Annotated in this window: 47 protein-coding genes and 2 tRNA genes; 27 read left to right on the forward strand and 22 right to left on the reverse strand. The window is 63.4% G+C overall.

The window, feature by feature from the left end:
- Positions 1–83: 83 nt before the first annotated feature.
- The 11 genes from BT173_RS19475 (at position 84) to BT173_RS18365 (ending at position 7,802) form a co-directional block, all read left to right on the forward strand.
- The gene (locus BT173_RS19475) at positions 84–572 is read left to right on the forward strand and encodes a hypothetical protein (protein ID WP_139256227.1); all 489 of its coding nucleotides are present in this window, start codon (positions 84–86) and stop codon (positions 570–572) included.
- An 84-nt stretch (positions 573–656) separates the two neighbouring features.
- On the forward strand, positions 657–1,145 hold the full coding sequence (locus BT173_RS19480) for a hypothetical protein (protein WP_139256228.1): 489 nt from the start codon (positions 657–659) through the stop codon (positions 1,143–1,145).
- 245 nt (positions 1,146–1,390) lie between these two features.
- Positions 1,391–2,491 (forward strand): T6SS immunity protein Tli4 family protein, encoded by a 1,101-nt coding sequence (locus BT173_RS19485; protein ID WP_139256229.1) that lies wholly within the window; start codon positions 1,391–1,393, stop codon positions 2,489–2,491.
- Between the two features lie 214 nt (positions 2,492–2,705).
- Positions 2,706–3,698: a T6SS immunity protein Tli4 family protein gene (locus tag BT173_RS18330; RefSeq protein ID WP_072430132.1), complete on the forward strand. Its 993-nt coding sequence runs from the start codon at positions 2,706–2,708 to the stop codon at positions 3,696–3,698.
- Positions 3,699–3,767: 69 nt separating this feature from the next.
- The gene (locus BT173_RS18335; RefSeq protein WP_139256230.1) at positions 3,768–4,190 is read left to right on the forward strand and encodes a hypothetical protein; all 423 of its coding nucleotides are present in this window, start codon (positions 3,768–3,770) and stop codon (positions 4,188–4,190) included.
- A 166-nt stretch (positions 4,191–4,356) separates the two neighbouring features.
- Positions 4,357–4,767, forward strand: coding sequence for a YciI family protein (locus BT173_RS18340; protein ID WP_072430134.1), 411 nt, complete (start codon positions 4,357–4,359; stop codon positions 4,765–4,767).
- Positions 4,768–4,867: 100 nt separating this feature from the next.
- Positions 4,868–5,335 (forward strand): VOC family protein, encoded by a 468-nt coding sequence (locus BT173_RS18345; RefSeq protein ID WP_072430135.1) that lies wholly within the window; start codon positions 4,868–4,870, stop codon positions 5,333–5,335.
- 8 nt (positions 5,336–5,343) lie between these two features.
- Complete coding sequence (locus tag BT173_RS18350; RefSeq protein ID WP_072430136.1) at positions 5,344–5,700, forward strand: YciI family protein; 357 nt, start codon at positions 5,344–5,346, stop codon at positions 5,698–5,700.
- A 22-nt stretch (positions 5,701–5,722) separates the two neighbouring features.
- Positions 5,723–6,097 (forward strand): DUF1428 domain-containing protein, encoded by a 375-nt coding sequence (locus BT173_RS18355; RefSeq protein WP_072430137.1) that lies wholly within the window; start codon positions 5,723–5,725, stop codon positions 6,095–6,097.
- A gap of 2 nt (positions 6,098–6,099) precedes the next feature.
- On the forward strand, positions 6,100–6,501 hold the full coding sequence (locus tag BT173_RS18360; RefSeq protein WP_072430138.1) for a VOC family protein: 402 nt from the start codon (positions 6,100–6,102) through the stop codon (positions 6,499–6,501).
- Positions 6,498–7,802 (forward strand): RNA polymerase sigma factor, encoded by a 1,305-nt coding sequence (locus BT173_RS18365; protein WP_072430139.1) that lies wholly within the window; start codon positions 6,498–6,500, stop codon positions 7,800–7,802. Before BT173_RS18360 ends, BT173_RS18365 begins: the two co-directional genes overlap by 4 nt.
- Before the next feature lie 37 nt (positions 7,803–7,839).
- Here the strand turns inward: BT173_RS18365 and BT173_RS18370 are convergent, their stop codons facing one another.
- From BT173_RS18370 to BT173_RS18400, 7 genes are all read right to left on the reverse strand, one after another.
- Positions 7,840–11,409: an EAL domain-containing protein gene (locus BT173_RS18370; RefSeq protein ID WP_072430140.1), complete on the reverse strand. Its 3,570-nt coding sequence runs from the start codon at positions 11,407–11,409 to the stop codon at positions 7,840–7,842.
- Between the two features lie 28 nt (positions 11,410–11,437).
- Complete coding sequence (locus BT173_RS18375) at positions 11,438–12,493, reverse strand: chemotaxis protein CheB (RefSeq protein ID WP_072430141.1); 1,056 nt, start codon at positions 12,491–12,493, stop codon at positions 11,438–11,440.
- Positions 12,494–12,659: 166 nt separating this feature from the next.
- Complete coding sequence (locus BT173_RS18380; RefSeq protein WP_072430142.1) at positions 12,660–14,870, reverse strand: hybrid sensor histidine kinase/response regulator; 2,211 nt, start codon at positions 14,868–14,870, stop codon at positions 12,660–12,662.
- Positions 14,871–14,879: 9 nt separating this feature from the next.
- Positions 14,880–16,646: a methyl-accepting chemotaxis protein gene (locus BT173_RS18385; RefSeq protein ID WP_072430143.1), complete on the reverse strand. Its 1,767-nt coding sequence runs from the start codon at positions 16,644–16,646 to the stop codon at positions 14,880–14,882.
- An 11-nt stretch (positions 16,647–16,657) separates the two neighbouring features.
- Positions 16,658–17,257 (reverse strand): chemotaxis protein CheW, encoded by a 600-nt coding sequence (locus tag BT173_RS18390; protein WP_072430144.1) that lies wholly within the window; start codon positions 17,255–17,257, stop codon positions 16,658–16,660.
- Positions 17,254–18,612: a CheR family methyltransferase gene (locus BT173_RS18395; RefSeq protein ID WP_072430145.1), complete on the reverse strand. Its 1,359-nt coding sequence runs from the start codon at positions 18,610–18,612 to the stop codon at positions 17,254–17,256. The genes BT173_RS18390 and BT173_RS18395 overlap by 4 nt, the downstream gene beginning before the upstream one ends.
- The gene (locus BT173_RS18400; protein ID WP_072430146.1) at positions 18,599–19,063 is read right to left on the reverse strand and encodes a chemotaxis protein CheW; all 465 of its coding nucleotides are present in this window, start codon (positions 19,061–19,063) and stop codon (positions 18,599–18,601) included. Before BT173_RS18400 ends, BT173_RS18395 begins: the two co-directional genes overlap by 14 nt.
- A 176-nt stretch (positions 19,064–19,239) precedes the next feature.
- On the opposite strand from BT173_RS18400, the gene BT173_RS18405 reads away from it, so the two are divergent.
- A complete protein-coding gene (locus tag BT173_RS18405) occupies positions 19,240–20,967 on the forward strand; it encodes a methyl-accepting chemotaxis protein (RefSeq protein ID WP_072430147.1) in 1,728 nt (575 codons plus the stop codon).
- 64 nt (positions 20,968–21,031) lie between these two features.
- On the opposite strand, the gene BT173_RS18410 is transcribed toward BT173_RS18405, so the two are convergent.
- Positions 21,032–21,121, reverse strand: a tRNA-Ser gene (locus tag BT173_RS18410).
- A 121-nt stretch (positions 21,122–21,242) separates the two neighbouring features.
- Here BT173_RS18410 and BT173_RS18415 point away from each other — a divergent pair.
- Positions 21,243–21,932, forward strand: a complete 690-nt coding sequence (locus tag BT173_RS18415) for a Bax inhibitor-1/YccA family protein (RefSeq protein WP_072430148.1) — start codon at positions 21,243–21,245, stop codon at positions 21,930–21,932.
- 72 nt (positions 21,933–22,004) lie between these two features.
- Here the strand turns inward: BT173_RS18415 and BT173_RS18420 are convergent, their stop codons facing one another.
- Together BT173_RS18420 and BT173_RS18425 are read right to left on the reverse strand one after the other, a co-directional pair.
- The gene (locus BT173_RS18420) at positions 22,005–22,475 is read right to left on the reverse strand and encodes a YehS family protein (protein WP_072430149.1); all 471 of its coding nucleotides are present in this window, start codon (positions 22,473–22,475) and stop codon (positions 22,005–22,007) included.
- A gap of 26 nt (positions 22,476–22,501) precedes the next feature.
- Complete coding sequence (locus BT173_RS18425) at positions 22,502–24,706, reverse strand: RelA/SpoT family protein (RefSeq protein ID WP_072430150.1); 2,205 nt, start codon at positions 24,704–24,706, stop codon at positions 22,502–22,504.
- Between the two features lie 413 nt (positions 24,707–25,119).
- On the opposite strand from BT173_RS18425, the gene BT173_RS18430 reads away from it, so the two are divergent.
- From BT173_RS18430 to BT173_RS18460, 7 genes are all read left to right on the forward strand, one after another.
- Complete coding sequence (locus BT173_RS18430) at positions 25,120–27,393, forward strand: catecholate siderophore receptor Fiu (RefSeq protein WP_072430151.1); 2,274 nt, start codon at positions 25,120–25,122, stop codon at positions 27,391–27,393.
- 96 nt (positions 27,394–27,489) lie between these two features.
- Entirely contained in the window at positions 27,490–28,170 is a 681-nt protein-coding gene (locus tag BT173_RS18435; RefSeq protein WP_072430152.1) for a Fe2+-dependent dioxygenase, read from the forward strand.
- Between the two features lie 117 nt (positions 28,171–28,287).
- A complete protein-coding gene (locus BT173_RS18440; protein ID WP_072430153.1) occupies positions 28,288–28,914 on the forward strand; it encodes a PepSY-associated TM helix domain-containing protein in 627 nt (208 codons plus the stop codon).
- 16 nt (positions 28,915–28,930) lie between these two features.
- A complete protein-coding gene (locus BT173_RS18445) occupies positions 28,931–29,461 on the forward strand; it encodes a DUF2271 domain-containing protein (protein WP_072430154.1) in 531 nt (176 codons plus the stop codon).
- 28 nt (positions 29,462–29,489) lie between these two features.
- Positions 29,490–30,287 (forward strand): DUF4198 domain-containing protein, encoded by a 798-nt coding sequence (locus tag BT173_RS18450; protein WP_072430155.1) that lies wholly within the window; start codon positions 29,490–29,492, stop codon positions 30,285–30,287.
- Positions 30,287–31,300 carry an FAD:protein FMN transferase gene (locus BT173_RS18455; protein WP_072430156.1) on the forward strand — a complete coding sequence of 338 codons (1,014 nt, stop codon included), beginning with the start codon at positions 30,287–30,289 and terminating at the stop codon, positions 31,298–31,300. Before BT173_RS18450 ends, BT173_RS18455 begins: the two co-directional genes overlap by 1 nt.
- Before the next feature lie 34 nt (positions 31,301–31,334).
- On the forward strand, positions 31,335–32,828 hold the full coding sequence (locus BT173_RS18460) for a flavodoxin domain-containing protein (protein WP_072430157.1): 1,494 nt from the start codon (positions 31,335–31,337) through the stop codon (positions 32,826–32,828).
- A 40-nt stretch (positions 32,829–32,868) separates the two neighbouring features.
- Here the strand turns inward: BT173_RS18460 and BT173_RS18465 are convergent, their stop codons facing one another.
- From BT173_RS18465 to BT173_RS18480, 4 genes are all read right to left on the reverse strand, one after another.
- Positions 32,869–33,624 carry a substrate-binding periplasmic protein gene (locus BT173_RS18465; protein ID WP_072430158.1) on the reverse strand — a complete coding sequence of 252 codons (756 nt, stop codon included), beginning with the start codon at positions 33,622–33,624 and terminating at the stop codon, positions 32,869–32,871.
- A gap of 103 nt (positions 33,625–33,727) precedes the next feature.
- The gene (locus BT173_RS18470; protein ID WP_072430159.1) at positions 33,728–34,927 is read right to left on the reverse strand and encodes a multidrug effflux MFS transporter; all 1,200 of its coding nucleotides are present in this window, start codon (positions 34,925–34,927) and stop codon (positions 33,728–33,730) included.
- A 105-nt stretch (positions 34,928–35,032) separates the two neighbouring features.
- Positions 35,033–35,677, reverse strand: a complete 645-nt coding sequence (locus BT173_RS18475; protein ID WP_072430160.1) for an NAD(P)-dependent oxidoreductase — start codon at positions 35,675–35,677, stop codon at positions 35,033–35,035.
- 26 nt (positions 35,678–35,703) lie between these two features.
- Positions 35,704–36,318: a DsbA family protein gene (locus BT173_RS18480; protein ID WP_072430161.1), complete on the reverse strand. Its 615-nt coding sequence runs from the start codon at positions 36,316–36,318 to the stop codon at positions 35,704–35,706.
- Between the two features lie 100 nt (positions 36,319–36,418).
- On the opposite strand from BT173_RS18480, the gene BT173_RS18485 reads away from it, so the two are divergent.
- Positions 36,419–37,333 carry a LysR family transcriptional regulator gene (locus BT173_RS18485; RefSeq protein WP_072430162.1) on the forward strand — a complete coding sequence of 305 codons (915 nt, stop codon included), beginning with the start codon at positions 36,419–36,421 and terminating at the stop codon, positions 37,331–37,333.
- A gap of 552 nt (positions 37,334–37,885) precedes the next feature.
- Here BT173_RS18485 and BT173_RS18490 read toward each other — a convergent pair.
- Genes BT173_RS18490 through purL form a run of 4 tightly spaced genes read right to left on the reverse strand, consistent with a single transcriptional unit; the run spans position 37,886 to position 44,778 of the window.
- Positions 37,886–38,467, reverse strand: coding sequence for a hypothetical protein (locus BT173_RS18490; protein ID WP_072430163.1), 582 nt, complete (start codon positions 38,465–38,467; stop codon positions 37,886–37,888).
- Positions 38,468–38,484: 17 nt separating this feature from the next.
- Positions 38,485–40,290 (reverse strand): DNA helicase RecQ, encoded by a 1,806-nt coding sequence (recQ, locus tag BT173_RS18495; RefSeq protein ID WP_072430164.1) that lies wholly within the window; start codon positions 40,288–40,290, stop codon positions 38,485–38,487.
- Positions 40,287–40,799, reverse strand: a complete 513-nt coding sequence (locus BT173_RS18500; protein ID WP_072430165.1) for a retropepsin-like aspartic protease family protein — start codon at positions 40,797–40,799, stop codon at positions 40,287–40,289. Before BT173_RS18500 ends, recQ begins: the two co-directional genes overlap by 4 nt.
- A gap of 22 nt (positions 40,800–40,821) precedes the next feature.
- Positions 40,822–44,778, reverse strand: coding sequence for a phosphoribosylformylglycinamidine synthase (gene purL, locus BT173_RS18505; protein ID WP_072430166.1), 3,957 nt, complete (start codon positions 44,776–44,778; stop codon positions 40,822–40,824).
- Positions 44,779–45,031: 253 nt separating this feature from the next.
- On the opposite strand from purL, the gene BT173_RS18510 reads away from it, so the two are divergent.
- Entirely contained in the window at positions 45,032–47,338 is a 2,307-nt protein-coding gene (locus BT173_RS18510; RefSeq protein WP_072430167.1) for an Orn/Lys/Arg family decarboxylase, read from the forward strand.
- Between the two features lie 62 nt (positions 47,339–47,400).
- Here BT173_RS18510 and gltX read toward each other — a convergent pair whose 3' ends face one another.
- The 4 genes from gltX to gspL all read right to left on the reverse strand — a co-directional run bounded on the left by gltX (position 47,401) and on the right by gspL (position 51,233).
- On the reverse strand, positions 47,401–48,795 hold the full coding sequence (gene gltX / locus BT173_RS18515; RefSeq protein ID WP_072430182.1) for a glutamate--tRNA ligase: 1,395 nt from the start codon (positions 48,793–48,795) through the stop codon (positions 47,401–47,403).
- Positions 48,796–48,861: 66 nt separating this feature from the next.
- Positions 48,862–49,602 carry a type II secretion system protein N gene (gene gspN, locus BT173_RS18520; RefSeq protein WP_072430168.1) on the reverse strand — a complete coding sequence of 247 codons (741 nt, stop codon included), beginning with the start codon at positions 49,600–49,602 and terminating at the stop codon, positions 48,862–48,864.
- Positions 49,599–50,060, reverse strand: a complete 462-nt coding sequence (locus BT173_RS18525) for a type II secretion system protein M (RefSeq protein WP_072430169.1) — start codon at positions 50,058–50,060, stop codon at positions 49,599–49,601. The genes gspN and BT173_RS18525 overlap by 4 nt, the downstream gene beginning before the upstream one ends.
- A gap of 6 nt (positions 50,061–50,066) precedes the next feature.
- A complete protein-coding gene (gene gspL / locus BT173_RS18530) occupies positions 50,067–51,233 on the reverse strand; it encodes a type II secretion system protein GspL (RefSeq protein ID WP_175545643.1) in 1,167 nt (388 codons plus the stop codon).
- 252 nt (positions 51,234–51,485) lie between these two features.
- On the opposite strand from gspL, the gene BT173_RS18535 reads away from it, so the two are divergent.
- From BT173_RS18535 to lon, 5 genes are all read left to right on the forward strand, one after another.
- Positions 51,486–51,570: transfer RNA gene (locus BT173_RS18535), tRNA-Leu, on the forward strand.
- Positions 51,571–51,643: 73 nt separating this feature from the next.
- On the forward strand, positions 51,644–52,951 hold the full coding sequence (gene tig, locus BT173_RS18540) for a trigger factor (RefSeq protein ID WP_072430171.1): 1,308 nt from the start codon (positions 51,644–51,646) through the stop codon (positions 52,949–52,951).
- 181 nt (positions 52,952–53,132) lie between these two features.
- Positions 53,133–53,711 carry an ATP-dependent Clp endopeptidase proteolytic subunit ClpP gene (gene clpP / locus BT173_RS18545; RefSeq protein ID WP_245794206.1) on the forward strand — a complete coding sequence of 193 codons (579 nt, stop codon included), beginning with the start codon at positions 53,133–53,135 and terminating at the stop codon, positions 53,709–53,711.
- An 83-nt stretch (positions 53,712–53,794) separates the two neighbouring features.
- Positions 53,795–55,066: an ATP-dependent Clp protease ATP-binding subunit ClpX gene (clpX, locus tag BT173_RS18550; RefSeq protein ID WP_072430173.1), complete on the forward strand. Its 1,272-nt coding sequence runs from the start codon at positions 53,795–53,797 to the stop codon at positions 55,064–55,066.
- A 168-nt stretch (positions 55,067–55,234) separates the two neighbouring features.
- The gene (gene lon, locus BT173_RS18555) at positions 55,235–57,649 is read left to right on the forward strand and encodes an endopeptidase La (protein WP_072430183.1); all 2,415 of its coding nucleotides are present in this window, start codon (positions 55,235–55,237) and stop codon (positions 57,647–57,649) included.
- The last annotated feature ends 22 nt before the right edge of the window (positions 57,650–57,671 follow it).

A 57,671-nucleotide genomic window follows, 5' to 3' on the forward strand; every position in this document is an offset into this window, starting at 1 on the left:
AGCAGGTGGTGTAATCTTGATATTTATGACAATCTAATCGTATGTGTGAAGACTTGAACCAAATGTCTGAATAGGATATGTATATGAAAAAGTTATCTCTGCTCGTCATGTTTTGCCTTTTCGCATTGCCGGCTTGTTCGCCAGTTCACGATGGGATTAATGCTGAAGGCAATGCAATGAAAAAAGCAGAAGCCTTGCTCTTTGATGTCAATTTATATAGCTATCTTGAGCGTCCAATATTTGATGTGTACTTGAACGGTAAATTCATTGGTGATGCAGGGGGGCAACCGCATCGTGGTGCGGGCGGGCTGATGACGGGTGTTGAGGTGCCCTTGGGGCCACAAACGGTAACCTGGCGGCTAGACGGTCCAGAGGGGATGCCTGGAATTGGGGAAACAGTTAAGGCTATCAATCAGCCGATACTTAAAATGCCTGCTGATAATATGACCTATTTGGGGGTGCATATTTATCCTGATAATACAGTTGAGCTCATTCCCGAACCGAGTTGGCCAGAAAAATCCCCGCGAGGCTTGGAGATCAATCGGCAATGGGAGCTCCAACACGCTGAATAGTTGGCAAGCAGTTTAATCTTGATGTTGCTGACAATGTACGGTTGCGTGTGAGGCCTTGAGCCTCATTCCTGAATGGGACTGTGTATGAAAAATTTATCGCTACACATCATGTTGTGCTTGTTTTCTTTGATGGCCTGCTCACCAGTTAACGATGGGCTTAATGCTGAAGATAATGTAATGAAAAACGCAGAGGCCATGCTCTTTGATATTAATCTATACAGCTATCTTGAACGGCCAATATTTGATGTGTACTTGAACGGTAAATTCATTGGTGATGCAGGGGGGCAACCGCATCGTGGTGCGGGAGGACTGATGACCGGCGTTGAGGTGCCCTTGGGACCACAAACGGTAACCTGGCGGTTAGGTGGTCCAGAGGGTATGCCAGGAAACGGAGAAAAAGTTAAGGCCATCAATCAGCCGATACTTAAAATGCCTGCCGATAATATGACCTATTTGGGGGTGCATATTTATCCTGATAATACAGTTGAGCTCATTCCCGAACCGGGTTGGCCAGAAAAATCCCCGCGAGGCTTGGAGATAAACCGGCAATGGGAGCTTAAACATGGCCAATAAGCAGGCACAGGTCACGATGAGTGCCCTGTGCCATGTGCCAAATGGTGATCAGTCTCGTGAGCAGGTGGCCGCGATGTTATTCATTTGTAGATTCAACCTACAAGTGCAACGATTATGACCGAATATATCCATATTCGGTGCCCCGCGGCGCTAGTTGCAGATAATAAGGTGCTGTTCGAGCATTTGTCACTTAAGTCTGGCGACAGCTTGAATGATTATCTTGAAATTATAAGGAGCTCTGTGGGATGAGGCTGCGGATTCTTTATCTTTGGTTTGGAATTGTATTTCCATCAATTTGTACTGCGTATGCTGGAGATGAATCCCACCTCCCACTAGATTGGCGTAACGATTGCGTTGGTAGGATGCAGCTTAGTTTACCCAATAATGTTGATATTGCCGCCATGTTTCCCAAAGAGCTTATTAGAAAGCTTGATGTGAATCGCCGAAATTGGGATTATCACATTCCGTACGGTTTTGAGGATGGGTCTGAGTATGGATGGTCATCCTTTGACTATGCCGGTGAACTCCAGATTTCTCTACCCGCGGATGAGCGTGAACTGTCCCAGATTTGGATTAACGCTTCAGGAATGAAGAGGCAGAATGGGATATATCTAAAGAAGCATCACAAGCCATTCTACGAGATTGAAAAGAAAGATAGAGCTAGATTGGCTTGGAGTGGGGAGAGTTTCCAAAAGGCAATCTTTGAAGTGGGTCAGAGCGTAGTATTTTGGCAGACTCGGGGAGAGCCTGAAGACCAGAGTCTGCGCATTCAGCGTTATCAAAAGATAGCGTCAGGTTTACGGTCCCGTCCCTTGATGACATCCCCTACCGAACCTGGTGTTTGTCTGCCGTATGCATTTATTCGCGATGATGATGCGGTGTACCGTTCGATTGCTACGGTGTATCGCTTGAAGGAACATCCTGATGTTATCGTTCGGCTAATAGATAGAAATGCTGATCCAATAGAGCCACCATCATTGCGACGACCAGAAACATATTCTGCGAGTTATAAGTTGAATGATTTTTGGAGTCAATATGCGGCGCGGGAGAAAAGTTACAAGTCTGTCTGGTTCCCGGCTGGGCGCGATGTATCTCTGACGGGTTACAAAGGCAAAGCTGCCTTTGTGGAGATAACCCGTGCAGATGGATCGTTAGATTATGGCTATACAATTGCTGTTCGTGGCAATCCAGATGCGACAGAAGATACCCCGGATTTGTTTTTTTCTGTGATGCGCTATGCCGATGCTGCAAAGGTCAGAGATATAGAGCCAATTAGCAAGGATGAGTTACTGAAATTGGCTGAAACGATCGCTGCAAGCGTAAAGCGACGCCCGGTGGTAAAGTGAAATATATTTACCGCGTTATGAATTGAAAACTTCTGGCGATGTCACGAACCGATACATGAAATCTACGCTGTGCAACCGTGCTACGCGAAGACCGCAGCCTGCCCTTTCTCTTTGGCTATTGTCCGCCTCCCTCATCACTCTACTATCTACCATGGCTCGCGCTGGCGAAGCGCCTAATGTTCCGCCATACTGGATCACAGACTGTGTAGGACGTATGCAATTGAGCTTGCCTAGCAAGGCAGACGTTGCCGCCGTGTTTCCCAAAGAGCTTATTAGAGAACTAGATGTTAATCGCCAAAATTGGGACTATCACGACCCAAATGGCTTCTCGGATGGTACCCCGGTTTACCGTTCTCACTCGGCCTACGCGGGTGCGCTGCTAATCTCGCTCCCGATGAACGACGCCGAGCGCCTTAAGGCGCTGGATAATGCAGGTACGCTTAAAAAGCATGGCCAGGCTTACCACAAGAAGCACCGGCGGCCCTTCGTGGCCTTGCCATTAAACGAGCGGGAAGGACTCGCATGGCGCAGCGACAATTACCACACGGCCATACTCCGGGCTGGGGATAGCCTGGCCTATTGGTCGGCAGTGGACAGGCCTGGGGTGGATTTATCGGTAGAGCGAGAGCGGAATTTCCAGCGTCTCTTATCGGGTTTGCGCGCTCGTCCGCCCATGACAGTGCCATCCGAATCCGGCGTCTGCTTGCCCTATGCGTTTATACGTGACGATGACGGTGAAGTTTTCCGACGGATTGCGATGACCTACCGACTGCAGCAACATCCAGATGTGACCATTTTTCTTGAGGACAGAACTGCTGAGCATATTGAGCCATCAACACAACGACGGCCTGAAACCTACACGCCCAGTTATAAGCTCAATGATTTCTGGGCGCCATTTGGCAGGGATGGCGGCAGCTACCGCTCAGTTTGGTTCCCTCCTGGACGCAACATCAATCTGGCCGGCTACGAGGGTAAAGCTGCTTTCGTCGAATTCACCCATCCGGATGGTTCAGTCGACTATGGCTATACCGTTGCAGTCCGTGGTGATCCTGATTCAAAAGAAGACAAGCCGGACCTGTTCTTATATGTGCTTCGGCATGCAGCACTAGCCAAGGCAAAAGGCATTGAACCGGTGAGCAAAGAAACCTTGCTGAAAATGGCAGAAACGATTGCTGTAAGCGTAAAGCGGCGTTCTGTAGTGCAGTGAGTGCCTGATATCGGACATCATTACCCGCCTAGATCACCTGATGGCGCTATCAGGGCGAGGAACAACCGTATGAAATCTATCCCACGCTGGCTTGTCGGCGCGCTTGCCGGTCCGTTTCTCGGCGTAGGTTTGGTCTTGCTATTTGCGCCAGCTAGCGGGCAGGGGGCGACCGTATCGGGGATGGCCAATATTGCGTATGTGTTGGCCTTCCTGATGCATGTTGCGCTGTTCGTGCTGGCCTACGGTTTCGTGCTGCCTTTGTTGCAGCCTCGGCTGGCTGTGCCGGGACAGTCGTCCTTGGTCTGCATGGCTGTGATTGCAGCGCTTATTGCCTTACATCTGGCCTCTCAGCTCGGCTTCTTTGCGCAGGCCGCGCCTGATCGCTATGCAGTGCGCACGATGGTGGGTAGTGTGCTGGCGATGATGGTGAGCGGGTTGGCTACCTGGTTGATTGGTTTGCGCGGCAATGTCGCCGCCTCCTCGGCCACTTAAGTGGCGTGATGAGTTTCCGCTCTGGCTAGTCTGCTAGCCCCCTCAGATGGCGCAGCCCGCAAGCTGCGCCATTTTCTTTTCCGCATCGTGTCGAATCTGCAAGGCATCGCCCGTTGTAGCTGTGAAGGCCGCGTATTTCGCGCGGTCGCCATTTGGAGGCTAGGCGATGCGATTTCTGATTATTGTGAAAGCCAATCCCGAGTACGAGGCGGGGGCTTTGCCCGACGAAGCGCTGATTGCGCGCATGACGCGTTTTCATGAGGAGCTGGCCCGGGCCGGGGCCTTGTTGGATGGGGCGGGGCTGTGGCCGAGCGCTGAGGGTTGGCGTGTGCGCTATGGAGAACAGGGTTGCGAGTTGGTGCGGGGACCGTTTGCCCAGGCCGAACAGCTGGTGGCGGGCTATACCCTGATTCAGGCGCGCTCGGTGGAAGACGCGCTGGCCTGGTCGCAGCGCTTTCCCAATCCGCGTGGCGAGGGCTTGGTGGCGGAGATCGAAGTGCGGCCATTGCGTGGCCTGGATGATTTTCCGCCCAGTGCCGCCATTGCGCGCTTGCGCGAACTGGGGGCGAGCACCTAAAAAAATGTTTCCTTGTCTGTCGATTTGCCCCCAGCCCCAACGTCGTAGTGATAAGCGCGCCAAGTAGCGCGTGACATAAACACTTACCCAGGAGGACATCATGATCCAAGTACCCGCCATTCCCACCGGCCTGGCCGGCCCCACGCCCTATCTGATCTGTCGCGATGCCGACGCGGCGATTGGCTTCTATTGCCGCATTTTCGGCGCCACCGAGTTGATGCGCCTGCCCGGGCCGGACGGCAAGCTCATGCACGCCATGCTCAAGCTGGCCGAGGGCCATCTGATGCTGGCCGATGAGTGCCCGGAAATGGGGGCACTGGGGCCGCAGGCGGGCAGTTCGGGTGCGGTCACGCTGCATCTGTATGTGGCGGATGTGGATGACACCCTGGCTGCGGCGGTGGAGGCCGGCGCCAAGCTGACCATGCCGGCCACCGATATGTTCTGGGGCGACCGCTATGGCCGGCTCGAAGATCCCTTCGGCCACCAGTGGTCGCTGGCGACCCATCTGCGCGATATGACGGCCGACGAGATGCAGCTCGCCGCCCGCAGCGCGTTCAGTGCGAATTAGGAGGACCTATGGCTTATCTACTGATGGTGATGGAACCGCGCGGCCAGCGTGCGCAGCGCAACGAAGCCGAGGCGCTGCGCGCCTACGACCAGATGATGACCTTTGCTGCCGGGCTGGAGGCGGACGGCGTGCTGCTGCGCGCCGAATCGCTGCGCGGCGATGAGCAGGCGGTGCGTGTACGCGCACCGGCCGGCAAGGTGCAGCTGCTGGATGGCCCGTTTGCCGAGGCCAAGGAAATGATAGGCGGCTTCTTCCTGATCGATGTGGCGACCCGTGAACAGGCGATTGCCCTGGCCGAGCGTTGCCCAGCGGCAGGCTGGGCCACGGTCGAGGTGCGTGAATGCGCGCCTTGCCATGTCCGTTGATGCCTTAACAAGGAGCAAGACGATGGAACAGTATGTGGATGGCTTTCTGATTCCGCTGCCCAAGGACAAGCTGGCCGAATACCAGCAGATGGCTAACCTGGCTGGCGAGGTGTGGATGTCGCATGGTGCGCTCGCTTACTACGAGTGCCTGGGCGACGACTTGCAGGGTGAGGGCACCGTGTCCTTTCTGCAATCGGCGCAGTCGGGTCCGGACGAGACCGTGGTGATGGCCTGGATCGTCTACCCCTCACGCGCCGAGCGCGAGCGCATCAACGCGGCCGTGATGGCCGACCCGCGCATGGCGCCGATGATGCAGCCCGATCAGCCCGCCCCCTTCGATTGCAAACGTATGGCCTACGGCGGCTTTCGCACGCTGGTGGCTTTGGAAAGGAAATAGGCATGGCCAAGCAAATCTTCCTCAATCTGCCGGTGGCCGATCTGCCGCGCAGCATGGCTTTCTTTCGCGCACTGGGTTTTAGCTTCAATGCCGAGTGGACCGACGAGCACGCCGCCTGCATGGTGATGGGCGAGAACCTGTTCACCATGCTGCTGACCCGCGAGCGCTTTCAGAGCTTCACGCCCAAGCCAGTGGCCGATGCCAAGACCTGCTCCGAAGTGCTGATCTGCCTGGCCGTGGACAGCCGTGCCGAGGTTGACCAGAAAGTCGCGGCGGCGCTGGCGGCCGGCGGCAGCGTGTACAAGGATGCCGAGGATCACGGCTTCATGTATGCGCATGGTTTCCAGGACCTGGATGGACATATCTGGGAACTGGCGTATATGGCGGGCCAGGACGCGGCATGAGCGGGGCGGTCAGCAGCGCGGCGCAGGAACAGCTGCGCCGTAACATCGTCGCCATCTGGCATATCGAGGCCGCCAAGGTCATCGGCCGGGTGGCGCGCATGGTGCGCGATGTAGGCCTGGCCGAAGACCTGGCCCAGGATGCGCTGCTGGCCGCACTCGAGCACTGGCCGCACGAAGGCCTGCCCGATAAGCCGGGTGCCTGGTTGATGACGGCCGCCAAGCGCCGTGCACTCGACCATCTGCGCCATGCCCAGCTGGTGGACAGCAAGGCCGCCACCATCGGCCTGGACTGGGATTTCCAGCATGCGCTGCATGCCGAAGCGCAGCAGGAACAGGTCGACGCGGCGCTGGATGAGGAGATCGGCGATGACTTGCTGCGGCTGATCTTTACCGCCTGCCACCCGCTGCTGCCGGCCGAGGCACGCAGCGCACTGACCCTGCGCCTGATGGGCGGCCTGACCACCGAGGAGATTGCGCGCGCCTATCTGAAGCCCGAGCCGACCATCGCCCAGCGCATCGTACGGGCTAAGCGCAGCCTGGCGGCCGCCCAGGTGCCGTACGAGGTGCCCCGCGGTGCCGAGCTGCTGGCGCGGCTCGACTCGGTGCTGGAGGTCATCTACCTGATGTTCAACGAAGGCTATGCCGCCACCAGCGGATCGGACTGGATGCGGCCAGCCCTGTCCGAGGAGGCTCTGCGCCTGGGCCGCCTGCTGGCCCAGCTGTTGCCGCAGCAGGCCGAGGTGCATGGCCTGTTGGCGCTGATGGAGATCCAGGCCTCGCGCTTTGCCGCGCGCCTGTCGGCCAGCGGCGAGCCGGTGCTGCTGCTCGAACAGGACCGCAGCCGCTGGGATAGATTGCTGATTCGCCGTGGCCTGGCGGCCTTGGCCTGCGCTGAGGCCTTACCCGGGCCGCTCGGCCCCTATGCCTTGCAGGCCGGCATTGCCGCCTGCCACGCGCGCGCCGCCACGGTGGCGGAGACCGATTGGGCGCAGATCGTGGCGCGCTACGATGCGCTGGCCCAGCTCAGCCCTTCGCCGGTGGTGAGCCTGAACCGTGCGGTGGCGGTGGGCATGGCTTTTGGCCCAGCTGCCGCGCTGGAAATCGTCGACGGCCTGCTTCTGGAACCGGGCTTGGCCCACTACCACCTGCTACCTGCCGTGCGCGGCGATCTGCTCACCAAGCTCGATCGCCTGCCCGAGGCACGCCAGGAGTTCGAACGTGCCGCCGCCCTGGCGCGCAATGCGCGTGAACGCGCGCTGTTACTGGCCCGCGCGGCACAGATGCAGGGCGAGCCGCGCTAGCATCCGCCATACGCAGCGCGTCGTATGGCTGGCTGCCTCAGGCCTGCTCGTTCAACGCAAACTGCTTGAAGGCATCGCGCAGCTGCTCGCGCAGCGGTTCGGGCTGCCAAGGCTTGGTGATAAAGCGGAAGATCGCCCCCTCGTTGATGGCCTGCAGGATGGATTCCACATCGGTGTAGCTACTCATGGCGATGCGCACGGTATTGGGGTGCAAGATCTTCACCTGGCGCAGAAATTCTGCCCCGCTGGTGCCGGGCAGGCGCTGGTCGGCCAGCACCACGCCCACCTCGTTGATGGCCAGGATATTGAAGGCATCCTCGGCGCAGTCAGCGTTCAGGATGTGATAGCCCTCGCGGTGCAGATCGCGCAGCAGATAGGTGTGGTTGGCGGGGGTGGCATCGACCATCAGGATGGTGCGCGGATTGCGGTTCAGGGCCATGCGCGGTAGCGACAGCATGCCGTTATTGAGCATCAGCTGCATGCTGCTGTCGGCCGGCAGTGGTGGTGAGTAGAAATAGCCCTGAATCTGGGTGCAGCCGGCCTGGAGCAGAAAACCCATCTGTTCGGCGGTCTCCACCCCTTCCGCAATCACCGCGATGCCGAGCGAGTGAGCCATGCTGATGATGGCGCGGGTGACCGAGGCGTTTTCCGGCTTCAGATGCACATCCTCGATAAAGCTGCGGTCTATCTTCAGCTGATCAAACGGGTATTTGCGCAGATAGCCGAGCGAGGAGTAGCCGGTGCCGAAATCATCGATCGACCACTTAAATCCGGCCGCCTTCAAGTCGCGCATGATGCGTTGGGCCAGTTCGACATGCTTCATCAGCACGCCCTCGGTCACTTCCAGCTTGATGCTGGCCGCCGGAATGCCATGGCGGGCCTGAGCGGCGATGATGTGATCGACGATGGCGTATTCCTGCAGGCTATAGCTCGAGACATTCAGCGCCACCTCGCCCGGGTCGTGGCCAGCCTGGCGCCAGCTGGCCACCTGGGCGAATACCGCCTCGATTACATAGCGGTCGATATCGCGGATCAGGCCGGATTCCTCCGCCACCGGGATGAATTCCAAGGGCGAGATGATGCGCCCATCGGTCTGGCGCCAGCGTATCAGGGCCTCGAAGCCACATAGCATATTGGCCCGCAGATCGAGCTGGGGCTGGTAGAACATCACCAGCTCCTGCTGGGCAATCGCGCGGCGCAGATCACGCTCCAGCGATACACGCCGCTGCACCGTGTCATTCATGGTCAGCTCGAAGCGGCTGATCTGGCTCTTGCCCTGTTCCTTGGCCTTGTACATGGCGGTGTCGGCATTGCGCAGCAGCGCGTCCGCGTCACTGCCATCGCTCGGGTAGAAGCAGTAGCCCATGCTGGCCGAGATATACAGCTCGAGCTGGCCGGCCAGGCTGATCGGCTTGGCCAGCTGCTCGTTCATGCGCCGCAGCGTGGCCTCGACCTCCTCCTCCTGGCGGGTTTCGGGCAGCAGCAGCACGAATTCGTCGCCACCCAGGCGCGCCAGCGTGTCGTACTCGCGCACACAGGCACGGATGCGCTGGGCAACCTCCACCAGCAGCGCATCGCCAACCGAATGACCAAGGCTGTCGTTCACATATTTGAAGTTGTCGAGGTCCATGAAAGCCAGCGCAAAGCGTTCATTGCGCCGGCTCGCCTGCACGATGGCTTGCTGGATGCGGTCCATGAGCAGATTGCGGTTGGGCAGGGTGGTCAGGGTGTCGAAATTGGCCTGGTGTTCGAGCTCATCCTGATAGCGCTTGGCCTCGGTCACATCGTTGAGCACACCGACGAAATGGCTGATGCCGCCCTGGCTGTCCAGGGTGGGCGTCACGCGTAGCTCGTTCCAGAACATCGAGCCGTCCTTGCGGTAATTGCGCAGCAGCGCCTTGCCTTCCTGGCCCAGCTGCAGGGCTAGTCGTATGCTGCTCAGCGCAGGTTGATCCTGGTCCTCATGTTGCAGAAAGCGGCAGTTACGCCCCATCACCGCTTCGCGCCGATAGCCGGTGATGCGCTCGAAAGCCTGGTTCACATAGATGATGGGATTGTCGGGCTGGCGGTTGTCGGTGATCACGATGGCATTCACGCTCGCCTCGATGGCGCGGTTGCGGATGCGCAGCTCCAGATCGATGACCTGCTGGGCGGTGATGTCCTGGGCTACCACGATGGCACCCTGGATGCGCTTGCGCTCATCGGTCAGCGGCAGGGCCGAGTTGAGCAGGCTGCGCGCGCTACCATCCAGGGCCTCGATATGGATCGGTTCGCCCAGCACCACTTCGCCCACGTCCAACACCCGCGCCACCGTATTGCGCAGCGCCTGCACGGCTGCCTGGCCAGCCTGGCTCAGCGCGGCCTCGCCCGACTGGCTGAGGAAGGGGGCGCCACCGCCCCAGATGCGCAGGGCTTCCGGGTTGTGTAGCAGCACGGCACCACGCTTGTCCGTCACCCATACCCCGACCGGCAGGGTCTCGAGCACCTTCAGTATCAGCGCCTCGCTATGACGTAGCGCGACTTCGGCGCGTTCGCGCTCGGCCATTTCCACCCGCAGCGCGCGCGTGCGTTCCTGTACCAGCGCCTCCAGGCGCTCGAACATCCGGCTACGCGTCAGGGCAATGGCCAGCTGCTGGCCTACCGCGGTCAGCGTGTGCAGCTCGGCTTCTGGCCAGGCGCCGCCATCGTCGCGCAGCAGATTCAACACGCCGATCAGCTCGCCACCCAGCCACAGCGGCGCCACCGCATGTTGCAGACCGCCATCCAGCGCGGCGCAGCTGCCTACATTGAAGGCCTGCTGCAGGCTGTCGTTGCGGATCGCATGCTGGCAGGCGCAAGCGCTGTCGGCCGCTTGCTGCAGCCGCTCGGGAGCCAGGTCGCCCAGCGTGCCAGCCAGCTGCAGCCGGTCCGGTTGTTGTGGGTCAACCAGCAGCAGCCAGGCCGCACGGCTGCGCGGAAAGTGCTGGACCGAGCGCAGCGCGGTATCGATCAGCTGCTGCTCGGAGCGGGTCTCGCTCATATCGGCCGAAAAGCGGAACAGGCTGTCCAGCAGGCCATGCGATTCGGTTAGCTCGGCATGTTTGGCATGCAGCTGGCTATTCAGCCGTACGCCCTGCTCGTAGGTGGAGATCAGCAGGTCGAGGATCTGCTGGCGCGCGGCGGTAATGAAATGGCGCTCGCCCTCCAGCACCACCTCGACACCGACCGCCACCCGCTCGCTACCGCGCAGCTCGGTGTTCACCAGCAGATAGCGCAGGCGCGAGATCAGGTATTTCTCGTCATAGGGCTTGAGGATGAAGTTATCGGCGCCGCAAGCCAGGCCACGCAGCACATCGCGTGGGTCGGCCAGATGGGTGACCAGGATGACCGGGATCGCGCTGGTCTGCGGGTCCATCTTCAGATGGCGGCACAGCGCATAGCCATCCATCTTGGGCATGACCACATCGGAAACGATGACGGCGGGCGGGCGTTGGCGGACCAGCTCGATGGCCTCGTGTCCATTGGCGGCGATGCGTACCAGGCAGCCATGGCTTTCCAGCAGCAGCTGCAGCTGCTCGGCCTGGGTGCGGCTGTCTTCCACAATCAAGATATCGAAGCCTCTTAGCATGGGGCGATGCTCCTGTCGGGCTGGTCGTTTAGTGGCGGGTCGGGGCGGCTGACTCAGTGGCAGCGACACGCATCAATTGGTTCAGGCTGTCGGCCAGTGCGGCCGGTGTCTGGCTCAGGCAGGCGGCATCCAGCGCCAGCGCGGCGCGCGGCATGCCGTCCACCACGGCGCTGTCGGGTGCCTGCACCAGGGTCAGCGCGCCGAGTGCCTTCAAATGGGCCAGGCCCTGGGCACCATCGCTGCCCATGCCGGACAGCAGGATGGCGATGGCCTCGCCGTGCACGCTATCGGCCAAGCTGTCGAACAGCACATCGATGGAAGGGCGCTGGAAACGCTGTGGCGGCGCATCGTCGAGGTCCACGCCCAGCTCGGCGTCCAGACGCAGATGGTAGGCATCGGGCGCCAGATAGAGCTGCCCCGGCCGGATCACCTCGCCGGCCTGGGCCAGCTGCACTGTCAAGCGTGTGTGGCTGGCCAGCCAGTCGCGCAAGCTATCGCTGAAGCCGGGGCTGATGTGCTGCACGAGCAGGATGGGCCAGGGGCAGTCAGGTGCCAGGCAGCTCAGGAACTCTGCCAGCGCGGCTGGCCCGCCGGCCGAGGCGCCGATGGCAACCAGCTTGAACGGGCGCCGCTGCCAGCTGCTCAGCTGGCCATCCGCCCGTTCGGACGTGCTCGGCTGGCCCGGCCGGCGCACCAGGGTCTGTGCGAGCTGGCGCAGCGCACTGAGCAGCCAGCCGGCCCGGGCCAGGAAGTGCGGGTCGCTGGGGCTGACCGGCTTGTCGATTACCATCAGTGCACCGGCCGCCAGGGCCTGCATGGCCAGCTGGGCGGCCGATGCATTCAGGGCCGCGGTGACGATGGCAATCGGGGTGGGGCGGCGGTGCATGATGCGCCGCGTGGTTTCCAGACCATCGATGCCGGGCATATGCAGGTCCATGCTGATCAGATCGGGCTGCAGCTGTTCGAGCTGATCGAGCGCAGCCTGGCCGCTGCCCACCTCGCTGACCCGGAAGCCGTCAGCCTCCAGCAGGGCGCGCAACAGCAGGCGGCTAACCGGCGAATCATCGACAAGCAGGACATGCATGGTATGACCTCCTGGGGAAGTGCTGATCAAGGCGAGCCCTCAGCCTTCCGTTTAACACCCGGCTAAACCGGGTGCTTATGGGCAGCAATGAGTCAATGCTGCTGCCGTTCTATGCCAGCCGCGCCGCCCGCGCCCAGGCGCAATCACTGGCTTGATCCGCCTCGCCCTAGAGCAGGCGCTGCACCGCGCTTAGCACGGTGTCGGTTTCCAGCCCGCCCTTGACCAGGTAGGCATTGGCGCCTACCTCCAGGCCGCGCGCGCGATCCTCATCGCGATGCAGGGCGGTGATCAGCACCACCGGCAGCGCAGCCAGGGCCGGGTCGCGGCGCAGCTTCTCGGTCAGTGCGAAACCATCCAGGCGCGGCATCTCGATATCGGAGACCAGCAGGTCGAACTGGCCTTGGCGTAGCGCGTTCCAGGCTTCCAGGCCGTCATTGGCGGTTTGTACGGCATAGCCCGCGGTTTCCAGTAGCGCGCGCAGCAGGCCGCGCGCGGTGAATGAGTCGTCCACTACCAGGATGCGTGCCTGGCGGCGCGCTGAGGGGGCGCGCGCCACAGCCGTAGGCTGGCCATTTGCACGGCGCTGCAGGCAGCTGCGATACAGGTCTTGCGGGTGCAGCACCGGCACCACGCTGCCATCACCGAGCACGGTGGCGCCAAGCAGATTGCGTAGCCGGCGCAGCGGCTTGCCCAGGGCGCGCAGGGTGATCTCCTGGTCGCCGAGCAGCTGGTCGACCTCCACGGCGATCTGCTGCATGCCTTCGCCCAGCAGAAAGAGCTGGCGCTGCGTGCCGCTGGGCGGCGGCGCATCCACCGCCAACACCTCCGCCAGCTGGCGCACCGGCAGGTACAGACCATCAAACTGCAGCGTGCTATCGCCCTCGCGCTGCTGCAGCGCGCTGGCCGGTAGGCGCAGATTGCGCCGCACCGCATTGGCCGGCACTGCGAAGCGGTGTTCGCCCACCTGCACCAGCACCACACGAAAGCTCGAGCGGTTGAGCGGCAGGTGCAGGATGAAGCGGCAGCCTTGCCCCGGCGTGGACGCCACATCGATATCGCCGCCCAGTTGCTCGAGCGCCGCGCGCACGATGGCCAGGCCTTCGCCGCGGCCGGACAGCACGCTGGCCGACTGGCGCGTGGATAGGCCGGCGGCAAAGATCAGCGGTAGCAGCTGGGCGCTGGGTAGTGGGCCATCCTGTGCCGGTAAAAGACCGCTTTGCTCAGCGCGGGCTTGTACGCGTGCAGTGTCGATACCGGCGCCGTCGTCCTCCAGCAGCAGCGTGAAGTGGCTGGCCGAGTGCTGGCTCAACTCAATGCTCAGCCTGCCCTCGGCCGGCTTGCCTGCCTGCCGGCGCTCGAGTGGCATCTCGATGCCGTGGTCGATGGCATTGCGCAGCAGGTGCAGCAGCGGCGTGCGCAGCGCATCCAGCACGCGCTTGTCCACCCGCAGCTCGGTATCGGGCAGGCTCAAGCTGGCCTGCTTGCCGGTCTGTGCGGCCAGATCGCTGACCAGGGCGGGCAGCTCGTCCAGCAGGCTGCGACAGGGCAGTTGCAGGAGCGCATCCACGCTGCGCGTATGCGCCTCGCTCAGATTGCCTAGCTCGTGGTTGAGCTGGCCGCTGGACTGGCGCAGCGTCTGGCTCTGGCCATGCATCTCGTTCAGCAGATCCTGGCTCCAGTCCTGCCAGTCCAGCAACTGGCGAAGCGCAGCCGGGTCGGCTGTCTGGCCCGCATCCAGTTGCTGGCGCAGGCGGCCTAGCAGACCTTCGTGGCGTAGGCGTCGTTGCCACAGGCGTTGGAAATCGGCCTGCAGGCGCTGGCTGCGCCGGTTCAGCTCAGCCATCTGCAGGCGCGCCTGCCGCAGGGCCTCGCTGTGGTAGGCGAACTGTTCGAACTGTTCGGCGCGTACCCGCACGGTCTGGCCGCGCGGCCTTGCGGTCGGCCGCTGGGTTGCTGGCGTGGCCGGGGGCGCCTGGCTTGCGGTGGGCGGCGTCGCCGCAGCCAAGGTCAAGGCGGCACAGGCCTGCTTGACTTGCTCGGGCGGCAGTGTGTCGCCGCCATGGGCGCGCTTGAGCAGCTGCAAGGTCTGCAGGAACTGCGCGGCCTGCTCGGGCCGGAAGGTCGCCTCGCCCTGGCGCAGGGCCAGCAGACAGGCTTCCCAGGCATGGCAGATCTGCTCGATCTCGAGCAGGCCGACCGCCCGCGCCGCGCCCTTCAAGCTATGCACCTCGCGGAAGACGGTTTCCACACTGGCTGGCGTGGGCGCACCGCGCTGCCAGGTCGGCAGCTCGCTGTCCAGCACGGCCAGCCGCTCGGCGGCTTCCTCCTGGAAGCTGGCCAGCAGTCTTTGCATCAGGGCCTGGCGATCTAGCGGCATGGCGGTCACTTAGGCGCGCTGGCGCTCGGGCAGCTTGAACTGGGTGGCCAGGCGTTTGAGCCGCCCACCCAGGCCGTGCAGATCACGGGCGGACTGATCGACCTGGCGCGCGCCGGCGGCATTATCCTGGCTGGTCTGACGCAGGCTGCCGATGGCGCTGGCCACCTGGTCCATGCCGGCCAGCTGCTGCTGGCTGGTGGCGGCAATCTGTGCGGCCATTTCGCCCGACTGCGCGAGGCTGTCGGCCAGCATGCGCATCGCCTCGTCGCTGCTACGCGCATGCTCGAAGCCCAGCTCGACCGCCTTGCTGCCCTGCTCGGCAGCCATGGCGGCGCGGGTCATTGCGCGTTGCACATCGCCGAGGATGCTGCGTACCTGGGCGGTGGCCTGCTTGGACTGTTCGGCCAGCGCCTTCACCTCCAGCGCTACCACGGCAAAGCCCTTGCCGGCCTCGCCGGCCTTGCCCGCCTCGATCGAAGCATTCACGCCGAGCAGATTCGACTGCTCGGCTAGCTCGTTCACCGTGGCTACGATCTCGCTGATGGCCTGGCTCTGCTCGCCCAGGCGCAGGATGCTCTCCGCCATCGCATGCATCTGCTCGCGCACCTGGCTCATGCTGCCCAAGGATTGCGCGACCGCATTCAGGCCGGACTGGGCGATATCGCGGTTGCGCCCGGCCGCCTCGTTCACCTCGCCAGCCCTTTGCTGGGCCATGCGCGCAGTCTGCTTGACCTCCTCGATGGTGGTGGCGATCTCAGTGATCGCGCTCGCGCTTTCCTGCGCGCCGCCCGCCACCTGGCCGGCCGTGCTCAGAATTTCCTCACTGGCGCTGGCGATCACCACGATGCCTTCCTGCATCTCCTGGGTCAGCTGGCTCAAATTGTCGACCATGCGTACGAAGGAATGACCGAGCAGATCCTGATTCGAGCGTGGCGCAACGGCCTGGCTCAGATCGCCCTGTGCCAAGCGCTCCGCCTGGCGCGAGAGCGATTGCATATATTCGCCCAGGCGGGCAAATGCCTGGGCCAGCACACCGACTTCGTCACGGCGCTCGGTGAAGGCAATGTGCTCGGGCAGGGTGCCTTGGCTGATCTGGCGTGCATAGGCGGTCAGTGCGCCAAGCGGCCGGGCCAGATTGTGGCTGAGCAACAGGCTGAGCAGCACGGCCAGCGCAATCAGCACACCGCCAAGCAGGAAGAAGCGTTTCAGCTGCTGCTCGACCAGGCGCGCGTTCTCCTGCTCCAGTAGCTGCAGGCGCTGCGCGACCAGCTGGTCGAGCCGGCTGGCCAGCTCACCCAGGCGCAGGATGCGCTGGCGCTGCTCGCTGGTGGCCAGTATGCGCGCCTCCTCGAACTTGCCAGCGGCCAGCAGCGGGATGATCTGCTGGTCGCGCGCCACTACCAGCTCATGCCAGATACGGCTGACTTCGGTGACCAGCTCGCGCAGCACTGGGTCGGCTGCCGTATGGCGCTGCAGCCCATCCAGTGCGGCGGCATCCATATCGTTGAGCGGCTTGAACTGTTGCAGCATCGCTTCTGCCCGCTCGGGCGCCTTCACCAGCAGCGCATTCAGCACCTCGGAGCGCGAGTCGTGCACATGAAAGCGGATCTGCTTGAAGCCAAGCAGGCTGCTATTGAGTTCGCGGGTGATCTGGTCGTTGTCGCGCACGCGCGCCAAGCTGCTCTGCGCAAGGTAGAGCAGGCTGGCAAAGCCGAGCAGGACCAGCGCAAAGGACAGCAGCAGCTTGGTATGGGTACGCAGGTTCAACCACCACATAGTCAGTCCTCTTAGTCACGGTCTTCGATGCACAGACTGGGTTCAGCCAATAGGCGCGCGCCGTCCAGCACTGTCCATTGCTCGGGGCTGATGCCGATGATCAGCTGGCGTGCGAGGCCGCTCAGCCCGGCTTGCTGGGTCTGGATGGCGCTGCGCGCCAGCTGCTGCACGCCAAGAACGCGGTCAACCAGCAGGCCGAATTCCATCTCGGCGCTTTGCAGCACCAGCAGATAGGTGCGCTCGGCCAGCCCGGCCGGTGGCCGCTCCAGGATGCAGGCCAGATCGAGCACCGCCAGGATGCGCCCGCGCACATTGGCAATGCCGCGTACAAAGGGCGGCGTTCCGGGCAGCACGGTCAGCTGGCGCAGCGGCAGCACCTCGTCAACATGCTCGAGGGCGAACGCATAACGGTGCTCTCCCAGACCAAAGACCAGCACGGACAGCAGATCGGTGGCCGCGACCGGCGGCGCGGCCGCCCATTGCCGGGCGCGGCTGGCCAGGGTGGCGGCCACCTGCTCGGCGCTCAGGCTATCGGCCTGGGCCAGTTGCTGCGCCAGCTGGTCGATCTGCGCATGCAGGGCCTGCCAGTGCGCTTGCTCGTCGCGCATCATCGGGTGTCGGTCTCCAGGGCCTGGCAAAGCCGGCGCAGCTGATGGGCATTCAGGCCATCGCCGTGGGTAATCAGGCTGCTGTCCTCAAGCCGGTCCAGCAGCTGCAGGCAGCGCGCCTGGGCACGGCGTGCCTGGGCCGGCTGGCTGCGGCGCAGCTGGATCTGGGCTTCCAGATAGGGGGTAAGTGGCCAGTCCGGTTCCAGATAGCTGAGCTTGTGCAGGTCGTGCAGCGCGGCCTCGAGTTGATTACTGCCGTCATGCACCAGGGCCAGCAGCCAGTAGGCCATGCCATCGCAAGGATTGCGTTGCAGCGCGAGGCGGCAACAGGCCTCCGCCTCGCACCAGCGGCCCTGATCGGCCAGTTGCTGGGCGCCTTGCAGCGGGTCGGGACGGGCAGGCTGCCCAGCGGGCAGGGCCACAGCTTGGGGTGCGCTGCGCAACACTGGTGGCGCAGCGGCCTGGCGGCGTGGAATGGGGCGGACTGGCGCTGCCGTAGGCAGTAGCGGCGCAGTCTGTGCCGGCGCGCCGGGCGCAGCGATACGGTAAGCGAGCCCGAGCATCTGGCCGCTGTAGCCGGCATTGACCGCCAGGCCGGCCTCGGCCGCGCTCAGTAGCAGGCTGCCCTCAGGCTGCAGCTGGGCCTGCAGCCGCGCAAGGCTGTTGCGTATCGCCTCCGGGGTCAGGTACATCAGGACATTGCGGCACAGGATCAGATCGAAGCCAGCTGGTGCTGGGCTGGGCGCTGCATCGGCCAGATTGTGGACAGCAAAGCGGATGCGCGAGCGCCAGCGCGGTGCTACCCGCCAGTACGGCCCCTCGGCCACGAAGTAGCGCTCGCGCCAGCCGGGGCTGCTCTGGCGAAACGCATACGGGCCATAGCGGCCGGCGCGTGCCTGGGCAATGAAGGCGGGGTTCAGATCGCTGCCCAGCAGCTCGATCTGCCAGTCATCCAGCGCTGCGCCAAGCAGCTCATCGAGCAGAAACAGCAGGGTATAGGCTTCCTCGCCGCTGCAGCAGGCTGCGCTCCACAGGCGCAGCCGCCGCTCGCCCTGCTGTGCGCGCTGCTCAAGCAGCGGTAGCAGCAATTGCTGGCCAATCTCTTGCCAGGTGCTTGGGTCGCGTTGGAAATAGGTTTCGCCCACCACCAGATAGGGGCAGAGCTCGGCCAATTGTGCACTACTGAGCGCAGCTGGCTCGGCCGGCAGTGCGTAGCCGCCTTGGTCGGCCTGCCAGAGCGCGGCTTGCAGGCGCGCCAGTTGCCCGGCCTGGAAGTCCAGCCCCAACGCTTGGCCGATCTGCTCGGCCAGCGCTTGCAGGCGGACGGGCGACAGGGGGCGCTGTTCAGTGCTGTGCATGTTGGGCCAGTGCCTGTGCCAAGGCCTGCTCGTCTACGGCGCTCAGTAGCGCCTCCACGTCATGAAGCAGCAATAGTCCGTCTTCGGCTTGCAAGACGCCGGCCAGCGGACTATCGCTTGCCTGCAGTCTATCCAGCGCATGCAGCTCGCCTGCCAGCTCGCGCACCGGCGCGCTGCGTTCCACCGGCAGCAATAGCTCGCGCTGCGTACTGCGTAGCCAAATGCAGTGCGACCACAGCCCAAAGGCCGGCGTAGGCAGGCCAAGGCGACGGGCCAGATCGATGACGGGTACCAGCTGCCCTTGCAACAGGGCCAGGCCGCGGATTACCGCAGGCGCGGCAGGCAGCGGTTGGTGGGGCAGGGTGGGCAGTACGCGCAGGACATGCGCAGCGGGCAGGGCAAAGCGCAGGCCACCCAGCTCGAACGGCAGCACGCTATATACCTTGGCCATGGCTTCCTCCCACGATCGAATGGGTGAACGGGCAGGCAACCCTTGCTATCCGGCTGCCAACTTCCGCATTTCGATCTAGATTAGGACATGCCGAAGCGGCCTGCCGGCCCTTATCTGGCAAGCGATTGAATATATAAAGACTGCCGGTGCCCCGAGGCGGGCAGGGGAGGATGGGCATGCACTGGACCGTAGGCAGGAAAATCGGCCTGGGATATCTGATCGTGGCACTGGCCTTGCTGTCGGTGGGCCTGATCGCGCAGCGCAGCCTCAGCGGGCTACTCGAGGCAGCGCGCTGGAAGGAACACACTTTCGCCGTGCTGCACCAGCTCGACCAGATTCATACCCTGCTCAAGGATGCGGAAACCGGCCAGCGTGGTTATCTGCTGACTGGGCGGGACAGCTATCTGGCCCCGTATCAGCAGGCGCTGCGCGACCTGCCTTCGGCCCTGCGTGCGCTGGCCGAACTGACCCGTGATAACCCGGCACAGCAGCAGCGTCAGCAAGCTTTGCAGCACGCCCTGAACAGTAAGCTGAGCGAGCTGCGCGACACCATTGCGCTGCGCCGCACCCAGGGCTTGGCAGCGGCCCAGGCCGTGGTGCAGTCCGACCGTGGTAAGCAATGGATGGATCGCATCCGCGTGGTGATGACGGATATGGGCGCCGAGGAGCAGCGCCTATTACAGCAGCGCGATCAGGCGCAGCTGCAAAGGGCCAATCTCGCCCTGGCGGTACTGCGCTACGGCATTCCCGCCGCCCTGATGGCCATGCTGCTGGCGGCTTGGGCGGTGGGACGCAATATCGTCGGCCCCTTGGCTGAGCTCACGCAGGCCGCGAGCCTGATCGCTGCTGGTAATCTGGCCCCCAGGCTGTCGAGCCAGCCACGCCGCGACGAGTTGGGCCAGCTGCGCGAGGCCTTCGCCAGCATGGCCAGCTCCCTGCGTAGCAAGGCTAGCCTGGCTAGCCAGATTGCCACTGGCGATCTGCGTGTAGCGCCGCCGCTCAGCTCGACACAGGACGAGCTGGGCCTGGCCCTGCGCAATATGGTGGAAAATCTGCAGGCGGTGGTGGGGAGCTTGCAGCAGGGCAAGCAGCTGATGGCCGGCGTGGTCGGTACGGTGTCCAGCGGTGCCCAACAGGTCAGCCAGGCCACCGATGAGACGGCGGTGGCGATTACCCAGCTGGCCACCACGATTGCGGAGCTACGCCAGAGCAGCGAAATCACCGCGCAGCGCATGGCCGAGGTCTCGCACAATTCGAGCGGCGCGGCCGAGGTGGCCCAGGATGGCCGGAAGGCGGTGGCCGATACCGCGCAGGCGATGGCTGAGATCCAGCAACGCATGCATCTGGTGGGTGAGCGCATCGCCGAGCTGACCGAGCGCAGCCTGGATATCAGCGCCATCATCAGTGTGGTCAATGCCTTGGCCGAGCAGGCGGCCATTCTGGCTGTCAATGCCAGCGTGGAAGCCGCGCATGCTGGCGAGCAGGGCGGTGGTTTCGTGGCGGTGGCGCAGGAGATGAAGACCTTGGCCGGCCAATCCAAGCAGGCGGTCAGCGAAGTCCGCCGCATCCTGCTGGATATCCCCCCCACCATTTCCGCCTTGCTACAGGCCACCGAACAGAGCAGCGCGGCTGTCCACATCGGGGTGAACCGGGTAGGTGTGGCCGGGGAAGCGCTGGCGCGCATGGCCAGTGAAGCGCACAGCAATGCCGAGGCCGCGCAGCAGATCGCCAGTAGCGCGCTGCAGCAGCTAAGCGGCGTGCAGCAGTTGGCGGCCGCCATCCTGCAGATCAAGCAGGACAACCAAGCCAATCTGCACAGCATGCGCCAGATGCAGCAGGCGACCCAGGATCTGCAGCAGACCAATCAGCAACTGACCCGCGCCATCGAACACTTCCAGCGCTGAGCCCATGACGGCTGCCAAGGGTGCAGAAATGAAAAAAGCCCCCATGACTGGAGGCTGGCTGCGCTGGCGGAAGCGGTGAGATTCGAACTCACGGTAGGCTCTCACCTACGACGGTTTTCAAGACCGCTGCCTTAAACCACTCGGCCACGCTTCCACTTAGCGGCCGCGATGGTACTGCAAGCGGGCGATTTTTGCCATCCTGGGTGCGGGGGCTTGAAACTTTGTGCCGTTCGCTTAATCTCACGCACTATCTAAAACCCTCTGAGGAGTCGTCCATGCAATCGCAATGGCAAACCGTGAGTACTGGTTACGGCGGTGCCGATCTCGCTACCAGCCGCAACAAGGTGCTGCGCAATACCTATATGTTGTTGGCCCTGTCGATGATCCCGACCGCGATCGGTGCCTGGCTTGGCATGAGCATGAAGTTCATGGTCGGTGGCTGGATGGGCCTCATCGTCTTCCTGGCCGTCAGCTTCGGTGCTTTCTATGCCATCGAGAAGACCAAGCACAGCGCGACCGGCGTGCTGCTGTTGCTCGCCTACACCGGCTTCATGGGCCTGTGGCTGTCGCAGTATCTGCAGGTGGCCATGCAGTTCAGCAACGGTGCTCAGCTGATCGGGATGGCGGCGGGTGGTACGGCGACCATCTTCTTCGCGCTGGCTACCCTGGCTACGGTGAGCAAGAAGGACTTTTCCTTCATGGGCAAGTTCCTGTTCATCGGCCTGATCCTGTTGATCGTGGCTAGTTTGGCGAACATCTTCTTCCAGATTCCGGCCCTGAGCCTGACCATCTCGGCGGTGGCCGTGCTGATCTTCTCGGCCTTTATCCTGGTGGATGTGAGCCGCATCGTGAACGGTGGCGAGACCAATTATGTGACCGCCACCCTGGCGCTCTACCTCGACATCTACAATCTGTTCACCAGCTTGCTGAACCTGCTGATGGCCTTTGGCGGCGAGCGCGACTAAGCGTTGGCTGACAATAAAAAACCCGGCTTCGGCCGGGTTTTTTATTGTCAGCCGTAAGCCAAATGAGATGCCTCAGCGGGTTTCCGGCCGCAGGCGCAGGGTCAGGCCCTTGAGGAAGTTACGCAGGAACTGGTCGCCGCAGCGCCGGTAGTTCTTGTGATCGGGCTTACGGAACAGCGCGCTCAGCTCGGGTTTGCTGACCTGGAAGCCGGCCTGCTCGATGATGGCCAGGATGTCTTCCTCGCGCAGCTCGAACGCCACGCGCAGCTTCTTCAGCACCGTGTTGTTGTACACGGGCAGCTCGATGGGCGGCTGCGGGCGGCTCTCGTCGCGGCCGCGCTTGTGCACGACCAGGCCGTCTAGGAAGTGGGCGATCACCTCGTCCGGGCAGTCCAGATAGCCGGGTTCCTCGTCGCGTTTCAGATAGGCGATCACATCGAACTTGTCGGCATCCAGGCCGCCCAGCTTGATGATGTCGGCCATGCGCGCATCGCTGATATCGAGGATGTAGCGGATGCTGCGCAGTACGTCGTTATGGATCATGGTGGTTTCCGGTATGCGAGGAGGGCTTAGCGGCGGGTCACGCCGATGACGCCTGGCACATGCTGCACATGGTCCATCACGCGGCGCAGGGTCTGCGCATCGCGGATTTCCAGCGTGAAGCGCATGCGGGCGATCTGGTTACGGGTCAGGGTCTGCGCGGCAGTCACATTGATCTTGTCGCGCGAGAACAGGTCGGAGATATCGCGCAGCAGGCTGGGGCGGTCGTGCGCCTCCACCTCCACATCGGCGGCGAATACCTGGCCGTGCAGCGCGCCGGTCAGTTTCTCGCCCCAATCGGCGGTGATCAGCCGTTCGGGGGCATTGGCCGATAGGCGCTTGAGCGTGGCGCAGTCGCGCCGATGGATGCTGATGCCGCGCCCCTTGGTGACGAAGCCGATCACCGCATCGGGTGGCACCGGCTTGCAGCACTTGGCCAGCATGGTCATCAGCTTGTCTACGCCCTCGATCAGGATGCCTTCGCCATGGGTGTCGGCGCGTGCACGCTTGATGATATCGCCCGCTTCGACCGGGGCTTCGATGGGCGCGGGTGCCAGTGCAATCGCCAGGTCGCGCGAGGTCACCTCGTTCTGTCCGACCGCGGCAAGCAGATCGTTCAGCTGCTTGAAACCGAGCCTATCGGCCAGTTCGTCCAGATTCGGGTGGCCGCCGGCGCGCGCCAGTTCTCGGTCCAGAATCGCGCGGCCGGCTTCGATGGCCACGTCCAGATTCTGCTGGCGCACCCAGTGGCGCACCTTGGTGATCGCACGGTGGCTTTTCAGATAGCCCTGGTGCAGCCAGTCGAGGCTAGGCCCGCCTTCCTTGGCGGCGATGATTTCGACACGCTGGCCGGTCTGCAGCGCAGTGCCCAGGGGCACGATATGTCCATCCACCTTGGCGCCGCGGCAGCGGTGGCCAAGATCGGTATGCAGGTGATAGGCAAAATCGACTGGCGTCGAGCCCTGCGGCAGCACGATCACGCGTCCGGCAGGCGTCAGTGCATACACGCTGTCGTCGAACTGTTCTGCCTGAAACGCTTCGGCCACCGTGCTCTGCTGGCTCATATCGTCGCGCCAGTCTAGGAGCTGGCGCAGCCAGGCGATCTTTTCCTCGTAGCGTGCGTCGCCCGAGCCGCCTTCCTTATACCGCCAGTGCGCGGCCACGCCGTACTCGGCATGTTCGTGCATCTCGAAGGTGCGGATCTGCACCTCGAGCGCCTTATCGTTCGGTCCCATCACCACCGTGTGCAGGCTGCGGTAGAAATTGCCCTTCGGGTGACTGATGTAATCGTCGAACTCGCCCGGAATCGGCTGCCACAGGTTATGCACGACCCCAAGCGCGGTGTAGCACTCAGGAATACTGTTCACCAGCACCCGGATCGCGCGGATATCGTACATCTCACTGAAGTTCAGCCGCTTCTGCTTCATCTTCTTCCAGATACTGAAGATGTGTTTTGGCCGCCCCATCAGGTCGGCCTTGATGCCCTGCTTGAGTAGTTCCTCGCGCAGCGTGCTAATCGAATCGGCGATGAAGTTCTCGCGGTCGACGCGCTTTTCATCCAGCAGGCTGGCGATCTTCTTGTAAGTGAGCGGCTCCAGATGGCGAAAGCCGAGGTCCTCGAGTTCCCATTTGATCTGCCAGACCCCGAGGCGGTTGGCCAGCGGGGCGAAGATATCCAGCGTTTCGCGCGCAATCGGCACGCGCACGCTTTCCTCGCACTTGGCCAGGTAATGCATGGTCTGGGTACGCCAAGCCAGCTTGACCAGTACGACGCGGATGTCTTCCACCATGGCCAGCAACATCTTGCGCACGGTCTCGATCTGCTGCTGGGCGTCTTCCTTGCGGCTGGCTTCCACGCGGCTGAGCGCCGCCATCTTGCGCACCTTGCTGATGCCATCGACCAGCTTGGCCACGGTCTGGCCAAAGCGCGCCTCGATCTGGGCATGCGCATCGGGCAGGTAGTCGGGCGCACAGAACAGCAGGGCGGCGATCACGGTATCGGCCGACAGGCGCAGGTCGGCCACGATGCTGGCCGCAGCCACCGCATGAGGGAAGACCGGCGCACCGATCGGTTCGTAGCGCCGGCCGGCGTACAGGGTCTGCGCCCAGTCCATCGCCGCAGCGAGCTGGGTCATTTCCTCGGCGGTGAAGCGATCGCTCAGACGAGCAAGCCAGGCTTGCGGGTCGGCGGCTTCGGCAACCGAGACGGCGAGGGGGCGGGTAGGAGCAACCATGGCCTAATTATGCCATGAGCGCCTGGGCCGGCCGGATTCACGGGCCAGCGTGGTTGATTTGCATGCCATGCAGAAATAAATGTAAATACAGTTTGCAAATGCGAATCGTTATCGATAAGATTTGTCCATCTGCTCAGTCAGCATCGGCGGTTGCGATCGGGAAGCGAATGGCCTCTGTTGGTCGGGTAGATGCAAAGCCTTGCTGCGTTCCTCAACCGCATTAGGCGATGCGTGAGTCACCACCCAGTACGGATTCCCGGCCCCACATGGGGCCGGTTTTTTTTGCCCCTGCCATTCGGATGGCCGGAACAGACGCTAGGCAGACGCTGCCAGCATGGAATTTCAGGACAGGCCAAGCCCACGCAGTGGGGCCGGCAGTCCGCTCAGACTAACCAACGAGGGAGTAATGCAAGATGGCGTATATCACCAGTAAAAAGCACAGCGATGCAGGCCGCCTGAAGACATCGGCGCTGGCCTCGGCGCTGATGCTGGCCATGCCGGCTGGTATGGCACTGGCCGCGGAACAGGCGGATGGCCCGGTACTGCCGGCCGTGAAGGTGGAGGCGGACGGCATTGCGCCGACCTATAAGGCCGACAAGGCCAGCTCGCCCAAGCTGACCCAACCGCTGGTGGATACGCCACAAACCATTACCGTGGTGAAGAAGGAGCTGCTGCAGGAACAGGCCGCCACCACGCTGTCCGATGCGCTGCGCAACACGCCGGGCATCACCATGCTGCTGGGCGAGAACGGCAATACCGCCACCGGCGATTCGATCTTTATGCGCGGTTTCGATACCCAGGGCAGCATCTTCGTCGACGGCATCCGCGATCTCGGTGGCATCAGCCGCGATACCTTCAATACCGAGCAGGTGGAAATCGCCAAGGGCCCGGCCGGTGCCGATAACGGCCGTGGCGCCGCCTCCGGCTATGTGAATATGAGCAGCAAGCTGCCCAGCCGCGACAATCTGCTCGGCGCCAGCGTGACCGTGGGTAGCGGCGATTACAAGCGCGTGACCGCCGATGTGAACCGCAGCCTGCCTCTGGAGGGCGCGGCCTTCCGCCTGAATGTGATGAAACAGGATAGCGGCGTGGATGGTCGCGACCATGTCGAGAACGATGTCTGGGGCGTGGCGCCCTCGGTGGCTTTCGGCCTGAATAGCCCGACCCGCGCCTACTTCTACCTGCTGCACATGCAGCAGGATGCGCGTCCGGACGGCGGCCTGCCCACCATTGGCCTGGAAGGCTTCGACAATGCCTCGGCCGCGGCCCGCAGCGCGCCCAAGGTGGATACCAGCAATTTCTACGGCTCGCTCAGCGATCACAACAAGGTGCGTGCCGATATGTTCACTGCCCGCGTCGAGCATGATTTCGCCCAGGGTGTGACCCTGCGCAACACCTCGCGCTTCGGCAAGTCGAACCAGCTGTATGCGATGACCGGCACCAATGGGATTACTGCCACCAATGCCAATCCGGCCTTATGGACCGCCACGCGCAACCGCCAAGGGCGTGATCAGGAAAACCTGGTGTTGACCAACCAGACCAATCTGAACGCCGAATTCGCTACTGGCAGCATTAAGCACACGCTGAGCGCTGGTCTGGAAGTCACCCATGAAATGCAGGACAGCAAGACGCGCGCTATTCCAACCGGCAGCACGCAAGTTGCCGCCAATCTGTATGCGCCTAGCGTCAACGATGTGTTCCAGCCGCTGGTCTACACCGGTGGCCGCACCAAGGGTGAGACCAATACCACCGCGCTGTATGTGTTCGATACCCTGAAGCTGAACGAGCGCTTCCAGCTCAATGGCGGCCTGCGCTTCGAGCACTACAACACCGTGACCAGCACCACGACCGTGCAGGGCACCAGCACGCCGCAGAACATTCCGGTCGGCACCCTGTTGTCCAGCAATATCGAGGATTCGGACAATCTGCTCAGTCTCAAGGTTGGCGCGCTGTACAAGCCCACCGAAAAGAGCAGCGTGTATATCTCTTACGCGACTTCGCAACTGCCACCGGGCAGCGCCAACTTCTCGCTGAGCAATAGCGCCAATAACGCCAACAACCCAAATGTCGACCCGCAAAAGGGCCGCAATATCGAACTGGGTACCAAGTGGGATGTGATGGGCGACAAGCTGGCATTGACGGCGGCCATTTACGAGAGCGAGAACAAGAACGAGTTCGCCACCCTGAACGATGGCACCACCTTGCAGGTTGGTACGCGCCGCGTTCGCGGTGTGGAGCTGAACGCCACCGGCATCGTGACCAAGAACTGGCAAATCAGCACCGGCCTCGCTTATATGGACCCGAAGATCACCCGTGGTTCGACCGGGGGTAACAACCCGACCGATGGTGGTGTGGTGCAATGGTCGCCGCGCCTGACCTTCACCACCTGGAACAGCTACAAGCTGCCCTTCGGCCTGACCTTGGCCGGTGGCGCACGTTATATCGATTCGGTGCGCCGTACCAATAGCACTACGGTGGCTGCCGGGACCAATGGCATCGTCAATGTGCCCGACTACTGGGTGCTGGATGCGATGGCCGCTTACGAGCTGAACAAGAACACCACCCTGCAACTGAATGTGTTCAACCTGGCTGACAAGGAATACGTGGCCAGCCTGAACAATAGCGGTGCCCGCTATCTGCCGGGCGCACCGCGTTCGGTGCGCCTGAGCGGCAACTTCCTGTTCTAAGCACGCCTTGTCTGTGCCTAAGCCCCTTCCTGCCGGAAGGGGCTTTTTGTGCGGTGGCGCCCAGGCCCCGATGCACTGTCGTGAAGGATGATTTGCATGCTGTTACATATTCCCGAAGTACTGAGCCGCGCCCAGGTGGCCGAATTCCGCCAGTTGCTGGCCGAGGCTGACTGGACCGATGGGCGCGCCACAGTGGGTGCGCAAGGTGCCCAGGTCAAACGCAACCGCCAGCTGCCCGAGCTGTCACCCTTGGGTCGCCAACTCGGCGAGGTGATTCTGAAGGCGCTGTATGCCCATCCGCTGTTCATGTCGGCTGCCCTGCCGCTGCGTAGCGTGCCGCCCTTGTTCAACTGCTATGAAGGCGGTGAGCACTATGGCCTGCATGTGGATGGCGCGATCCGCAGCATTCCCGGTACCAGCCTCAGTCTGCGCACCGATGTCTCGACCACGCTATTCCTGACCGACCCGGACGAATACGAGGGTGGCGAACTGGTGGTCATGGATACCTATGGCACGCATGAAGTGAAGCTGCCGGCCGGCGACCTGATTCTCTATCCGTCCACCAGCCTGCACCGGGTTGAGCCGGTCACCTGTGGCGCACGCATCTGCTCGTTTTTCTGGACCCAGAGCATGGTGCGCGACGATGCGCGGCGCGGCATGTTGTTCGAGCTGGACAGCCATATCCAGGCGCTGCGTGGCCAGATTGGCGATACCGCGCAGGTTTTGGGCCTGACCGGCCATTATCACAATCTATTGCGCCAATGGACTGAATTGTAAATTCCCGTTGCACCGCGGCCCGCCGGGCTGCGCACTGCAATTCTTGTGAGAGAATGCGTGTAATTCGCATTTGAATATTGCCGGGGCCGCGAAGCCCGGCGCAGCACTAGATACTGCATGCCCAAGCAAGCCAACCCACAACGTCGCGCCTTCTGGCTCAAACATCTGCATCGCTGGCATTGGATCAGCTCGGCTGCCTGCCTGATGGGCATGCTGTTGTTCGCCATCACCGGCCTGACCCTGAACAACGCCAGCCTGATCGAAGCCAAACCCGAGGTGAAGACCGAGACCCGTGAGCTGCCCGAGCCGCTGCAGCGCCTGCTCAGCCAGAACCCGAGTACAGACAAGCAGCCGCTGCCCGGCGCACTGGCCGACTGGCTGGCTGCGGAGCTGGCCGTGCAGGCCGCGGACAAGCCGGCGGAATGGTCGGAAGAGGAAATCTATCTGTCGCTACCTCGCCCGGGCGGCGATGCCTGGCTGAGCATAGATCGCGCGAGCGGTGAGCTGACCTATGAGCTGACCCAGCGCGGTTGGGTCGCTTATCTGAATGATCTGCACAAGGGTCGCCACACCGGTACGGCCTGGAGCTGGTTTCTCGATCTGTTTGCCGTCTCGGCGCTGCTGTTCTCGCTGACTGGTCTGTTCTTGCTGCAAATCCACGCCGGCCAACGCCCGGCCACTTGGCCGATGGTAGGGCTGGGCCTGGTGCTGCCGGTGGTGTTGGCGCTGCTGTTTATTCACTGAGTTAAAGGAAATCGCGATGCGTAATTGGATGCCGGCCGCGCTGCCGGCCGTGGTGGCTGGCTTGTTCAGCAGCCATGGCCAGGCGGCGGAAATGAATCTGACCTTTGAGCTGCCACGTCTGAATGTGGCCGAATACCACCGCCCCTATGTGGCGGTGTGGGTCGAGCAACTCGACCAGAACGTGGCCGCCAATCTGGCCGTGCTGTATGACCTGCGCACCAAGGGTGCCGAGGGCGCAGGCAGCAAGTGGCTGAAGGACTTGCGTACCTGGTGGCGTAAGAGCGGCCGCGAGCTGCAGATGCCCTTGGATGGTGTCTCGGGCGCGACCAAGCCGGCTGGTGAACACACACTGAGCTTCGTGGAAGGCAAGGCACCGCTGGCCAAGCTGCCGGCCGGTGAATACCGGCTGGTGATCGAAGCCGCGCGCGAATCGGGCGGCCGTGAAGTGGTCAAGCTGCCCTTCAGCTGGCCGAGCAAGAAGGCCCAGCGCCTGAGCGCCGCCGGCAGCAGCGAGCTGGGCGCCATCCAGCTCGAACTCAAGCCCTGATCCGCCCCCATTCTTTCGGAGATATCCCATGCCCGTGCGTCACACCCTTGCCCTGCTTACTGCCTTGGCTCTGCCGGCCGTCGCCCATGCCCATAGCGCCTGGCTGCAGCCATCCAGCACCGTGCTGTCCTCCTTCCAGTACGTGACCGTCGATGCGGCCGCCTCCAGCGACCCCTTCAATCTCAACCACCGTCCGCTAGGTGTGGAACAGCTGGTGGTGCTGGCCCCGGATGGCAATAAGGTGGCGCCGGTCAATGTGTTCAAGGGCGAGCTGCGTTCGAGCTTTGATGTGAAGCTGGAGCAGAAGGGCACCTACCGCATGGAACTGGTACGCAGCGGCGTGCGCGCCAGCTGGAAGGTCGATGGTCAGCCCAAGCGCTGGATGGGCACGGCCGAAGCTTTTGCCAAGGAAGTGCCGCAGGACGCCACCGATCTGCAGGTCAATGAATCAGCCAGCCGTCTGGAAACCTTCGTCACCGTTGGCGCCCCCACGCCGATCAAGCCGACCGGCAAGGGCTTGGAAATGCAGGCCATCACCCATCCAGCCGATCTGGTATCGGGCGAGCCGGCCGTGTTTCAGTTCCTGGTCGATGGCAAGCCGACCGAGGGCGTCGAAGTCGTGCTGATCCGTAGCCAGACTCGTTACCGCAACAAGCTCGAAGAGATCAAGCTCAAGACCGACCGCGAAGGCAAGGTCACGGTGAACTGGCCGCAGGCGGGTCTGTACTGGATCGATGCCGACATCAAGGACGATAAGGTCACCGTCAAGGCGGCCAAGCAACGTAGCCTGGCTTACACCGCTACGGTGGAAGTGGCGCCGCAGTAATGTCCACTGCGGTGGCCGCGCGCCGGGTGCTGATTCCGGTTGAGCTGGGTGCCCTGCAGGCCCGGCCACGCCAGGGTGAGCCCATGCAGCTCGACGGCCTGAGTATGGGCACCCATTGGGTGGTCAAGCTGGCCGGCGTGGCCGAGCGCTCGCGCCCGGCCCTGCAGGCCGGCATCCAGCGCGTGCTCGACCAGGTGGTGGCCGAGATGAGCCACTGGGCAAGCGATTCCGCGCTCAGCCGCTTCAACCGCGCGCCAGCCGGCAGCTGGCATACGCTGCCCGAAGCCTGCTTTGCCGTGCTGCAGGCGGGCCTGGCGGTGGCACGTGCCAGCGACGGTGCCTTCGACCCCACGGTCGGCGCACTGGTCAATCTCTGGGGCTTCGGACCACCTGGCCCGCGCCAAGTGCCGCCCAACGCGCAGGAGGTGGTGGCGGCGCAGGCCTGCTCGGGCTGGCAGCGCCTTGAGCTGCAGGCGGCCGAGCGGCGCGTGCGCCAGCCCGGTGGGCTGCAGCTCGACTTTTCCGGCATCGCCAAGGGTTATGCGGTGGATGCGGTGCTCGACTATCTGCGCGGCCTGGGGATCAGCAGTGCGCTAGTCGAAGTGGGCGGCGAGTTATCCGGCCTGGGTGTAAAGCCCGACGCTCAGCCCTGGTGGGTGGTGCTGGCTCAGCCGCCGGGCAGCCAGCTGGCCGATACCGTGGTGGCCCTGCATGGCCTGGCCATGGCTACCTCGGGCGATTATCTGCGCCACTTCCAGCATGCCGGGCGTGACTATGCGCACACGCTGGACCCGCGCAGCGGCGAGCCGCTGCTGGCCGCGCCGGCCTCGGTCAGCGTGCTGCATCCGCGCTGCATGCTGGCCGATGCGCATGCGACCGCAATCAGCGTACTCGGCGTCGAGGCCGGCCTCGCCTATGCCGAGCGCTATCAGCTCGCTGCTTTAATCATCGAACGCTGCGCCGATGGCCTGCGCGAACACCTGAGTAGCGCCCTGGCGCGGCTGCAGGACTAAGTCCCGCCTCATTCTCCTTCTGTCGACCGTATCCATGGCCCGCCCGCTTGCCGCTTCGCTGCTGATTCTTGCCTACCTGCTGTTCTGTGCCTGGACCGCCTGGCGGCATCGCCAGCGCAGCCTGGCCGCACGTCTGCCCACCTTGGCCGACGCACAGGCACCGCTCCTGATCGTGTACGCGAGCCAGACCGGCCAGGCCGAACAGCTGGCCCAGCACAGCGCGGATGCGCTGCAGACGGCTGGCCAGGCCGTGCACTGCTGCAGCCTGGATCGGCTCGACCTGCCGACTTTGCTGCGCTACCCACGCGCGCTGTTTATCGTCAGCACCACCGGCGAGGGTGATGCGCCCGATAGCGCGCATGCCTTCCTGCGCCAGGCTATGGCGGCGCGCGCCGAACTCGCTGGCCTGCACTACGCGCTGCTGGCCCTGGGCGACCGCAGCTATGCGCAGTTCTGCGCATTTGGCCGCCAGCTTGACGATTGGCTGCGGCATAGCGGTGCCCAGGCGCTGTTCGATACGGTGGAGGTGGACAAGCTCGACCCGGCCGCGCTGCGCCACTGGCAGTACGAGCTAAGCGCGCTGGCTGGCGGGCAGACCATGGCCGACTGGCGCACGCCCGACTACCAGCGCTGGCAGCTGCTGACACGCCGCTGCCTGAACCCGGCCGGTTGCGCCGCGCCCACCTTCCATCTGCGCCTGCAGGCGCTGGAAGACGGGCCGAGCTGGCAGGCCGGCGATATCGCCGAGATCGGGCCGCGCAATGCTCCGGAACGTATCGGCGCCTTTCTGTCGGCCGCCGGCCTGGCCGCGCACCCGGACTGGCAGCTGGCGCTCGCCGACCGCTTGCTGCCCGAACGGGCAGATGAGCTACAGGCGCTGCGCCGTCTTTCGCCCGCCGCCCTGCGCGATGCCCTGCCGCGTTTGCCACACCGCGAATACTCGATTGCGTCGATACCCGCCAGCGGCGCGCTCGATTTGCTGGTACGTCAGACCCGCAATGCCGATGGTCGGTTGGGTCTCGGTTCGGGCTGGTTAACCGAATACCTGCCCGAAGGTGCCGAGCTGGCCTTGCGCATCCGCCCGAATCGCAGCTTCCAGCTCGATGCGAATGAGGACAGGCCGCTGATCCTGATCGGTAATGGCACCGGCCTCGCCAGCCTGCGCGCGCATCTGCAGGCACGCGCGGCGCACGGCCAGGGGCGCAACTGGCTGATCTTTGGCGAGCGCAATGCCGCCCACGATTTCTACTTTCAGGCTGAGCTGCAAGCCTGGCAGGCTGCAGGCCAGCTCAGCCATCTGGATGCGGTGTTCTCGCGCGATGGTGGCAGCTGCCGCTATGTGCAGCATGTGCTGCAGGCTGAGCGTGCGCGGCTATTGGACTGGATTGCCGACGGAGCGGCCGTGTATGTGTGCGGCAGCGCCCAGGGCATGGCGCCGGCCGTGCAGGCCGAGCTGACGGCCGCGCTGGGTGAGGAGGGGATGGATGCCTTGCTGGCGGCCGGCCGCTACCGGCGCGATGTCTACTAGGCCGGCGCTGCCGAATGCCGCAAGGCCTTGTTGGCGCGCCTCAGGGGCCGACGGCCGTATCGGCCTCGTGTAGCCAGGCTTCCAGCTGGCCGCTGCTACGCAGTTTTTCCAGGCCGGCATTCAGCGCCGCCTGCAGGCTGCTGGCGCCGGCTTTGTGGCGGTAGAGCAGCACGCTAAGCGGCTCGGTGCGCAAGGGTGGCTCGAGTGCCTGCACCACCTCGGCCGGCTTACCCAGCTTGGTCAGCAGCCAGCGCCCGACATGGCGGTCGATCGGATACAGATCGATGCGTTCCTGCACCAAGGCCTTGATGCCCTGCCCATCGTCGGCGATCTTGACCGCCGGCCGGCCCGATTGCTGCAGCAGCGTCTGCAGCAGCGGGATCTCACCATAGTTGTAGCCATGTGGCAGGCCGATCTGGTAGCCCTGCGGGGCGCGCGGTGGCTTGCCGTACAGCGGGCTGTCCTGGCGATACAGCAGCATCACCTCACTGTGCAGCACCGGGTCGGAAAACAGGAAATCGACCGCCCGCTCGGGTGTCGGGGTCCACAGAATGGTGCCGTCCAGATGGCCGCGCCGCGCCATTTCCAAGCCACGCGGCCAGGACAGGTAGACGAATTCCACCACGATGCCCTGCTCGGCCAGCGCTGCGCGGATGATGCGGCTGGCGCTGCCCTCGTATGGCAGCTGGCGGCCCGCATAGGGTGGCCAGTCGCCACTGGCCAAGCGCAGGCGCTCGGCCGCCTGTGCGCTGCAGAGCAGCACCAGTCCCAGCCATATATACAGCGCGCGCCACATTGCTCTCTCCACCCCGGGTTTGCCGCCGCAGTCGGGCGGTAGCAAGTCCTACCACTCTAGACTGCGCGAGGGCCGGGGCGAAAGCCGTTTCCGCGCGCTGGCTTCAGGCGGGCTGAGGCGCCGCCTCGGCACGCGGCTGTAAGCGTAGGGCCAGCAGCGCGCCCAGCCCGCACACGGCCATGGCCGCAGCTAGCGGCAGGCTGCCGCCGCCATGCCCGAGTGCCATGGCCAGCCCGGCCAGCGTAGCCAGGGCAAACTGCAGCGCGCCGAGCAAGGCCGAGGCACTGCCCGCGCGCTCGCCCTGGCCGGCGAGCGCACTGGCGGCCGCATTCGGGCCGATATAACCGAGGCTGGCCACAAAGCCGAACAGGCCGGGCAATAGCAGCCACAGCGGTGGCTGGCCCTGCCAGAGCAGGCTGATCAGCAGCAGGCCCACTCCAGCCAGAGCTGGCGCCCATAGCGCGCGCTGCAGCAGCCAGGCCGGCGCATGGCGTGCCAGCTGGCGGGCATTCAGCTGGCTGGCGGTAATCAGCCCCAGTGCATTGGCGCCGAATACCCAGCCATAGTGCTGGGGCGAGATGCCATATTGCGCAATCAGCACGCTGGGCGAGCCGGCGATATAGGCAAACATGCCTGCCTGCGCCATGCCGCCGGCCAGGGTGGGCGCGAGGAAATGCCGTTCGCGCAGCAGCGCGCCATAGCCGCGCAAGATGCTGCCCAGCGCGAGCGGCGCCGCGCCGCGCTGGACGTGGCTTTCCGCCAGGCTCCAGTGCACAGCCAGCAGACAGGCCAGGCCGAACAGCGCCTGGAAGGCGAAGATGGCACGCCAGTCGGCTAGCAGTAGCAGCCAGCCACCGAGCAGCGGCGCCAGAATCGGTGCCAGGCCCATCACCAGCATCAGCAGAGAAAAAGCCTGTGCGGCGCTGCGTGCATCGCAGCGGTCGCGCACGATGGCGCGGCCAAGCACCATGCCGGCACAGCCGCCCAGGCCCTGCAGCAGGCGCAGGGCGGCCAGCTGCTCGATATTCACCGCCAGCGCGCAGGCCAGCGAGGCCAGCAGATACAGCGCCACCCCCACATACAGCGGCGGCTTACGCCCGAAGCGGTCGCTGAGCGGGCCATAGAACAGCTGACCGAGCGCGAGGCCAATGAAAAAACAGGCCAGCGTCAGCTCGGCACCGCGGCCAAGCGCCAGCTCCAGGGCCGGAAAGCTGGGCAGATACATATCGATGGACAGCGGACCGACGGCGGTCAGCGCGCCGAGCAGAATCAGCCAGCCGGGCAGGGGAAGGCGTGCGGACATGGGGGGACTTTCCTACAGGCAATCAATCGCGCCACGGCGCGTGCAAGGCGGCCGTGGCGAGGGGGCCGACGCGTGGGCGCCGCCGATAAAGCGTACTGGCGGGACTTAGGCGCTGAAGGCAGTAAAGCGCGCCTTCACATGCTTGGCCTGCTCGGCCTCGTCGACAATCGCCACCGCCAAGTCGGCTACCGAGATACCGGCCGGCGCTTCGCCCTTGAACGGCACTTCCTCGCCGCCCAGCTGGTACTGTCCGCTACGCTCGCCCGGCGCCAGGAAGACCGGCGGGGAGACGAAGGTCCAGTCCAGCGCGGCTTCGCCACGGATGCGCGTAAGCGCCTTACGTGCGGCCAGCGCCCCCTGCTTCCATTCGGCCGGGAAGTCCGGCGTATCGACCAGCTGCACGCCCGGCGCCACATACAGGCTGCCTGCGCCACCCACGGTGATAAAGCGCTTTACGCCGGCCGCCTTCACGCCGGCCACGATGGCGTCCTGCCCCTTGAGGAACAGATCATGGATATCGGCCTTGTCCCAACCAGGGTTGAAGGCACTGATCACCACCTCGGCACCGGCTACGGCGGCGGCCACCTGGGCGGCATCGTAAACATCGGCCTGCACGACAGTCAGACCAGCTTGGGCCGGCAGCTTGGCCGGGTTGCGGTGTAGGGCAGTCACGCTGTGGCCACGTTGCAGGGCTTCGGCGAGCAGGGCGCTGCCAACAAAGCCGGTGGCACCAATCAGGGCGATTTTCATAGGGGTCTCCTTAGTGGGATGTGGGTTCAGTGTTGTTGCTGCAGATAGTCGACCAGCTGTACGGGCTGGTAGAGCAGATGGCTGGACACGGGCCGGCCCTGGCAGAGCAGGCTGGGTACGCCATTCAGGCCATGCGCGTGCATGAGCTGCCTAGCCTGGCCGAGCAGGGCTTCGGCTTGCGCGGGCCAGCCGCCTTGCAGCGCTTGCTGGAAGGCCGAGGCATCCAGGCCCAAGGCGGCCGCGATGCGGCCCAGCGACGCGGGCGTGTACGCCTCGCCATCCACATAGCGCAGCGCCTGAATGCGATGCAGCGCCTGCAGGCCCGCCGACGGTTGCGCGGCGACGATATGCAGCCAGGCCTGGGTGGCCAGGGTGGAGTCGAAAGGCGTGGCCAGATCGGCCAGCACCTGTTCGCGGTAAGCGGGGCTGAACACCTGGCCGGTCAGCTCGGCAATGCGCTGGTCGTTCTGCCAGAAATAAGCGGCCTTCTGGGCCGTCATCGCCTGGGGCTGGGCAAATAGGCCGGTGGGCAGCAGCGTCCAGGCCGGCGCCAGCGCCGCATCGACGGCAGCCAGGGCGGGATGGGCGCCGTAGCACCAGCCGCAGAGCGGATCGAACAAGAGGGTTAATGGCAGGGGCATGGCGGTATTCCGTATCAAGTTGTGCGCATCATGCCTGCGCCAATTGATCGGATAAACGCGCTAAAGCAGAATTCATTATTGCTTTATCGAGAACAATGCCATGCGCCAGACCGATTTGAACCGTCTGCAGGTCTTTACCGCCGTGGTGGAGGCGGGCGGTTTCACCGCCGCGGCCGAACGCCTGGGCATCACCAAGTCGCAGGTCAGCCTGCAAGTGGCACGCCTGGAGGCCGAGCTGGGCCATGCGCTGTTCACGCGCAGCACGCGCCGTGTGGCCGCCACCGAGGCCGGCCAGCAGCTGTATGCCGATAGCGCGCCATTGCTAGCCGGCTTGCAAGGTGCCTTGGCGCGCCTGGGCAGCGCGGGCGAGCTGGAGGGGCGCTTGCGCATCACGGCCGGCGCCTCGTATAGCGATGGGGTGCTGGGCAGCCTGCTGGCCGACTTCGCCGCCCAGCATCCGCGCCTGGAAGTGGAACTGATCGCCAGCGATATCAAGCTCGACCTCCTGGCCGAGGGCATCGATGTGGCGGTACGTGGCGGCATCCTGCGCGATTCCAGCCTGCGCGCGGTCAAGCTGGGTGGCTTCGCTCAGGTGCCGGTGGCGGCGCCCGGCCTGTTCGCACGCATGGGCCGGCCCAGCGCGCCCGAGCAGCTGAACGGTCAGCCCTGGGTCGCGCTGACCGTGCTGGCCTCGCCGCTGACCTGGCATTTCACCCACCCGGACGGCCGCCGCGCCACGGTACGCGCACGCGCCGCTATGCGCGTAAACAGCGCCAACGTGGTGCGCGAATGCGCGCGTGCCGGCGTGGGCTGCACGGTACTGCCCGACTATATGGTGCGCGAGGAGCTGGCCGACGGCCGCCTGCTGGCCCTGCTGCCCGACTGGCAGCTACCAGGCGCCGGCATCTACGCCGTCTACCCGGCCGGCCGCTACCCACCGGTCAAGGTGCGCGCCTTCATCGACTTCCTGCGTGGGCGTTTGGGGGAAGGGAGTGGAGCGGTGGGCAGCTGGTAGCCTGGGCGAGCAGGCCGTGGTCAAACCGAGGGGGCAGCCCGGTAGGGTGGGCAACTTTGCCCACCGGGCGTGTCTGTTTAGCGGCTTGCGCCGCATGATCCGTGCTGCGCACGGTTTGGGTGCGGGGGGCGTCCCGCAGCCGCCTGACTTTCTTTGTCTTGCCAAAGAAAGTCAGCAAAGAAAGGCGCGCCCGCGGTCTCGCCCGGCTGCGCCGGGTTCCCTGCGCTGCGCGAACCTCGCGGCCGGGGCAAGAACTCGCCGCCCGTTCCGGCCGGCTCAAACAGCTTGCCCCGGACTACCCCGCGAGCTTCTGTGCTGCTCGGCGAGTACCGAGGGCAGATGGGCACTCCGTAGAATGGTCAGTGCCGGCGTTTGTGTTGCAAATTCGTAGGGCACCTTGAACGCAGCGAATCGCGTCGAATGCTGCTCACGCACATGTGTGAACTCAGAAGTATGGCGTGATCCAGCCTACTGCTTGGAGCTATGCCGCCTACGCCGTGGGGACGTTCTAGCACATGCCCTAGCGAGCCCGCTTGAGTGGGTGTTTATGCGTCACTCTGGTTCGCCGAACAGTTGGTCGGGTCCCGCAACTCTGAAGTACTTCATGAGTGCCGGCTCCGAGGCCTGTCGCTCTGCTGCTAGTTTGTGCAGTAGTTTTAATGAGGCCGATAGCAGATGCCGAGTTGCCTCTTCATCGAGAGGAGCAAGTCTGTCTTCGAGCAGCGGAATCAGCACTTCACGCGAGCTGTCGATCTGCAAGCGCACTGGATCGATTGCTGAGGCATCTGCATCGGTGTGCGCCAGATATTTATTGCGATCAAACAGAACTACCTCATGAATCTCGCGTTCCCGCTCGGAGAGTACTCGAAGATACCGAGCCGGTAGATCTGGGATCGACTCCCCACGTTTGCCGGCGTTTCCAGAAAAAGGCCTGCAATAGGCCAAGACCATCGAGCAGTTTAGTGCTTGTAGCAACACTGTCGTATCACCCTGATATCTTTCATGCAGCTTGGTATCGATGATGTGATGAGCGACTTGGTGCGCGTGCTTGAAGTCGGCGTAGGACAGCAATACTCGGTAGAACTGCCGTAGCTTGTGTTTGTCTTCGGGGGAAACGTCCTCAGGGAATGGCATATGGCGCCTAATGCAAATCAAACATTCAACACACCCAAAAATGCGTCCCCATACCGCTCCAGCTTCTGCGCCCCCACCCCCGAGATATGCGCCATCTCGTCCAGGCTGCTCGGACGAGCGTCCAGCATGGCTTTCAGGGTGGCGTCGGTGAAGATCAGGTAGGCGGGTACGCCCTGCTCGTCCGCCAGGGCGCGGCGTTTGCTGCGTAGGGCTTGCCAGAGCGCCTCGTCGGCCGGGGCGATGTCGAGGCTGGCGGGGCTGCGTTTCTTGTCGCTGCCGCGCTTATCACGGGTTTTCTCGGGCAGGCCGCGCAGGTGCAGGGCCAGTTCGCCGCGCAGCAGCGGGCGGGCGGTGTCGGTCAGCTGCAGGCCGCCGAACTCGGGCTCGGTTTGCAGGAAGCCGGCCGCCAGCAGCTGACGCAGCACCGAGCGCCAGCCGGCTTCGGACAGATCGCTGCCGATGCCGAAGGTACTGACCTGGTCGTGGAAGTGCTGCTTGACCTTGTCGGTGGACTTGCCAAGTAGTACGTCGATGATATGCCCGGCCCCAAAGCGTTGGCCGGTGCGGAACACGCAGCTGAGCGCCTTGCGCGCCGCCTCGGTGGCGTCCCAGGTCTTGGGCGGGGTCAGGCAGTTGTCGCAATTGCCGCAGGGCTGCGAGGCTTCGCCGAAGTAGTTGAGGATGACCTGGCGCCGGCAGGCCACGGTTTCCGCCAGGCCCAGCATGGCGTTCAGCTTCTGGCGCTCCACCTGCTTCTGCGCCCCGGGGGCCTGACCACCTTCGATCATTTCCTTCAGCTGCATCACATCGTTCAGGCCATAGGCCAGCCAGGCGCTGCTGGGCAGGCCATCGCGGCCGGCGCGGCCGGTTTCCTGGTAATAGCCTTCCAGGCTCTTGGGCAGGTCGATATGGGCGACAAAGCGCACATCGGGTTTGTCTATGCCCATGCCAAAGGCAATGGTGGCCACCATCACGATGCCGTCTTCGCGCAGGAAGCGCTGCTGGTTGCGCGCGCGCAGCTCGGCGGCCATGCCGGCGTGATAGGGCAGGGCGGCAATGCCGTTGTCGCACAGGAACTGGGCGGTGTCCTCGACCCGCTTGCGACTCAGGCAGTAGACGATGCCGGCGTCGCCCTCGTGTTCGCGCTCGATAAAGGCCAGCAGCTGCTTGCGCGCATTGTCCTTCTCGACGATGCGGTAGCGGATATTCGGGCGGTCGAAGCTGGAGACGAACTGGGCCGCGTCTTCGAGGGCCAGGCGCTGCACGATCTCGGCGCGCGTGGCAGCGTCGGCGGTGGCGGTCAGCGCGATGCGCGGCACCTGCGGGAAGCGTTCATGCAGCAGCGACAGGCCAATGTACTCGGGGCGGAAGTCGTGCCCCCATTGGCTCACGCAGTGCGCTTCATCAATGGCGAACAGCGAGACCGGCCCGCTTTCCAGGAGGCCGAGAAAGCGCGGCGTGAGCAGGCGTTCGGGCGCCACATACAAGAGCTTGAGCGTGCCGGCCATGAAGCGCCGCTCGACTTCACGCGTCTCGTCCAGGGTCTGGGTGGAATTGAGGAAGGCTGCGTCGATGCCGAGCTGGTGCAGGCCTTCCACCTGGTCCTGCATCAGCGCGATCAGCGGCGAGACCACCACCGCGCAACCGTCGCGCAAGAGGGCCGGGATTTGGAAGCACAGCGATTTGCCGCCGCCGGTGGGCATCAGCACCAGCGCATCGCCGCCGCCGGCCACATGGGCAACGATCTCGGCCTGGCGGCCACGGAAGTGCTCGTAGCCGAAGATCGACTGCAGCAGGGAAAGGGCTTGTTCGGGCAGACTCACGGTGTGTCGCGTGGCACGCTTAAGGTCAGCGTGTCGCCGCGCATGCTCAGATCCAGATGTTTGAGGGCGCTCATGCCAAGCAGCACTTCCTCGGGGTCGCCAAAATTCGGTGCGACGCTGGCGCGGATATCGCGTAGCACGATATCGCCAAGGCGCAGCTCGGCAATGCGGGTGGCGTAGCCCTGTACCGTGCCGTTGGCGGTGGAGAGTGCCATGGCCGGGCCTTGCGGCAGACCGAGCTGGGCGGCCAGGCGGCTATCCAGGGCCACGCCGCTGGCGCCGGTATCGAGCATCAGGCGCACGCGCTGGCCATTGATCAGGCCTTCCAGCCGGTAGTGGCCATCGCGCGCGCGCTGCAGCTGCAGCACCTCCCCGCTTAGGTTCTCCACCCGGTTGGGCATGGCCTGACGCTGCAGCAGCCAGTCTATGCCGGTATAGAAGCCGGCAATCACCAGGCACCACAGGGCCACCACCGGGCCCCATTGGCGCCACCAGGCCACGCTCAGCATGCGGGCTGCCGCAGCTCAGCCATCAACCCAGCCACTGGCGGGCATTGCGGAACATGCGCATCCAGGCGCTGTCCTCGCCCCAGTTTTCCGGGTGCCAGCTCAGGTTCACGGTGCGGAAGGTGCGTTCCGGGTGCGGCATCATGATGCTGAAGCGGCCATCGGCCGTGGTCACGCCGGCCACACCGTCGGGCGAACCGTTCGGGTTGAGCGGGTAGACCTCGGTGGGCAGGCCACGGTCGTCTACATAGCGCAGCGCGGTCAGCACGGCCTTGCGGTCGGCTTCGCTGCCGAATACGGCGCGGCCTTCACCATGCGATACCACCACGGGCAGTTTGGAGCCCTGCATGCCCGCGAAGAACAGCGAGGGGTTCTGAGTGATTTCGGCCATCACGAGGCGCGCCTCGAACTGCTCGGAGGCATTGCGACGGAACTTCGGCCAGGCGGCGGCACCAGGGATGATCTCGGACAGATTCGACATCATCTGGCAGCCGTTGCACACGCCCAGCGCAAAGCTGTCAGCGCGCTGGAAGAAGGCTTCGAACTCGTCGCGTGCACGGGCATTGAACAGGATGGACTTGGCCCAGCCTTCACCAGCACCCAGTACGTCGCCGTAGCTGAAGCCACCGCAGGCGGCAAAGCCCTGGAAGTCCTGCAGCGACACGCGGCCGGACAGGATGTCGGACATATGCACATCCACGGCGCCAAAGCCGGCGCGGTCGAAGGCGGCGGCCATCTCGATCTGGCCGTTCACGCCCTGCTCGCGCAGGATGGCGATCTTGGGCTGTGCGCCCTTGGCGATATAGGGCGCGGCCACATTCTCGCTCGGGTCGAAGCTCAGCTCGGCATACAGACCGCGCGCATGCTTGTCCTCGATCAGTGCGTATTCGCTGTCGGCGCAGGCCGGGTTGTCGCGCAGGCGCTGCAGCTGCCAGCTGGTCTCGGACCAGGCCTTCTGCAGCTCGATTCGGGTCTCGTTGAACACCAGACGGTTGCGCTTCTTGATCTTCAGGCGGTCGTCGTCGTTCAGCGTGCCGATGATATGCAGTTGGCTACGGATGCCGGCGGCGAAGAAGGCGGCCATCACCGCATTGGTATCGCTGCGGCGCACCTGCAGCACGGCGCCCAGTTCTTCGTTGAACAACACACCCATCAGGCGACCATTGTCGGCGCGTGCCACCGATTCCGGGGTGATCTCGCCCAGTTCGCGCTCGGCGCGGCGGCGCTCGATGCACAGCTCGTCCACGTCCAGGGTCACGCCTGTATGGCCGGCGAACATCATCTCGGCAATGGTCACCAACAGGCCACCGTCGCCGCGGTCGTGATAAGCAAGCAGCTTGCCGTCGGCATTCAGCTGCTGCACCACCTTGAAGAAATTACCCAGCGCCACGCCGTCTTCCAGATCGGGTGCGTGGTTGCCCACCTGCTTGTAAACCTGGGCCAGAGCCGAGCCGGACAGGCGGCATTTGCCATTGCCCAGGTCGATCAGGATCAGGTCGGTATCACCCTGGTCGGTCTTCAGCTGCGGGGTCAGTGTCTTGCGCGCATCGGTGACCGGCGCGAAGGCCGATACGATCAGCGACAGCGGTGCGACCACGGCCTTGTCTTCCTGGCCGTCCTGCCACACCGTCTTCATCGACAGGCTGTCCTTGCCGACCGGGATGCTGATGCCGAGTGCAATCGACAGATCACGCACCGCCTTCACCGTGTCGTACAGATTGGCATCTTCACCGGCGTGGCCAGCGGCGGCCATCCAGTTGGCCGACAGCTTGACGTCGCCGAGCTTGGCAATCGGGGCAGCGGCCAGATTGGTCAGCGCCTCGCCAATCGCCATACGGCCCGAAGCCGGCGCCGAGATCAGCGCGAGCGGCGTACGCTCGCCCATGGCCATCGCTTCGCCCTGGTAGGTATTGAAGCCCATGGTGGTCACGGCCACGTCGGCGACCGGAATCTGCCAGGGACCGACCAACTGGTCGCGCACAGTCACACCGCCCACGGAGCGGTCGCCAATGGTGATCAGGAAGCGCTTGTCGGCCACGGCCGGCAGACGCAGCACGCGGTAGGTCGCATCGTGCAGATCGAGCGAGCTCGAATCGAACATCGGAATCTCGCGCTGCAGGCGCTGCACATCGCGGCTCATCTTGGGCGGCTTGCCCAAGAGCACATCCATCGGCATATCTACCGGCTTGTTGCCGAAGTGGGCATCGGCCACTTCCAGCTGTTGCTCAAGCGTGGCGGCACCCACCACGGCAAACGGGCAGCGCTCGCGCTCGGCAATCGCCTTGAAGGTGGGCAGCGCGCTGGCCGGAATCGCCAGCACATAGCGCTCTTGCGATTCGTTGCACCAGATCTGCATGGGCGACATGCCCTTTTCTTCGATATGGATGTCGCGCAGCTTGAACTGGGCGCCACGATCCGAGCCGTGCACGAGTTCAGGCAGGGCATTCGACAGACCGCCCGCGCCCACATCGTGAATGCTCAGGATCGGGTTCTTGTCACCCAGCTGCCAGCAGCGGTCGATCACTTCCTGGGCGCGTCGTTCGATTTCCGGGTTGCCGCGCTGCACCGAGTCGAAGTCGAGATCCGCTGCATTGGCGCCGGTATCCATCGACGACGCTGCGCCGCCACCGAGGCCGATCAGCATGCCGGGGCCGCCGAGCACAATGATCAGCGCGCCGGCCGGAATATCGTGCTTGCCGACATGGTCGGCGTCGATATTGCCCAGACCACCGGCGATCATGATCGGCTTGTGATAGCCGCGCATCTCGCCGGCCACCTTCTCTTCGAAGGTACGGAAGTAGCCGGTCAGATTCGGGCGGCCGAATTCGTTATTGAAGGCAGCGGCACCGATCGGGCCGTCCAGCATGATCTGCAGCGGCGACACGATGCGGCCGGGGCGACCGTATTCGAGCTGGCTGTCGGAGAACACTTCCCAGGGCTGCTTGTAGCCGGGGATATTCAGGTTGGACACGGTAAAGCCAGCCAGACCAGCCTTGGGCTTGGAGCCACGCCCGGTCGCGCCTTCGTCGCGGATCTCACCGCCCGAACCGGTGGCTGCACCGGCAAACGGGGCAATCGCGGTCGGGTGGTTATGGGTTTCCACCTTCATCAGGATATGGGTGGGGCGCTGCTGGTAGGCATAGGTCTGGCTGCCCGGCTGCGGGAAGAAGCGCGCGATGTCGGCGCCCTCGATGACCGAGGAGTTATCCGAGTAGGCAACCACCGTGCCTTCCGGGTGGGCCTTATGAGTATCGCGGATCATGCCGAACAGCGATTTTTCCTGCGCTTCGCCATCCACGATGAAATCGGCATTGAAGATCTTGTGGCGGCAATGTTCGGAATTGGCCTGGGCGAACATCATCAGCTCGATATCGTGCGGGTTGCGTCCAAGCTTCTGGAAGTTCTCCACCAGGTAGTCGATCTCGTCCACCGACAGCGCGAGGCCCATCTCGCGATTGGCCGTTTCCAGCGCCGGCTTGCCGCCGCCGAGGATGTCCACGCTGGCCAGCGGTTGCGGGTCGGCATGGCTGAACAGCGCTTCGATGCCGTCGAAGCTGGCCCACACCGTTTCCGTCATCCGGTCGTGGGCCAGTTCGGCCAGCTTGGCCAGCTCGGTCGCGTTCAAATCGCGCCCGGCATACAGGGCCATGCCGCGCTCGATGCGGCTTATCTGGCCCAGGCCGCACAGATGGGCGATATCGCTGGCCTTGGACGACCAGGGCGAAATCGTACCGACACGTGGTGTGATCAGAATCATGCTGCCCAGAGCACGCGCGGGTTCGGCCGGGTTTTCATAGGTGAGGATCTTGCCCAGCTTAGCTTCCTCGTCGGCGCTCAGCGCGCCGTCCACTTCGGCGAAATGCCAGAACTCGGCATAGGGCGCGAGGCCGTGGATGCCGGCCGCTTGCAGGCCTTGCAGCAGTTTTTCGATACGGAAGGCGGAGAGAGCGAGGCCGCCGCGCAGCTTGAGAAGGGTGGGCATGAGGTGCAAACCGGTCGGTTGAGCTGGAAAGAGGGGGCGAATTTTACCGGAAAAGCGCGCCCGCTTGGGATTGCCTGGCTGGAAAACTCGCTGTTTCAAAAGCATAGCGTGTTCGCACGCAATTGCTGGTCCGGCCTCGCTGGGTGCGCTGCTATCTACGGCTGGTCATTTGCCGCGTCGCTGCGCATGATGCAGCGTGGGACTAGCGGACTTGGTCCGGACCAATTTATCTGGTGCAAAGCGTGGAGGCAGCATGCTGGAGAGCAGCAATAAATGGATGAAGCGGCGCGTGCTGATCGTCGATGATGATCTGGCCCTGTCCGGCACCACCGATTGCCGGGCGATACGCAATCTGCTGACGGAGCTGGCGGGGCGCAATCTGGATGTGCTGGAGGCGGCCAGCTTCGCCGATGCGCATTCGGCCGTGGTGTCGGATGCGGGCATCCATTGCTTCTTTGTCGACTGGACGCTGGGCAGCAATGATCGCGACTCGCACGCCCAGGCGCTGGCGCTGCTGCGCGAGATACGCCAGCGCAATATGCACGTGCCGATCTTTCTGATGGCCGAACACGCGCTGGGCCATTCGCTAACTGTGGAGGCGATGGAGCTGGCCAGCGAGTTTGTCTGGATGCGTGAAGACACCGCGTCCTTCGTGGCCGGGCGCGCCGAGGTGGCGATACGCCAGTATCTGGACGAGCTCTTGCCGCCGTTCACCCAGGCCATGATCGATTACGCACGCAATGTGCATGAATATTCATGGGCGGCGCCGGGCCACCAAGGCGGCATCGCCTTCACCAAGACCGCAGTGGGGCGCGAGTTCTTCGATTTCTTCGGCGAGAACCTGTTCCGGGTCGACTCGGGCATCGAGCGCGGCTCGCTCGGTTCGCTGCTTGAACATAGCGGGCCGATTGGCGAGGCCGAGGCCTATGCGGCGCGCGTGTTTGGTGCGCACCGCAGCTATTCAGTGCTCAATGGCACTTCGGGCTCGAATCGCGCCATCATGGCAGCGGTGGTCAGCGACGGCGAGTTCGCGCTATGTGATCGCAACTGCCACAAGTCGATTGAGCAGGGTCTGGTGATGGCCGGCGGCATACCGGTCTTTCTGATGCCGACTCGCAACCGCTACGGCATCATCGGCCCGCTGCCGCCCAACCAGCTCAGCGCCGCAGCCATCCGCGCCAAGCTCGACCAGCATCCGCTGCGTCATCTGGCCGCCGGCGATAGCGCGAGCTATGCGGTGATCACCAACTGTACCTACGACGGCATGTGCATCGACGCGGCGCGTGCGCAGGATCTGCTCGCCCAGAGTGTGGACCGCATTCACTTCGATGAGGCGTGGTATGGCTATGCGCGCTTCAATCCCATCTACCGCGACCGCTACGCGATGCGCGGCGACCCGGCCGAGCATCCGGCCGACGGTCCGACCGTATTCGCCACCCATTCCACCCACAAGCTGCTGGCCGCCTTGTCGCAGGCCTCCTACATCCATATCCGCAACGGTCGCCAGCCCATCGAACATACGCGCTTCAATGAGTCGTATATGTTGCAGGCGTCCACCTCACCGCTGTACGCGATCATTGCCTCGAACGAGATCGGTGCGGCGATGATGGATGGCCCGCGCGGCCAGAGTCTGACCCAGGAGGTGATCGAGGAGGCGGTCGACTTTCGCCAGGCGCTGGCGCGCGCCCAGCGCGAGTTTGCCGCCAAAGGCGACTGGTTCTTCTCGCCCTGGAATGCGCCCGAGGTGTATGAGCCCGAGACGGGCCGCATGGTGGCGTTTGCCGATGCGCCGCGCGAATTACTGGCCAGCGACCCCAATTGCTGGCTGCTCAAGCCGGGCGAGGTCTGGCACGGCTTCGATCAGCTCGAGGACGATTGGTGTCTGCTCGATCCGATCAAGGCCGGCATCGTCTGCCCGGGCATGGGTGAGGATGGCGAGCTGCTTGAGCACGGCATACCGGCTGATGTGCTGACGGCCTTCCTGCACCAGCGCGGCATCATCCCCTCGCGCACCACCGATTTCATGGTGCTCTGCCTTTTCAGCATGGGGGTGACCAAGGGCAAGTGGGCCACCCTGATCAATGTGCTGCTCGACTTCAAGCGCCAGTACGACCGCAATGCGCTGCTCTCGGTGGAGCTGCCTGAGCTGGTGCGCGCCCATCCGGGTCGCTATGCCAAGCTGGGCCTGCGCGACCTCGCTGAGCAGATGTTCGCTGCCATGAAGAGTAATCGCATGGATCAATGGCAGTCGGCTGCCTTCAGCCAGCTGCCCGAGCCGCAGGTTCTGCCGCGCCGGGCGTTTCAGCAACTGATGGCCGGCAAGGCCGAGCTCTTGCCCCTGCACCAGCTGGCCGGCCGCACCGCCGCAGTCGGGGTGATTCCCTATCCACCCGGCATTCCCATCGTGATGCCCGGCGAGAACTTCGGCGCGGATGATGGGCCGTGGCTCAGCTATATGCGCGCCATGCAGGAATGGACCACGCTGTTTCCCGGCTTTGAGAAGGAGCTGGAGGGCTCGGTGCTCAAGGATGGCGTGTATCACGTTTGGTGCTTGCGCTAGCAGGACCTTGCGGCGATGAAAAAAGCCACCCCAGGGTGGCTTTTTTCATCGCTAGTGCGGGCTCAGGCCTCGATATGGTCCAGGCGCTTGAGCACTTCTTCCTTGCCGAGCAGATGCAGCACCAGATCCACCGATGGTGTCTGGGTGGTGCCGCACAATGCGGCGCGCAGCGGCATGCCCACCAGCGGCATCTTCACGCCCTCGCTGGCCACGAAGGCCTTGATGGCGGCGGACAGGGCCGGGGCGTCCCAGGCTGTGTCGGCCAGCACGGTCTTGAAGCGTGCCAGGCGTGCGCGCGCTTCTTCGCCCAGGTGCTGGGCAGCCAGTTCGGCCGGTGCGGCATCGTGGCGGAAGAAATAGCTGGCTTGCGCGGCCAGATCGACCAGATTGGTGACGCGCTCCTTGAGCAGGGCGATTACGTCCACCAAGGCGGGGCCTTGCTGGGTATCGCAGCCGAGCTTGCTCAGGAAGGGCTCGGTCAGTGCGGCCAGGCGCGCATTGTCGGCCGCCTTCATATGCTGCTGATTGATCCACAGCATCTTCTCGCGGTCGAAACGCGAGGGGCTGGGGCTGACATTCTTCAGGTCGAACCATTCGACAAACTGCTCGAGCGTGAAGAACTCATCGTCGCCATGCCCCCAGCCGAGGCGAGCCAGGTAGTTAAGCAGAGCTTCAGGCAGGATACCTTGCTGGCTGTAATCGACCACGCTGACCGCATCGCGGCGCTTGCTCATCTTCTGACCATCGGCATTCAGAATCATCGGCAGGTGGCCGTACACGGGCAGCGGCGCACCCAGGGCGGCCAGGATATTGATCTGGCGCGGGGTGTTGTTCACATGGTCGTCGCCACGGATCACATGGGTGATGCCCATGTCCCAGTCGTCCACCACCACGCAGAAGTTATAGGTGGGCGTGCCATCCGGGCGGGCGATGATCAGGTCATCCAGCTCGCTATTGGCAATCTCGATGCGGCCCTTGACCGCATCATCCCAGGCCACCACGCCGTCGACCGGGTTGCGGAAGCGCACCACCGGCTGCACGCCCTCGGGCACGGCCGGCAGGGTCTTGCCGCGCTCGGGGCGCCAACGGCGGTCGTAGCGCGGCTTCTCACCACGTGCTTCGGCGTCCGCGCGCATTTGGTCGAGCTCTTCCTTGCTGGTGTAGCAGTAGTAGGCGCTGCCTTGGGCGAGCATTTCCTGCAGCACGACCTTGTAACGGTCCATGCGCTGCATCTGATAGAACGGACCTTCGTCATGCGCAAGGCCTACCCACTGCATGCCATCCAGGATCGCCTGCACCGATTCGGGCGTGGAGCGCTCCAGATCGGTGTCTTCGATGCGCAGCACGAACACGCCCTGATTCTTGCGGGCATAGGCCCAGCTGAACAGCGCGGTACGGACGCCGCCGATATGCAGCAGGCCAGTAGGGGAGGGAGCGAAGCGGGTGCGAACGGTCATGATGGGCCGGGTCAGGAATGCGAAAGCATGCATTTTACCCGGCCGCACCGTTTCGCGGCGATTTGCCTAGCGCAGCGAGAAGCGCAGGCGCCGTTCCGCCTCGGGGGCGCCGGCACCGACCTGGCTCAGAAAGGGGGCGAGCGCGCTGGCGGCGCCGGGCGCCGCCTGCAGCGCCACTTCGGCCTGCAGGCCCTGGGCAGCCTGCCAGTTGCCATTGCCGTTCAGCTGTAGCTGGCCGCTCAGGGTGCTCAGCTGCAACTGCCAGCCGCTACCCGCTGGTAGTGCGTTCAAACGGTAATCGCCGAGCGGGCGCACGGCGGGTGCCAGGCTGGAGCCGGCACCCAGCCAGTCCAGGCTCAGTTGGCCTTCTGGTTTGCCGCCGCGCAAATGAATTTCCTGGCCGCTCAGGCGTAGCTGGCCGCTCAGACCGTAGTTGCGGGTTTTCTCGCTGAGCTTGAACAATGGCGCGGCAGCCAAAGCCAGGTCGAACTGGCGCAGGCTGATCTCGCCCAAGCCCAGGCTGAGCGCCGCTTGTCCGGCATCCAGGCGAATATCGTAGCCCAGGCGCGCTTGCAGCAGGTCCTTCGGCCGCCACTGCCAGCTCAGCTGCTCGGCCAGCGCCTCACCATCCAGTACCGGCTGGGCCGAGCCCTGCCAGATGCTGCCCTGTGCGCCCGCCAGGCTGAACTTGCCCGCGCTTTGCGCACTGATCACGCTGCCCACCATGCTGGCCGGCAGGCGGATCAGGGCGAACACGATAATTAGCAGCACCAGTGCCAGCCACCACGGCCAAGACAGGCGCTTCATCGTTGCCACTCCACAGTTGCATCCACCATGCCGCTGGCCTCGCTGCCGCGCACCTGCAGCTGCTTCAGCGACCAGCCCTGTGCCTGTGCATCGGCCAGCAGCTTGGTCAATGCGGGCCAGGCCATGCCTTGCGCCTGCAGGCTGGCCTGCTTGTCGCTCTGCTGCTTCAGCGCACTGGCTGGCAGGCCGGTGCTGGCCATCAGGGAGGCCATATCGGGCTTGCTGGCGGCCTGGGTCTTGCCCGTGGCCTGGGCCAGATCGCGCTGGAAACGTGCCATATCGGCGCGCAGGGCGGGCAGGCTTTTCTCCAGGCGGGTGCGGCTGGTGGCCACCGGCTCGATCAGCAATGCATAGATAAGCGCGATGGCCAGCACGGCACCGCCCAGCAACAGGATCAGTTTTTCGCGGCTATTGCGCTGTTGCCAATAGTCGAGCAAGGGGGCGAGGGTAGCGTTCATATCGGTTTACTGCGGGGTCAGGGTCAGGCGCACGCGGTCGGGTGCGCTGGTGCTGGTCTCAACCTTGCCCAGGCTCTGCAGGCTCTGGATCAGGCCGGCAATCTGCTCGGGTGTGGCACGGTATTCGGCGCTGATGCGCCCATCCAGATAGTCGAAGGCCAGCAGCTTGATCTCGCCGCTGGTGCCAAAGCGCGGCGCCAGCTCCAGCAGCTTGGCAATCGCGGCATCGCTGACTGCTGCTTGCTGTTGCTGGCCGCCCTTGAGTTTGGATTGCAGCTGCAGTTGGGCGTCCACCAGCGGCTCGCCAGGGAAAGCGGCGCTGAAGGCGCTATTCATGGCCTGCTTGAGCGCGCGCTCTTCGCTCTGCCACGACCACCATTGGCCGAACCAGCCGAGTGCCGCCAGTGCCAAAGCGCTGCCAGCCAGCCAGGCGGCAGGCTTCAAGCGGCTCCAGTCGATATCCATCTGCGGCCCGCTGGCGAACTCGCCCTGCAGCAGATCGATGGCGTCAGCATGCACGGCAGCTGCGAGTGGATCGTGATTCAGCAATAGGGTGTCGCTGCCCAGTGCGGCCTGCCAGGCGGCGAGGTCGAGCTGCTCAGCTGCTTCGGGGCAGATGGCCAACGACAGTGGCGCCTCCCCCGTTACGCTGGCTAGCAGCAAGGACGGCGGTGTGGCGGGGCTGCTGGCATCGAACCACTGTGCGGTATCGCCGAGGCGGCGCGCCCAGCCATTGCCGCACCACAACAGCGTGCCGCCATCGGCGGCCACCAGCGCATCGGCGGCCCAGCAGGCGCGCGGGCGCTTGCCGACCTGGCTCAGCGTATTCAGGGTTTCGGCCAGCATCTCGCGCTGCACGGCGGCAACGCGGCATTGATCTTTGATCAGCTTATAGGCGAGGTGCTGCTCGCTCGGCTCCCCCAGCAGAACCTGATCGAGCGCGAAGGGCAACAGCTTGCGCGCCTGCTTGCCAGCGCCGGCCGGCAGGACAACCGCGGCGCGCAGCACGCGGGCAGGGGGCAGAAACAGCTCGATCCGTTCGGCCTGCGGCAGGTTGGCCAGCTCGCTGCGACCAGCGCGCAGATGCGGACCATCCAGCAGGCGCCAGTTCACCTCGGTGTTGGGCGTGGCGGGCAGGGCGGATTCGGCAAGAAAGAGACGCAGCGTAGTCACGGCAATGGGGCTGACACGGTGAGGTTGAAGGGCGGCCGGGTTTTCAGGCGCGCCAGTATGACACAGCGAGATCATCGCTCGCCAAGCCTGGTGCGCCTTGCCGACCTGCCCGGGGCATGCCGGAAACAAAAGCTGCCGGAGGGGTTTGTTTTTTTGCCGGTGCCTCGCCTATAATCGCCGACTCTCTGCATGCGGCATGGTTCGTGATTCACTTTCAAGTGCAACGAATCCAGTGTCTGTGGCGGGAACAGAGCGAGCGTGGCGGAATTGGTAGACGCACTGGATTTAGGTTCCAGCGCCGCAAGGTGTAAGAGTTCGAGTCTCTTCGCTCGCACCAGGTTTTCGCTGTCGCCGGCAGGTGCCGGCGGTTTGACTAGTGATAGATAGTCGCAATACAGGATCGAACAAAGATGCAAGCACAACTGGAAACCCTGAGCCAACTCGAGCGTCGTCTCGATATCGCCATTCCGGCCGCGGACATTGAAACCGCCGTCGACGCCCGCCTCAAGCGCGTGGCGCGTACCGCCAAGATCCAGGGCTTCCGTCCGGGCAAGGCGCCGATGAAGATGGTGGCGGCCAATTACGGTCTGCAAGTGCGTGAAGAAGTGCTGGGCGAGCAGGTGCAAACCGCTTTCGCCAAGGCTGTGCAGGAACAGAAGCTGCGTGTGGCCGGTTATCCGCGTTTCGAAGGCAAGCCGGCTGAGGGTGAGTCCTTCTCCTTCTCCGCCACTTTTGAGGTCTACCCGGAAATCGTGCTGGGCGACCTGTCTGGCAAGGAAATCGAGCGTCCGGTGCTGGCCGTGACCGACGCTGAAGTCGAGAAGACCATCGAAATCCTGCGCAAGCAGCGCACCAAGTTCGAGCGTGTTGAGCGCGCTGCCGAGAAGGGCGATCGCGTGATCGTCGACTTCAAAGGCACTATCGATGGCGTCGCCTTCCAGGGCGGTTCCAGCGACAACTACGCCTTCCAGGCTGGCGAAGGCCAGATGCTGCCCGAGTTCGACAATGCCGTGCTGGGCATGAAGGAAGGCGAGAGCAAGACTTTCGATCTGGCCTTCCCTGAGGATTACCAAGGCAAGGACGTGGCCGGCAAGACCGCCCAGTTCGCCGTGACCGTGAAGAATGTGGCAGCTGCCAAGCTGCCGGAAGTCGATGCTGATTTTGCCAAGGCCATGGGCATCGAAGACGGCGATGTGAGCAAGCTGCAAGCCGAAATTCGCAAGAATGTCGAGCGTGAAGTCAAGCGTCGCCTGACCGCCCGTGCCAAGGAAGCCGTGATGTCGGCTCTGCTGGACGTGACCCCGATCGAAGTGCCGAAGGCACTGGTCGGCGCCGAGATTGGCCGTCTGGTTGAGCAGGCGCGCGAAGAAATGAAGCAGCGTGGTTTCGACCCGCAAAACATGCCGCTGCCGCCGGAACTGTTCGAAGAGCAGGCCAAGCGCCGCGTAAGCCTGGGTTTGATCCTGGCTGAAGTCGTACGCGCCAATGGCCTGGAAGCCAAGCCGGAACAGGTCAAGGCCATCGTGACCGAGTTCGCCGAGAGCTACGAGCATCCGGAAGAAGTGGTCAAATGGTACTATGCCAGCCGTGATCGTCTGGAAGGCCCGGAGTCGCTGGCGCTGGAAGACAATGTGGTTGAGTTCGTATTTGCCAAGGCCAAGACCGTTGAGAAGCAACTGGCATTCGACGAGTTGATGGGTCAGCAGCAAGCTGCGTAAAACCTGCTCGCAGTATTGAAAACGGGCTCGGCCGCCTCACCTTAGGGTACAGGTTGGCCGGGCCCGTTTGCTTCCCGGTCACTTCATCCTTTACGCACATCGACAGGACATCATGAGCACCTGGAACCAAGCCGATTGGAACAAGACGCATATCGAACCGCAAGGCCTGGGCTATGTGCCCATGGTGATCGAACAAAGCGGTCGCGGTGAGCGTGCCTACGATATCTATTCCCGCCTGCTCAAGGAGCGGGTGATCTTCCTGGTTGGCCCGGTCAATGATGCGACCGCCAATCTGGTGGTGGCACAGATGCTGTTCCTGGAGTCGGAAAATCCCGACAAGGATATCTTCCTCTACATCAACAGCCCGGGCGGTTCGATCTCGGCCGGTATGTCGATCTACGACACCATGCAGTTCATCAAGCCCGATGTGTCCACGCTGTGTGTGGGCATGGCGGCCAGCATGGGTGCCTTCCTGCTGCAGGCCGGCACCAAGGGCAAGCGCTTTGCGCTGCCGAACTCGACGGTGATGATTCACCAGCCGCTGGGTGGTTTCCAGGGCCAGGCCACCGATATTGAGATTCATGCCAAGTACATCCTCAGCCTGCGCGAGCGGCTGAACAAGCTGATGAGTGAGCACACCGGTCGTTCGCTGGAAGAAATCACCCGCGATAGCGACCGTGACAACTTCATGACCGCCCAGGAAGCCGCCGACTATGGTCTGGTGGACAAGGTGATCACGTCGCGCGGCGTGCTGGCGTAAGCCTTCCGGGCCGGCCCCTGTGCCGGCCTGCAAGTTTCTGATCGCGGCTGCTTCGGCGGCTGCCTAGCAATGGCGAGGTTGCCATGACCGACAAAGAAAAACTCCTTTATTGCTCCTTCTGCGGCAAGAGCCAGCACGAGGTGCGCAAGCTGATCGCCGGTCCGCAGGTATTTATCTGCGATGAATGCATCGAGCTGTGCAATGACATCATCCGCGAGGAGTTGCAGTCCGGCTCGGCCGTGGCTAGCGAAGCCAAGCCGGGTGCGGCGGGCAAGCTGCCTACGCCGGCCGAGATCCGTGCCTCGCTCGACCAGTATGTGATCGGCCAGGACAAGGCCAAGAAGTCGCTGGCGGTAGCGGTGTACAACCACTACAAGCGTCTGGCCAACCCGGCTGCCAAGGCCGGTGATGTGGAACTGGCCAAGTCCAATATCCTGCTGATCGGGCCGACTGGCTCGGGCAAGACCCTGCTCGCCCAGACCCTGGCGCGCCTGTTGGACGTGCCCTTTGTGATGGCCGATGCCACCACGCTGACCGAGGCCGGCTATGTGGGCGAGGATGTGGAGAACATCATCGCCAAGTTGCTGCAAAAGTGCGATTGGGATATCGAGAAAGCCCAGCGCGGCATCATCTATGTGGACGAGATCGACAAGATTTCGCGCAAGTCGGACAACCCGTCCATCACCCGCGATGTATCGGGCGAAGGTGTGCAGCAAGCGCTGCTGAAGCTGATCGAAGGTACGGTGGCCTCGATTCCGCCCTCGGGTGGTCGTAAGCATCCGAACCAGGAATTCCTGCAGGTCGATACCACCAATATCCTGTTCATTTGCGGCGGCGCCTTCGATGGCCTGGCTCAGGTGATTCGTCAGCGTTCGCAAAAGGGCGGTATCGGCTTTGGCGCCTCGGTGCATTCCAAGGATGAGAGCAAGAGTGTGGGCAAGACGCTGCGCGAGACCGAACCCGAGGATCTGATCAAGTTTGGCCTGATTCCGGAGTTCGTCGGCCGCCTGCCGGTGGTGACCACCCTGGACGAACTGGACGAAGCCGCGCTGGTGACCATCCTGACCGAACCGAAGAACTCGCTGGTCAAGCAGTACCAGAAGCTGTTCGAGCTGGAAGGTGCCGAGCTGGAAGTACGCCCTGAGGCCTTGGCTGCGATTGCGCGCAAAGCCCTGGTGCGCAAGACAGGCGCACGTGGTCTGCGCTCCATCATCGAGGGCGCGCTGCTGGAGACCATGTATGAGCTGCCTTCGCAGAAGAATGTGCAGAAGGTGGTCATCGACGAAAACGTGATCGAAAACGGCGGTCAGCCGATTCTCGTGCATGCCGATGCGCAGCAGGTGCAGGCGGCCTGAATCGGGCAAGTGCTTCATCCCTAAAAGAAACCGCCTTCGGGCGGTTTCTTTTTTGTCTGGCGCGGTTGCCTAGAGCTGGTCATATCGGTGAATATGATCCGGCAGGCAATTGAAATGCGCCCGCAACGCCCCATCTTCCAGCCATCGACTCTCGCACTGGATGCCACTATGTCCCAGCACGCCGAACTACCCCCCCATGCCATTGACCTGCCGCTTCTGCCTTTGCGCGATGTGGTGGTCTTTCCCTATATGGTCATCCCGCTGTTCGTAGGCCGGCCCAAGTCCATCCGCGCACTGGAAACTGCCATGGAAGCGGGCAAGCAGATTTTGCTGCTGGCCCAGAAGAACGCCGCCAAGGATGAGCCATCGGCGGCCGATATGTACGATATCGGCACCGTGGCCACCATTCTGCAGATGCTCAAGCTGCCCGACGGCACCGTGAAGGTGCTGGTCGAGGGTACCCAGCGCGCCTTGGTGGATGAAATCCAGGAGCATGAAGGTTTCTTCACCGTCACCGCCCAGCCGGTGCCGATGGATGCGGCCGAGGATACTGAAACTGAAGCCATGCGCCGTGCGCTGCTCGCGCAGTTTGATCAGTTCGTGAAGCTGAACAAGAAGATCCCGCCCGAGGTGCTGACCTCGCTGGCAGGCATTGAACGCGCCGGTCGCCTGGCCGATACGATTGCCGCCCATCTGCCGCTCAAACTCGAGCAAAAGCAGGACATCCTCGAGATGTTCAATGTGGGCGAGCGCCTCGAACATCTGCTCAAGCAGCTGGAAGCCGAACTCGACATCCTGCAGGTGGAGAAGCGCATCCGGGGTCGCGTCAAGCGCCAGATGGAGAAGAGCCAGCGCGAGTACTACCTGAACGAGCAGGTGAAGGCGATTCAGAAGGAGCTGGGCGAAAACGAAGAAGGCGCCGAACTTGATGAGCTGGAAAAGAAGCTCAAGTCGGCTGGTCTGCCCAAGGAAGCCAAGGCCAAGGCCGAGGCCGAGCTGAAGAAGCTGAAGATGATGTCGCCGATGTCGGCCGAGGCGACCGTGGTGCGCAACTATATCGACACCCTGATTGGTCTGCCGTGGAAGAAGAAGACCAAGATCAGCCAAGACCTGGCCGGTGCCGATTCGGTACTGGAAGAGGATCACTACGGTCTGGAGAAGGTCAAGGAGCGCATCGTCGAGTATCTGGCCGTGCAGCAGCGTGTCGATAAGCTCAAGGCGCCCATCCTTTGCCTGGTCGGGCCACCCGGCGTGGGCAAGACCTCGCTCGGGCAGTCGATCGCCCGTGCGACCAACCGTAAATTCATTCGCATGGCCTTGGGTGGCGTGCGCGATGAGGCCGAGATTCGCGGTCATCGCCGTACCTATATCGGTTCCATGCCGGGCAAGATTCTGCAGAGCATGAGCAAGGTTGGCGTGAAGAACCCGCTCTTCCTGCTCGACGAAGTGGACAAGATGGGCCAGGACTTCCGTGGCGATCCGTCTTCCGCGCTGCTTGAAGTGCTCGACCCGGAACAGAACCAGACCTTTGTCGACCACTATGTTGAGGTCGAGTACGACCTCAGCGATGTGATGTTTGTGGCCACGGCCAACTCGCTGAACATCCCGGCGCCGTTGCTGGACCGGATGGAGATCATCCGCCTGGCTGGCTACACCGAGGACGAAAAGGTCAATATCGCCCAGAAGTACCTGGTGCCCAAGCAGATGAAGGCGAATGGGCTGAAGGAAAATGAGCTGGTCATCCAGGAAAGCGCGCTGCGCGATATCGTGCGTTTCTATACGCGTGAAGCCGGTGTGCGCAGCTTGGATCGCGAAGTGGCCAAGATCTGCCGCAAGGTGGTGAAGGCGCTATTGCTCAAGCCGACTGAGAAGAAGGTGACCGTCAATGCCAAGAACCTGGAAAAGTACCTAGGCGTGCACAAGTACAGCTACGGTCTGGCCGAGGAGAGCAACCAGGTTGGTCAGGTGACTGGTCTGGCCTGGACCGAGGTAGGCGGCGAGTTGCTGACCATCGAAGCGGTATCGCTACCGGGCAAGGGCAAGATGATCACCACCGGCAAGCTGGGCGAGGTGATGCAGGAATCGATTCAGGCCGCGCTATCGGTCGTGCGTAGTCGCGCGGCCAGTCTTGGGGTGGATGCGGACTTCTATCAGAAGCACGACATCCATATCCACCTGCCCGAGGGCGCCACACCCAAAGACGGTCCATCGGCCGGTATTGCGATTACCACCGCCATGGTGTCCATCCTGACCGGTATTCCGGTGCGTGCCGATGTGGCGATGACGGGTGAGATCACCCTGCGTGGCGAGGTGCTGCCGATTGGTGGCTTGAAGGAGAAGCTGTTGGCCGCGCATCGTGGTGGCATTAAGCATGTGCTGATCCCGGATGGCAATACCAAGGACTTGGTCGAGATTCCAGACAATATCAAGCAGAAGATGGAAATCCACCCGGTCAAATGGATTGATCAAGTGCTGAGCTTGGCATTGGAGCGCCAACCGGTACCGCGCGCAGCGGATGCCGAGGTGGTGGCCGAGGCGGCGCCAGCCGCAACGTCTGGTGCGCCAGTGCTGACCAAGCATTAAGCCGTCCGCCATGAAACGAGCC

The sequence above is a fragment of the Chitinimonas taiwanensis DSM 18899 genome (genome assembly GCF_900119825.1).
GTDB lineage: Bacteria > Pseudomonadota > Gammaproteobacteria > Burkholderiales > Chitinimonadaceae > Chitinimonas > Chitinimonas taiwanensis.

Bases quoted from the DNA above. Each gene is read 5' to 3' on its own strand.
- tig (WP_072430171.1), top strand. From the start codon at position 51,644: ATGCAAGCACAACTGGAAACCCTGAGCCAACTCGAGCGTCGTCTCGAT.
- BT173_RS18450 (WP_072430155.1), top strand. From the start codon at position 29,490: ATGCCCGTGCGTCACACCCTTGCCCTGCTTACTGCCTTGGCTCTGCCG.
- BT173_RS18455 (WP_072430156.1), top strand. From the start codon at position 30,287: ATGTCCACTGCGGTGGCCGCGCGCCGGGTGCTGATTCCGGTTGAGCTG.
- BT173_RS19480 (WP_139256228.1), top strand. From the start codon at position 657: ATGAAAAATTTATCGCTACACATCATGTTGTGCTTGTTTTCTTTGATG.
- BT173_RS18360 (WP_072430138.1), top strand. From the start codon at position 6,100: ATGGCCAAGCAAATCTTCCTCAATCTGCCGGTGGCCGATCTGCCGCGC.
- BT173_RS18420 (WP_072430149.1), bottom strand. From the start codon at position 22,475: ATGATCCATAACGACGTACTGCGCAGCATCCGCTACATCCTCGATATC.
- BT173_RS18355 (WP_072430137.1), top strand. From the start codon at position 5,723: ATGGAACAGTATGTGGATGGCTTTCTGATTCCGCTGCCCAAGGACAAG.
- gltX (WP_072430182.1), bottom strand. From the start codon at position 48,795: ATGACCGTTCGCACCCGCTTCGCTCCCTCCCCTACTGGCCTGCTGCAT.
- BT173_RS18465 (WP_072430158.1), bottom strand. From the start codon at position 33,624: ATGTGGCGCGCGCTGTATATATGGCTGGGACTGGTGCTGCTCTGCAGC.
- BT173_RS18470 (WP_072430159.1), bottom strand. From the start codon at position 34,927: ATGTCCGCACGCCTTCCCCTGCCCGGCTGGCTGATTCTGCTCGGCGCG.
- lon (WP_072430183.1), top strand. From the start codon at position 55,235: ATGTCCCAGCACGCCGAACTACCCCCCCATGCCATTGACCTGCCGCTT.
- BT173_RS18425 (WP_072430150.1), bottom strand. From the start codon at position 24,706: ATGGTTGCTCCTACCCGCCCCCTCGCCGTCTCGGTTGCCGAAGCCGCC.
- BT173_RS18485 (WP_072430162.1), top strand. From the start codon at position 36,419: ATGCGCCAGACCGATTTGAACCGTCTGCAGGTCTTTACCGCCGTGGTG.
- BT173_RS19485 (WP_139256229.1), top strand. From the start codon at position 1,391: ATGAGGCTGCGGATTCTTTATCTTTGGTTTGGAATTGTATTTCCATCA.
- BT173_RS18380 (WP_072430142.1), bottom strand. From the start codon at position 14,870: ATGCCGCTAGATCGCCAGGCCCTGATGCAAAGACTGCTGGCCAGCTTC.
- BT173_RS18385 (WP_072430143.1), bottom strand. From the start codon at position 16,646: ATGTGGTGGTTGAACCTGCGTACCCATACCAAGCTGCTGCTGTCCTTT.
- BT173_RS18345 (WP_072430135.1), top strand. From the start codon at position 4,868: ATGATCCAAGTACCCGCCATTCCCACCGGCCTGGCCGGCCCCACGCCC.
- BT173_RS18370 (WP_072430140.1), bottom strand. From the start codon at position 11,409: ATGCTAAGAGGCTTCGATATCTTGATTGTGGAAGACAGCCGCACCCAG.
- gspN (WP_072430168.1), bottom strand. From the start codon at position 49,602: ATGAAGCGCCTGTCTTGGCCGTGGTGGCTGGCACTGGTGCTGCTAATT.
- BT173_RS18340 (WP_072430134.1), top strand. From the start codon at position 4,357: ATGCGATTTCTGATTATTGTGAAAGCCAATCCCGAGTACGAGGCGGGG.
- BT173_RS18395 (WP_072430145.1), bottom strand. From the start codon at position 18,612: ATGCACAGCACTGAACAGCGCCCCCTGTCGCCCGTCCGCCTGCAAGCG.
- BT173_RS18510 (WP_072430167.1), top strand. From the start codon at position 45,032: ATGCTGGAGAGCAGCAATAAATGGATGAAGCGGCGCGTGCTGATCGTC.
- BT173_RS18500 (WP_072430165.1), bottom strand. From the start codon at position 40,799: ATGCTGAGCGTGGCCTGGTGGCGCCAATGGGGCCCGGTGGTGGCCCTG.
- clpX (WP_072430173.1), top strand. From the start codon at position 53,795: ATGACCGACAAAGAAAAACTCCTTTATTGCTCCTTCTGCGGCAAGAGC.
- BT173_RS18375 (WP_072430141.1), bottom strand. From the start codon at position 12,493: ATGCATGTCCTGCTTGTCGATGATTCGCCGGTTAGCCGCCTGCTGTTG.
- BT173_RS18430 (WP_072430151.1), top strand. From the start codon at position 25,120: ATGGCGTATATCACCAGTAAAAAGCACAGCGATGCAGGCCGCCTGAAG.
- BT173_RS19475 (WP_139256227.1), top strand. From the start codon at position 84: ATGAAAAAGTTATCTCTGCTCGTCATGTTTTGCCTTTTCGCATTGCCG.
- BT173_RS18365 (WP_072430139.1), top strand. From the start codon at position 6,498: ATGAGCGGGGCGGTCAGCAGCGCGGCGCAGGAACAGCTGCGCCGTAAC.
- BT173_RS18435 (WP_072430152.1), top strand. From the start codon at position 27,490: ATGCTGTTACATATTCCCGAAGTACTGAGCCGCGCCCAGGTGGCCGAA.
- BT173_RS18335 (WP_139256230.1), top strand. From the start codon at position 3,768: ATGAAATCTATCCCACGCTGGCTTGTCGGCGCGCTTGCCGGTCCGTTT.
- BT173_RS18350 (WP_072430136.1), top strand. From the start codon at position 5,344: ATGGCTTATCTACTGATGGTGATGGAACCGCGCGGCCAGCGTGCGCAG.
- BT173_RS18490 (WP_072430163.1), bottom strand. From the start codon at position 38,467: ATGCCATTCCCTGAGGACGTTTCCCCCGAAGACAAACACAAGCTACGG.
- BT173_RS18475 (WP_072430160.1), bottom strand. From the start codon at position 35,677: ATGAAAATCGCCCTGATTGGTGCCACCGGCTTTGTTGGCAGCGCCCTG.
- BT173_RS18460 (WP_072430157.1), top strand. From the start codon at position 31,335: ATGGCCCGCCCGCTTGCCGCTTCGCTGCTGATTCTTGCCTACCTGCTG.
- BT173_RS18415 (WP_072430148.1), top strand. From the start codon at position 21,243: ATGCAATCGCAATGGCAAACCGTGAGTACTGGTTACGGCGGTGCCGAT.
- BT173_RS18330 (WP_072430132.1), top strand. From the start codon at position 2,706: ATGCAATTGAGCTTGCCTAGCAAGGCAGACGTTGCCGCCGTGTTTCCC.
- clpP (WP_245794206.1), top strand. From the start codon at position 53,133: ATGGTGATCGAACAAAGCGGTCGCGGTGAGCGTGCCTACGATATCTAT.
- BT173_RS18390 (WP_072430144.1), bottom strand. From the start codon at position 17,257: ATGATGCGCGACGAGCAAGCGCACTGGCAGGCCCTGCATGCGCAGATC.
- BT173_RS18480 (WP_072430161.1), bottom strand. From the start codon at position 36,318: ATGCCCCTGCCATTAACCCTCTTGTTCGATCCGCTCTGCGGCTGGTGC.
- purL (WP_072430166.1), bottom strand. From the start codon at position 44,778: ATGCCCACCCTTCTCAAGCTGCGCGGCGGCCTCGCTCTCTCCGCCTTC.
- BT173_RS18440 (WP_072430153.1), top strand. From the start codon at position 28,288: ATGCCCAAGCAAGCCAACCCACAACGTCGCGCCTTCTGGCTCAAACAT.
- BT173_RS18400 (WP_072430146.1), bottom strand. From the start codon at position 19,063: ATGGCCAAGGTATATAGCGTGCTGCCGTTCGAGCTGGGTGGCCTGCGC.
- BT173_RS18405 (WP_072430147.1), top strand. From the start codon at position 19,240: ATGCACTGGACCGTAGGCAGGAAAATCGGCCTGGGATATCTGATCGTG.
- BT173_RS18525 (WP_072430169.1), bottom strand. From the start codon at position 50,060: ATGAACGCTACCCTCGCCCCCTTGCTCGACTATTGGCAACAGCGCAAT.
- BT173_RS18445 (WP_072430154.1), top strand. From the start codon at position 28,931: ATGCGTAATTGGATGCCGGCCGCGCTGCCGGCCGTGGTGGCTGGCTTG.